The following is a 57671-nucleotide window of genomic DNA, read 5'->3' as shown; positions in this document are numbered from 1 at the left end:
TATCCGTAGTCATTTCAGTCGGTATAATTGCTGGTATTGCTATGATTTTACCTGTGACAATGCCGTTTCACTTAACTACTATTAACTATCTTTTAGTAATTAGTATTTTTATCATCGTCGCTATTATCGGTGCGGTATTATCATTCATTAAAGTTATTAAAGTTGATCCTATAGAAGCAATTGGAGGTGGAGAATAATGTCATTACAAGTTAACCATATTGTGAAAACATTTGGTAAGGGAGAGACTGAAACAAAGGTATTGAAAGATATTGATATCACGGTGGAACCAGGAGAGTTTATTATACTTTCAGGTGCCTCAGGTTCAGGAAAATCTACGCTTTTATCCATTCTAGGTGGTTTACTTTCTCAAACAAAAGGAGAGATTAATTACCAAGGAAAGCCATTATTTTCAAATACTCAACGTAATACTGAACGCCGTTTAACGGATATTGGATTTATATTCCAATCATCACATTTAGTCCCTTATTTATCAGTGTTGGACCAACTAACAATTGTAGGACGAGAAGCAGGAATGTCAAAAAAGGAAGCAAATCAACGTGCATCGAAGTTATTGAGTGACATTGGATTATCAGACAAATTAAATGCCTTTCCTCATATGTTATCGGGTGGACAAAAACAAAGAGTTGCAATTATGCGAGCATTGATGAATAATCCTAAACTGTTACTAGCAGATGAACCAACAGCTAGTTTAGATGCTAAACGAGCAATATCTGTTGTAAAAATGATTAAAAAGGAAATTATAAATAATGATATGTGTGGGATTATGGTCACACATGACCAACGATTATTTGAATATGCTGATAAAATGATTTATCTTGATGATGGTAAGATTGTAAAACATATAACATTATAGGATATTTATAAAAAAGTGTCTTATGTACGTCATAAAAGTAACGTATATAAGACACTTTTTATTTAATCCATAAAATGATGATACTTATCCAAAATGTGAGTGCAAAATATATTGTTAAAAGTAATCGATATTGATACATCACACCTAAAAAGTCTCTAATTAAAGCAATATGGAAGAAATGATAGGGCGTATGACTTCCAACACCATAAGTTGGAATATCTAAATTTTTTGCTAATTTGAGTGCCCGCAATATATGAAATTGACTTGTTACACATACTATCTTTGGCATATTAACGAAATAGTCATGAATAATGTCTTTAGAATATACAAAGTTTGTGTGTGTATTGGTAGATTGTTGTTCTAATAAAATATTGTCATTGGGTACACCCTGTTTAATCAAATATCGTTGCATTGCGATTGACTCTGGTATAGGTTCGTCTGGTCCTTGTCCACCTGATACTAGTAGTTTAGGTATATTTTCAGAATGATGATAAATTTCAAGTGCACGGTCCAATCGTTCTTTTAACATTGGTGTCACTTCTTCAGTAAATATACCTGCTCCTAATACAATAATTAAATCCACTGATTGATTGAAATGACGTGAACCAAATGTGGATGACCACGTGAGATAACAAAGAAATGCAAATAATGTTGTAAAACCGATCAAACTTAGCCATAATGCAATGCCATTAATAATAACTAAAGGTGACAGGCTAATATAGAAGCAAGCACTCATAAATAATATTAAACGCATGATGCTTAAACACATTTGCTTAATAAAATGACGACCACGCTGATTAAACAGAATAGCATGATGTTTTAATAAACAAAATGCTATTAAAATGAGCATAAGGATAATTAATTCATATGGAATGCTATACGTAATGAGATGAAATATTAAATTAAAGAAACCTAATATAATAGTAGAAATAAATCCAGTCACGCTTAATGTGATGTATTGGTTGATTAATAATGACAAGATTATCAAGATGATTAATAACGTTAAAATCAATGGAATCATGCGCACACCTCTATATTGTATGTACATATAAATGTAGTTGATAGTAAATAAATAAGCAACTCAAAAGATATTGTGATAAAACTGTTTTAAAGGTTTCATTTTATAATTTTTCTTGATATCATTTATAGGATGAAAAATAAATAATTTATATAAATCAACACAGTCTTGAGGAGATATATATGACTAGACAATTAGAAGATCATATCGCATTTTTAGAAATGTTTATTAATAATGTAAATACTTTAACGGCTAAATTGTTGAAAGATTTACAAAATGAATATGGCATTTCTGTCGAACAATCCAATGTACTAGCTATGCTTAATAATGAATCCATGACAATAAGTCAAATTACAGAAAAGCAAGGTGTTAATAAAGCGGCGGTGAGTAGAAGAATTAGTAAGTTATTAGATGCTGGATTAGTTGTTCTAGAAAAGCCTAATGCTAATATCGATCAAAGGCTTAAGTGTATAACTTTATCTAAAAAAGGAAAGTCATACATGGAGAAGCGTAAAACATTGATTAATGATATCGCAATGGATTTTACAAAAGATTTTTCTTCTGAAGATTTGGATCAAGTTAGACATGTCTTAGAAGTTATTAATTATAGAATGACAAATTACAGTTCTAAATTATCTTAAATATCATTAAATCTACACTATACATAATAGAAGTTTTAGGAATATAATTTGATAGTAGATTAGTCATAAGACTAAATATGTATGTTTTTGGAAATCATTTAGTTATATAATGAAATTATCTGTAATAATAGAATGTATATTGATTGAATTATTGAAATTAATAATAAATTAATCGTTTTTAACAATAGATATAAATCGTAGATGGAAATTATTTTAAACTGACGAGTGTTTGGAAATTGAGTAGAGGTGATAAGATGAAACAGTGCCCTCAGTGTGGTGCTTCTGTGGAGAAGGATGCACACACTTGTCAAAATTGTGGCCAGTCAATAAAAACAGAAACAAAGCATAAAAGTAAGCAAAATAATAGTGAACAGCATCAAAGCAACACAAATCAATCTTCAGATAAAACAACAAATATAAAGATTAGAAAGATTGTACCAGTTGCCATTATATTTTTTATTATCATCTTATTGGTCATTTTATTCTTCCTTTTAAGAAATTTTAATTCACCTAATGCTCAAACAAAAATATTAGTCAATGCGATAGACAATGACGATAATCAAAAAGTGGCTACATTACTCAGTACTAAAGATAATAAGGTAGATCCTGATGAAGCTTCTGCATATATTAAATATATTAAAAAAGAAGTAGGAATTAAAAACTTTATTAGAGATGTCAGAAATACAGTTGATAAATTAAATAAGAGTCATTCTAGCGTGGCATCTTATATTCAAACAAGAGATGGCCAAGATGTGTTACGCGTAAGTAAAAATGGTACACGATATCTTATATTTGATAATATGAGTTTTAATGCACCGACGAAACAACCGGTTGTCAAACCAAAAGTAGATACAAAATATGAATTTAAATCCGGTGGTAAACGTAAAAAAGTAATTGCAGAAGCGGATAAAACAACGCCATTAGGTCATTTTATTCCTGGTGATTATAGTATTGATGCTACTAAAGAAACTAAAAATGGTGTGTTTAGTGGGAAACTTGACTTTGATTTTAAAGCAACCAATAGTGAGACTGTCAATGTGACAGAAGATTTTGATGAAGCACATCTCAATATTAAATTAAAAGGTGCTTCTAAACTTACAGATAAATCGAAAAAAGTAATCATTAATGATCGTACGTTATCATATTCAAATTCTAAAGAATATGGTCCATATCCTAAGAATAAAGATATTACTGTCTCCGCTGAAGGTTCAGCTAAAGATAAAACTTTTGAATCAGAAACTAAGACGATCAAAGCTTCAAACCTCAAGGATAATACAACAATCACCTTAGACTTCGATAGTGATGAAATTGATAAATATGTGGCTAAAAAAGAAAAAGAAGAAAATAGTTTGAAAAATAAACTCACTCAATTTTTTAGCGGATACTCATTAGCATTAAATTCAGCAATGAATGAAAATAACTTTGATTTAATATCAAGTTACTTTAAGAAAAATTCATCATTATATGACACGATGAAACATCAATTAGAGAATAATCAATTAGTATCATTTCAAACATCTCAAGTCGTAAGTGCAAGTCAAAGTGGAGATAAAGTTAAAGCGACAATCCAACAAATAAATGAAAATGGGCAATTGATTAATAAAGACTACGAATTAGAAGAAACATCTAAAGGTAATGATTTTAATTTAATTAAAGCATCAAATGAATAATAGTAATGATGGACGTAGGACAAGTGATCTTATTATAGAAGCGGGCACTGTTCTGCGTCTGTTTTTTATAGGGATAAAAATCCAATTGCATAAAATAGAATGTATAGCGTAATATATTGATATATGTAAAAATAAAGCCATTTGCAAAAAAATATTAAGGTGGTTTCAAAAATGAATCAAAAAGTACAATCGAAAAAACAATCCCCTATATTTGTAATCATCTTAGGTGCACTAACAGCTATTGGTGCATTATCGATAGATATGTTTTTACCGGGATTACCAGAAATCAAAAATGACTTTCATACCACAACGTCTAATGCACAACTCACATTATCGTTATTTATGATTGGGTTAGCGTTAGGAAACTTATTTGCAGGTCCGATATCAGATGCTACCGGCAGAAAGAAACCGTTATGGATATCAATGTTCATTTATACGTTAGCAAGTTTAGGTATTGTTTTTGTCACGAATATCGAAATAATGATTGCATTACGCTTTATTCAAGGTGTAACAGGTGGGGCGGCTTCCGTCATTTCAAGAGCTATTACCAGTGATATGTATAAAGGCAAAGAGTTAACTAAATTTTTATCATTGCTCATGTTAGTAAATGGTGTTGCACCTGTTATCGCTCCGGCTATCGGTGGTGTTATCTTAAGCTTAGCCGTATGGAGAATGGTATTTATTATACTAACTGTCTTTGGCATACTCATGGTTATTGGTTCTCTAACCAAAGTGCCTGAGTCTTTACAGGACGATGAAAAAGATAGTGATGGTATTAAAGAAATGTTTAAAAACTTTAAACATTTATTAGAGACACCTAAGTTTGTGTTGCCTATGTTAATCCAAGGCTTTTCTTTTATTATGTTATTTACTTATATCTCAGCATCACCATTCATTATTCAAAAAATATATGGTATGTCAGCTCTACAATTTAGTATTATGTTTGCAGCAATTGGTATTACATTAATTATTTCAAGCCAATTAGTAGGTGTGCTTGTCGATCGAATAGAGAGACGACAACTGTTGAAAATTGTGACATATATTCAAGTGCTTGGCGTTGTGATAGTTGCTATTACACTACTAAATCATTTGAGTTTTTGGATATTAGTCATTGGTTTTATTATTTTAGTTGCACCGGTTACAGCCGTTGCAAGTTTAGGTTTTTCAATTGCTATGGATGAAAGTACAAGAGGGAGAGGTAGTGCTTCTAGTTTATTAGGATTGGTACAATTTCTATTAGGAGGACTTATGTCATCATTAGTTAATGTGATGGGTGAACATAATGTGATACCTTATGTGGTGATTATTAGTATGACAGCAGTGATTATGATTATTTTACAAACCATTTATACGAGACTACAACGTCGATCTTAAGAATGGGTTTGATTTATAAGATAAAAATAGCCAGAAAATGAGTTGCTTATGCTCATTTTCTGGCTTAATTTAATTATCTTTGTAATTTAATTGTATTTGCTAATAAGTTTTCAGCGATTACTTCTGGAGACTCTTTGCAACCATTGCGTAACCAATAAAATATGACACCAACCTGTCCACCAATTGAATAGGTGATGAACAATGATTTATTTTGAATTGAATTTGGATAATCTTCAATCACATTTTCATAAGCAACCTTTGTAGCATTAAAATATTCCATTGCTAATCCTTTATTAGGATATGTAATAAATATAGCTCGATAGAATGATTCTTTGCGCTTTATATACTTTGTAACAATTAAAAAGAATTTATATAACTTAGTTTTATCGACGCGTACACTTTCAAAATTATTATATAAAGTTTTGAGTAACTTTAAATATTTAGATAGATGATAATTTTGAATTTGTTCCAATAAATCATATTTATCTTTATAATTATCATAAAAAGTAGAGCGGTTAACGCCACTATAAGCACAAATCATTTTAATCGTAATTTCATCGAATGGATATTCATCTAATAAATTTATCATACTTTGAATAATTTTAAATTTAGCTCTTCGTTTCATAAGCAGTCACCTTAGTCATCAATCCGACACATTTTTTTAAAGTGTCGGTGTTTTTTTTATCTACATGTATCTATAATAGATAAAGTGAATTTTAAAAGCAAATAGGAGGATATATTCATGAAGAAAATGGTATTAATTAATATCATTACTATCATTGTGTTAATTGTTATCGGGGTAGTAGGATTCTACTTCTGGAACAATGCAACGAGCTATGTTAGTACTGATAATGCCAAAGTAGATGGCGATCAAATGAAAATAGCAAGTCCAGCTTCAGGTGAAATTAAATCACTTGACGTTAAGCAAGGTGAGAAACTTAAAAAAGGCGATAAAGTAGCTGAAGTAGCAGCTCAAGGCGAAGGTGGTCAATCTAAAGAGATGAGCATCAAAATGCCTAAAGACGGCACAATCGTTAAAACAGATGGTATGGAAGGTTCAATGGCTCAAGCTGGGAACCCAATCGCTTATGCGTACAATTTAGATGATTTATATATTACTGCTAACGTTGATGAAAAAGACGTTGCTGATATTGAAAAAGGTAATGACGTTGACGTTGATATCGACGGACAAAAAGCAACTGTAAGTGGTAAAGTCGATCAAATCGGTGATGCTACAGCAGCTAGCTTCTCATTAATGCCTTCATCTAATAGTGATGGTAACTACACTAAAGTATCACAAGTTGTACCAGTTAGAATTTCTCTAGATTCTGAACCATCTAAAAATGTTGTTCCAGGTATGAACGCTGAAGTCAAAATTCATAAAAATTAAGGGGGTCATTAAATGACAACGACCTTCATTATTGTTTATATTTTAATCGCGCTCATACTTCTTGGTTTGATTAATTTCTTCGTTTCTAAAGGTAAGAAAAAATCGAAAAACCAAAAAGTGGAACAACGCTCAACAAAAGGTTCTGAGAGTCAATCATATCAATCTAAATTTAAAGCAAGTGATTTAGAAAAATCTGAGTCACAAACATCATCTCCAAACGATTTTAGTTCTACTTCTAATCACATTGAAGATGATAAAAGAAAACATCATTTCGAATCTATGAATGAATCGGATGATTCAACAAAGAATGAACATGGGACGTTACGTCGTTCTGAAGACACTTCTCATAAATCAGATGAGGATAGCGGAGTTGACGAAGTTCATAAACCAATCAACCCTAACTCAGAAGAGGCTAGAGTTAATGAGAAGATTAAAAATCAACAATCTGATTTTATCTTCGGTAAAGGTATCACAAGAGGTAAGATTTTAGCGGCAATGTTATTTGGTATGTTTATCGCTATTTTAAACCAAACGTTATTAAATGTTGCCTTACCTAAAATTAATACTGAATTTAATATTTCTGCATCAACTGGTCAGTGGTTAATGACAGGATTTATGTTAGTTAACGGTATTTTAATACCAATAAGTGCCTTCCTATTTAATAAATATTCTTATAGAAAGTTATTTATAATAGGTTTAGTACTCTTTACAATCGGTTCATTAATCTGTGCGATTTCAATGAACTTCCCAGTGATGATGTCTGGACGTATTTTACAAGCTATCGGTGCTGGTATCTTAATGCCATTAGGTTCTAATGTTATTGTTACGATTTTCCCTCCAGAAAAACGTGGTGTAGCAATGGGAACAATGGGTATTGCTATGATTTTAGCACCAGCAATCGGACCAACATTATCTGGTTATATCGTTCAAAATTATGACTGGAATTTAATGTTCTATGGTATGTTCTTTATCGGACTTGTTGCAATTGCAGTTGGTTTCTTCTGGTTTAGACTTTATCAAAGAACAACGAATCCTAAAGCCGATGTACCTGGTATTATTTACAGTACAATTGGGTTCGGCGCATTATTATATGGTTTCTCTGAAGCCGGTAATAAAGGTTGGGGTTCAACTGAAATTGTTTCAATGTTTATCATTGGTATTATTTTCATTGCCTTATTCGTTATTAGAGAATTAAGAATGAAAGCACCAATGTTAAATTTAGAAGTTTTAAAATACCCAACATATACACTAACAACAGTGATTAACATGATTGTTATGATGAGTTTATATGGTGGTATGATTCTTTTACCAATCTATTTACAAAATCTACGTGGTTTCTCAGCGTTGGATTCAGGTCTATTAATGCTTCCGGGTGCATTAGTAATGGGTGCCTTAGGTCCTATTGCAGGTAAATTACTTGATACAATAGGTATTAAACCATTAGCTATATTTGGTATTGGTGTCATGACATATGCAACTTGGGAATTAACTAAGCTAAATATGGATACACCATACTTATCAATCATGGGTATTTATGTCTTACGTTCATTTGGTATGGCATTTATCATGATGCCTATCATGACTGCAGGTATGAACGCATTACCAGCGCGTTTAATTTCTCATGGTAACGCATTTGTGAATACGATGAGACAATTAGCAGGTTCAATTGGTACTGCCATTCTTGTTACTGTAATGACTACACAAACAACAAATCATGTTGCAGCATTTGGCGAAGAGTTGGATAAAACAAATCCAATGGTTCAAGACCATATGCGTGAATTAGCACAACAATTTGGTGGCGAACAAGGTGCCATGAAAGTGTTATTACAATATGTAAACAAATTAGCTTCTGTAGAAGGCATTAACGATGCATTTATCATTGCAACTATTATAAGTTTAGTAGCGCTTATTTTAAGTTTCTTCTTACAAAGTAAGAAAAAAGCAGATGTATCAGCAGCAAAATCAAGAGCAGAAGACTAAGACAAATTGAATGAGACATGACTTAATGAATAAAAGTAATAAATAGAAGATGATAAAAATTGTGTTGTGGGGGCATGATTTTTATGGGATCGGTATCGACTTCGATATCGATCCCATTTTTTAGTGGCCCTTACAAACGAAGTTTGTTAGGGCCACTTATGCCTTAGGAAAACTAAGGCGAACCGAAAAGGGAAACGAAGTTTGTTATAGTAAATTTTCAAACAACCTAAAAAAGGGCCAATGAGGTCATCCTATTATAGATGACTCCATTGGCTCTTTTTAATTATTTAATACGAATTCTTCGGTTTCTAAAGAATAGACTAATGATTAATAAACCAATACTACAAGCTAATAAAATTAATGCATTATGAATGGCATCAGCTTCAGTCACAACTTGATCCGGTGATACAGATAAATAGTATTGTTTGAATGAATCCGCTATTTTTTCAGCTAAAGTATGAATAATATAACTAAAATACATTGTAATGACTAACATAATAGCCAAGAATAACATGTTAATAACTTTTAAAGCACTTCGATTAAAGATAATCGTTAATATAGATATAATCATGCTAATGATACATAAAGCGAAAAAGGCATAAAACACTAGTAATAAGCGATCAATTGATTGTTGTAGTTGATCTATATTACCTAGATTGATATTAATATTACCAACTTGTGTTACAGTATCTTGGAAATTTTTAAGTTGGTGGAAATCGATAGTTTGTTTAGCAAATACAATATTAAAGATAGGTTGATTGTACATGCTATAACCTGTAATTGCAGTTAAAACTAGTACGATGATTTGAATGATCATACTAACCCAAGAACGTTTTTTCTTGCCATATTGCTTACCACGATGCATTTGTTCATTTTGAAATGCATCATCAAAGTTTTCTAATCTTCTTTGTTGATTAGTCATAACGTTGCCTCCTTGAAAATAGTCATATCTTTATTTATCATTTCCAGTCTTATTTTGTTATAATAATGAATAATCAAAGACAATAAAAATTAGACAATTTATAAAATGAAATTCATGACTAAATTAAAATATACTTTAAATTATATCCCTTTTTAAGTTACGAATGTAGGTTTTTAATCAAATTGTTTTTTAATTTTAAAAATTGCAAAGAGGTAGGTTTAGTTATTTATGAAGAATCGATTTATGAACCGAGTGGTAAACAAGTATATTCTACACAATCGTTCAATATTTTTCGACAATGATGAAGCAGTGGATAAGTTTTTTGAAAAAAGACAAGTTGAAAATGAGAAAAAACATAAGCAACCCTCTACATTAAATGTTAAAGCGAATTTAGATAAACTTATGTTAGGGGACATGCAAGTATTTAGATTTAACTTTAGACATGAGTCAAAAAGAAAAATATTGTATTTACATGGTGGCTATAATACATTACAACCCTCACCATTTCATTGGAGATTTATTGATAAATTAACACTTTCAACAATACATGAAGTTGTATTACCTATTTATCCTAAAGCGCCAGATTATCATATTGAAGATACGGAAAAAGCAGTAAGAGATGTATATCATCAACTTGTGGATGAAGTAGGAGCTGAACATATAATTGTGATGGGTGATGGATCTGGTGGTGCATTGGCATTGAATTTAGTTCAATCGCTCATTGAAAATAATGAACAAGTACCACGCCAATTATATTTAATCTCGCCATTATTAGATGCTACATTATCTAATAAAGACATCACAGATGAACTCTTAGGGAAAGATATCCTAATTAGTCGTTTCGGGGTCAATGAGATTATGAAACGTTGGGCAGACAATGTAACACTCACCGATAAACGTGTGTCTCCAATATATGGTCCTATAGAAGGCTTACCACCAGTTTATATGATCGGTGGAGGAAGAGAAATTATCAATCCAGATATGCATTTATTTAAAGAAAAATTAGAAATGATGGGACAAGAAATTACGTTCTATGAATATCCAAGAATGGTTCATGATTTTCCACTGTATCCAATACGAGAATCACATAAAGTGATTAAACAAATTACCAAAGCACTTAAAAATAATTAAAATGACAAAAACGATGAGCAACAAATGGCGTTGTTCATCGTTTTTGTTTATTCCATAATAGAATTGATATGTTTAATAATGAAATTTTGTCCTTTTGAAAAGTAAAGATCAGCTATAGTTTCTTCAAAGTGACTCGGAATATCAGTCAAATTACTAAATGAAAAGACTTTTTCAATATTGTCATTTCTTATACGACTAGCTAATTGATTATAGTGTTCAAGGAATTGTTCATCAACATCATATGTTTCAAGTAGTTGATTCATTTCATCTATGGCTTGCTTTTGTCCTTGTATATAACTCATGCGTGTCGCACGTTTGAATAACTTAGAAGCAGGACCATTGATAGTTAGCGCTTTTTGTTCATTTAAATCACTTAATCCTACTTTGACATCATCATATAAATCTAGTAATTCGTTTTGAATGGTATAGCGGATAGATTCACTCATAATTGATCCTCCTTATGAGGAATACCAATACGATGTCCTAATTGCTTAGGCCATTCGATTGTTTGTTGTTCTTGTTGAGCATAGCGCTCGATTTGTTGATAATAATCTTCAGGAAATGCAGCAGAGCGACGTTTATTTTGGTCGATTCCCATCATCATGACTTCATTGGTTGCAGCAATTTCACCATCTTGACGAACCATTCTTAAAAAGAAATGAACGCGTTTATAATCGTAATCATAAACATATAACTCAACATGATATTGTTCATTTAATGTTAGTTCTGATAAAAAACTTGTATGTTCTTCAATTGTGAATGTTGTGTATTCATATTGTGCACGTTCATCTAAAGAAAGACCGTGACTATAATTAAAATCATCAATGACATCACTAAAAATGATATTATAATATGCATCATGCATATGATTATTCTGATCGATAAAATCTTCTGTCACTGTTTTACTTACAGTAAATGTTTGAGACATGACTATTACTCCTTTATAGTTTGCTTAATACTTATTTTACTAAATTAAATTAAGACATACACGTAATTCAATTCATGATAAAATAAAAAAGAATTGCTTATCAGGGGGTAAAGAGATGACGATGACCATTCGATACCAAACCACTTCCCAACCATTAACAGAGGTGAGTCGCATAGAAGACGTTCCGAGTGAAGCGACCATTGTTTGGTATGACTTTGAAGATGCAACAGAGAAAGAAAATGAATTTTTAAGAAATCATTTTGACTTTAACTATTTAGAAATCGATGATGCGATTAATGGCATTCCTCGAGCGAAATATAAAGCTTATGATGACTATCAATATATTGTGTTTCACAGTATATTGACACATGATTATGCAGCTATTGCGTTAAATGTATTCTTGCAAGGTAATACATTGGTAACATATCATCATAAACGTTTTGAATCACTTAAAAAAGTAGTTCAAGATAATCAAAAACATCATGTTTCCGATTTGGACTGTGCGGATATAGTGATACATATATTAGACAGCATGGTAGATAAATATTTTAATTTTGTTTATGACATTGAAGATAAGGTATATACATTTGAGGACAGACATGTAGATGATCGCTATAGTAAAAGCGTGATGGATAATGTATTCCAACTACGTTCTGATCTAATTAAGATAAAGCGAGTATTATTTCCAATGCAAGAATTGGTTGATACCATTAAAAGTGAAGGTAAGTTAATTATCGATACAAAGCATTCTATGTACATACAACATATTGATGACCATTTAATTAAACAACGTAATGTGATTCGTACATCCCAAGAAATGACAAATGAAATACGTGAAAATTACGAATCCTATACTTCATTTAGAATGAATAATATTATGCAAATTTTAACATTAGTATCTGTAATATTTTCACCATTAACTTTTATTGCAGGTATCTACGGCATGAACTTTGCGTATATGCCAGAATTAAATTGGCATTATGGCTACTTTATTTGCCTATTTGTCATGCTAATCATCTCAATTATTTTAATTATCTTCTTCAAAAGAAAAAAATGGTTTTAAACCTTGTAATTATAAAATGAATCATTTGGAAAAGGCGGTATAGTAATGAGTGACTTTCAGAGAGAGCAAAGAAAAAATGAACATGTTGAAATAGCGATGGCGCAACATGATGCTACATTATCTGATTTTGATAAAGTGAGGTTTGTTCATCATTCGATTCCAAATATTGATGTGGATGATGTAGATTTAACGACAAAGACATCCGATTTTAATTTGAAATACCCAGTTTATATCAATGCCATGACTGGTGGTAGTGAATGGACAAAACAAATTAATGAAAAATTAGCGATTGTTGCACGTGAAACGGGTCTTGCAATGGCTGTGGGTTCCACACATGCTGCATTACGAAACCCTAAAATGGCAGAATCATTTACAATTGTTCGAGAAACGAATCCAGACGGTGTTATCTTTAGTAATGTAGGTGCTGACGTACCCGTAGATAAAGCAGTTAAAGCTGTTGAACTATTAGATGCACAGGCACTACAGATTCATGTTAATTCACCTCAAGAATTAGTTATGCCTGAAGGTAATCGAGAGTTTGCTAATTGGATGGAAAATATCGAAGCAATTGTTAATGCAGTAGATGTACCTGTGATTGTGAAAGAAGTAGGATTTGGTATGAGTAAAGAGACATTTAAATCACTACTTAATGTAGGCGTTACTTATGTCGATGTCAGCGGACGTGGTGGTACGAATTTCGTAGATATTGAAAATGAGAGACGTTCAAATAAAGATATGGACTATTTATCTAATTGGGGACAATCAACGGTTGAATCACTATTAGAAAGTTCTGATTTTCAAGATAAACTAAATGTCTTTGCAAGTGGAGGTTTACGTACCCCATTAGATGCTGTGAAATGTTTAGCACTAGGTGCGAAAGCAGTAGGTATGTCGCGTCCGTTCTTAAATCAAGTTGAGCAGGCCGGTATAACACAAACGATTGAATACGTTGAATCATTTTTAGATCATATGAAGAAAATAATGACAATGCTAGATGCTAAAGATATCAATGAATTAACCCATAAAGATATGATATTTAATACTGACTTGTTATCTTGGATTGAGCAACGTGGTTTAGATATCCAAAGAGGTTAACTGAATCAAATTAAATAAGCCCGTACGTAAGACATGAGCATGTATTACGTACGGGTATTTTATTATTGGAAAAATTGTATGAAGCCCATAACAATGATGACACCTATTAAGTCGATTAAGAAAGCACCGACAATAGGGACAACTAAATAGGCTTTTGGCGAATTGCCATATTTTTTAGTAATAACATCTAAATTCGCCATCGCATTAGGTGTAGCACCTAAACCATGACCTATAAATCCACCAACCATTACTGCCGCATCATAATCTTTTCCTAAACCTCTAAATAGAACGAAAATAGAGAACAAGATCATAAATACAACTTGTACAAGAACGATAATGATTAATGGTAAAGCTAATGAGTAAATTTCAGTTAGCTGAATACTCATTAAAGCTAATGATAGGAAGATACCTAACGAAATATCTCCGATTTGTTCGTTAATTTTTAGATCCACAATGTTGAAACCAGCAGCTTCAGAAATATTACGAACGAATACTGCGACGAACATTGAACCAACATACATCGGAATATTCACGTTTGTTAAATTAGTAAATGTATTACCAATATATGTACCGAGTGCCATACAGAAAACTAAGATTGTGAACTGTATAAAGAAAATTTGAGTAGGTTTATATTTTTCATGAAGTGATTGATTATATTCAACTTCACCATAATTTTTAAATGAATCGTCACTATGTTCAGGTTTTAGGTTATAACGTTTAATTAAGAACTTAACGACTGGTCCACCAATTAAACCACCAAATACTAAGCCTAATGTTGCAGCTGCAAGGGCGGCTGTGACAGCGGAATCAATCCCCATATCTTGAATGGTTTTACCATAAGCGGCAGCATTACCATGACCACCTTCCATTGACATTGACCCTGCAGTTAAACCTAGTAAAGGTTTAATATTTAATAACTTCGCTAATGAAATACCAATCACATTTTGACAGAATGCCATAATGCCACAGAACATAAAGTACAATAGCATGACCTTTCCGCCAACTTTAAATAGTTTAAGAGATGCACCGAGTCCGATCGTTGTGAAGAATGCCAACATAAAGAAATCTTGTATAAATGAGGCATCTAATTTAATTTTCACAATATTAAATGAATCTAAGACAGCTACTAAAATAGCAAAAATTAAACCACCAATTACTGGTGCTGGAATACAAATTCTTCTTAAAATCGAGACATGATTAATGATCGTTTGACCAATAAGATATAAAATACATGCTAAACACAGTGTGGTAATAGCATCTAATTCAATCATTTTAACTCCCCCTTAGAAGTTATCCCAAAACCTATGTTTATGTGCTATTCAATTAAAATATGTAAGCGTTATAAAAAGCCACAATATCCATTATACATATGTATGTACAATAAATCTAGTTTTGAAATTAATATCAATTATATTTATACCTATTAATCATTAATCTAAAATAGTTTTTATCTATATTAATTTAAAAATGTGAAAGAAGAGAATATAATGATTTGAAACTATCTATTATTTAGTACCTTGCAATGTACAGTAGTAAGTGCTATATTATAGATAATTACTACTGTGTAATGTTCAGTACTGATCATTACACTTTGGAGGTCTAGCTATGAACACACAGTTTAAAAAGGGTGCATTAGAACTGATAGTCTTACTTATTATCAAACGAGAAGATCAGTACGGTTATTCTTTAGTACAAAATATTTCTCGCTATATGACGATTGCAGAAGGTACTGTCTATCCTTTGTTACGAAGATTGGTAAAGAACGGAGAACTATCGACGTATTATCAACCATCAACCGAAGGACCAGCGAGAAAATATTATCGGCTTACTGATCAAGGGCAAGAAAGATTAGCATTATTGAAAGAAGAATGGCAAATGTTTTCAAATGCAGTTAATACCTTTGTAGAGGAGAGTGAACGCAATGAATAAAGAAACTTATCTAAAACAACTCATAAGTCATTTAAGACATATGGATAAAGATGAGGAAAAGGATATCTATAATGAATACGAAACACATTTTATAAGTGGTAAAAATGAAGGTAAATCAGAAGAAGAGATTTCCAAACATTTAGGAAACCCAAAGATGATTGCTAAAGAATTAAATGCTTCATTGGCTATTGATAAAGTTGATGAGAAAAAGAATGCAAAAAATATTTTGAGAGCTATTTTAGCGGTCATGGGTTTAGGATTACTTAATTTCTTTATTGTATTAGTACCGGCATTCTTTATATTTATGTTTTTGCTTACTTTAGTTGTATTTACAATCACACTCTTAAGTGCACCAGTATTTTTAATTATTAAATATATTACCGAAGGTGTAAATTCTATTATTTTATATGATGTTTATATGAGTGGTCTCATGTTTGGTGTTGGTTTAATGCTGTTAGCTATTAGCATTTTCTTATGTCATTGGATTCTTAAATTAACGATTATGTATTTAAAATGGAATATCTCAATTGTGAAAGGAAGTGTTCATTCATGAAAAAGCTAGTCTTAACGTTATTTATATTTGGACTAATTTTAAGTATTGGTTTTGGTATTGGCGTTTTTTCAGAATGGAAAACATTAGCTTCAAAGCAAGACAATGGCACTAAGTTAAATAAAGTTTATAAAGCACAAATTAATAGTATAGATCTAGATGTTGATAACAGTGATGTTGAAATTAAACGTGGTAGTACGTTCTCAATTAAAGAAAAAGGCAACTCAGATAAGAAAATAAATAGTGATGTAAAAAATGGTGAATGGCATATTAGTGATCAAGACCATCAATCAAATATTAATTTTAGAATTGGTTACATGACAAAGCACAAATTAGTAATCACAGTTCCAAAAGCGATTGATCAATTAACTGTAAAAAGTGACTCTGGTGATGTCACTATCGATAATATAATAAGTAAGAAATCAGATGTTACGGTAGATTCATCAGATATTTTCTTAAAAGATAGTAAACTAGGAAAACTAAAAGTAAACAATGATTCTGGAGATATATCAACAAGTCATATCGAATTCACCAACGGCAAAATAGAAAATGATTCAGGCGATATAGAATTGAGTAAGTGTGTTCCAGATCAACCCTTATATGTATCAAATGATAGTGGAGATATTACTTTGAATTATCAACATCATCCTAAAAACACAACATTTATTGCACATAATGATTCTGGAGATTCTAACATAGATAACAAAGAATTTAAGCGTCATCGAATTGGAAAAGGGGACAATAACGTCGAGTTGTTTAATGACTCTGGGGATATCAACGTTCAATAAAGACATATTTTAAGAGAGGTCAAGACAAAAAGCTCATTTTGGGACGCCGTTAATCGGTTTCCAAGAGCACAAAACTTTTTGTCTCAACCTCTCTATCGTTTTATTTCCAAGTATCGTCAGGATTTTGAAAATCTGATTTCTTCATACGAGAGACATAAGGGTTACCTTTAACTGTGTAACGAAGTGGTTTGTTAGTCCATTCTCCTTTATTCGGTATGCCTATACGTCCACTTTCAATAATTGATTTAGGGTATTTACGATGTTTAATATCGATGGAAAGTCGGCATTGATTTAAAGTAGCACCATCAATTGAACGTGGAATATTAAAGGCTTTTGTCCATTTTCCAGGGCCATTAGTCACTTCAAAGCCACTTTTGCCACGATTGATTTTCATAGCTTCAATACCATCTTCAGGTTCGATTGCGCGTATAAGCACACCTTCAGGAACGCCAACATCTCTTGTAACAAAGTTAATTAATAGATGCGTATGCATGACGTGTGCATAAATCGTACCACCAGTTTGATATAAAGAAGTTACTTTAGGCGTGCGCTTTCCACCATATCCGTGAGCAGCACGATCTTTAATACCTAGGTAAGCTTCTGTTTCCACAATATAGCCACTATATGTTTGGTGTTCATCTTGATAAATAACGCGAACGCCGAGTAATGCTTTAGCTGTGTCCGTTGTGCTACGTTGTTTAAAATCCATAAATTTGGCACCTCTATAAAAATATTTGTTATAAGAATTTATTCTAAAATTTCTTAAAATATTTTTTGATTTATATTTTTAAAAGTCTTGTTGTTTGATACAATGACAATAGAAACAATATTATTACTTAATTAATGTATCAGAGTTATTAAGAGTAATAAAATAAATTGAATTGATGATCTGAAGGGAGCCACTAATATGAGAGAAAAAGTTGGTTTTAAAGCATCATTTAAATTATTTTGGTCAAATTATTTTAATTTTAAAGGGAGATCTAGACGTAGCGAGTATTGGTTTATGCAATTATGGCATTTAATCTTTATGTGCCCTGCCATTATACTTATGATTATTGGTTACCCAAGTTTATTCTTAGGTGCATTTAATGAAAGTAGTGGCGCATTAGGTATTGGGATTATTTGTATATTTATAGGGACTATTTATATCCTTATTTATTCGTTGGCTACTATAATACCTAATTTGGTCATTTTAGCACGTCGATTCCATGATACTTCTCGTTCAATGTTGATTCCAATCATTGCGTTTGTCATTGGGGTATTATTGAATGTATTTAATATTGTTATTAACGCTAGTGGTCTAATAGATAATGTAGGCGTATTAATCACATATTATATTATCGCTTTAATCTGTCTAGTATTAGGTGTTTATAATATTGTGGTAAGTTGCTTAGATAGTAAAAATGAAGGCAACCAATATGGGCCAAGTCCTAAATATGAAGTGAATGAACCGGTTAACGAACCGAATTACAATCCAGTTGACAAAGCGAAGTTATATCGCAATACAACAAATGAAATTTAAACTTCAAAGGCTAGTGTCGATAATGACGCTAGCTTTTATTTTAAAGTAAGTGTCATATATATTTGACACTCGTGAAAATGACTGTCTATAATTAAAGTAATATTAACTGAAAGAAGTGATTGATTGCGTTGAATAGAGTGAAGCAATATCGAGCGCATCAAAAGATGTCTCAACAGGAGCTAGCTAGGCGCATTGGTGTATCAAGACAGACAATCAATATGATAGAAAATGATAAATATAATCCATCGCTTAAACTATGTATAAACATAGCTAAAGTATTATCCGTTACACTTAATGATTTATTTTGGGAAGGTGATTAATTATTTTTAACAAATTGGCATTTAAAGATGAATTGAAAAATGAGTTTATAAGTGCTTATTTAGCAAAAGTAAGTGTGATTATATGTATAGTGATATTTTTAATATGGTATTTTGAAATGGTTTTTGATATCAATCGAAGTTATCTATCGCCGTTTTTAATAGGTGGGTTACTGATCCTAATAGTGACCTTTTGTAGATTAGTCATGTATGAAGAGTTTGTAGGTACACCGATGATTTATGTTAATGATGAGAAAGAAAAACGATTTTTAAATCGTAGAACAAGAATGAAACATATCCTTTTTTTAATTTTAATTATGCTATATCTAACATGTGTTAATAATATAGTGGTACCGTTAATTACCAATAATGAAAAATTTAATGATTTGACTGTTGGTTGGTTTTTTATCATTCCAATTATAGTTATGATGTTCATGAACGATAAACGTATCAAAATATCTGACACACCCACTGTTCCAGCAATGGAGAAGATTAATACACAAGATCGTATGCTTAATATGATTCCAAATTATAATTTCAGTGATGAATATGAAAGAACTCGAATAATTAAGGCATATTCAAGTAACGCAATATGGCAATTAATCGCGTTATTGTTTGTAAGTGTCATTGATATCGTTGTTGAACATATCATGGGGAATGTGCCTATTTCGAGTTATATGGCAATCGCAGTAGTTGTCATTGCAGCACTATGTATCACTTATCAAATAAAAAAACTTAAATCATAAAAGAATAGCTATACTTGCGTTGAATCAATATGATCAACGACAAGTATAGCTATTTATATTTAATAACAATTATTCTGTTTCGTGGATATATGATAATTCTGGATGTTCACGACCTAATAAATCATGTAGTTTTTGATATTTATCAAATAATTTTTCATAATGTTTTACTTTTTCTGGATCTGGTTGTTTTTCATAATAAACAGGCTGTTTCATGTGTTGCACGGTTTCTCTTAATGTATCATATGCACCACCCACATTTGCGCCCAACATAGCAGCGCCTAATGCTGTTGCGTTTGAAGATTCTAAGACGACAACTTTTTTATTTAATACGTTAGCATAGATGTCGACGAGTAATTGACTTTTCTTAGGAATACCGCCAGAAGCATAAACAGTATGAACTGGAATATCATTATCTTCGAATTGTTTCATAATCATTTTAGTACCGAAAGCAGTAGATTCTAAGTAAGCACGATGAACCATTTCAAAAGGTGTTTGCAATGTTAAGCCAAAGACACTACCTGTTAAATGGCTATCACTTAAAATACTTCTATTACCATTGTGCCAGTCTAAGACAACTACGTGTTGGTCTTCAACAGGAATTTGTGATGCAAGTGTTTCTAAATATTCTAAGACGCTCTTATTTTGTTTGGCTGCTTCTTCAACGATATGTTGTGGAGCCATTCGTTCAGAGTAACTAAATAAATCACCTACAGCTGCTTGACCCGCTTCGTAAGCATATAACCCTGGAATAATAGCGTCTTTAACTGAACCTGTAATAGAAGGGATAGGTTCTTGTTTCGGGTCTAACATTAAGTGGCATGTGCTTGTTCCTATAACCGGTGTGAATTCACCTTTTTCAATTGCACCTGCACCTAAAACGCCAGAGTGGGCATCAATCATGTAAGGAGAGATCTGTACATTGGAAGATAGTCCCCATAAGTTTTGATAGTATTCTGATAATGAACCGGCGCTATCACCAATTTGAATGACAGGTGCTTCGCATTTATCTTTGACGATTTGTGGTAATTCTGGATCTACGGTTTCAAAGAAATCATAATTAAAGCCATTTACTTCATCATAGAATCCTTTGAATCCTATACCACAGTTAGAGCGGATATTTTGATTGACGAGTAAGCTTGTCATATAATCTCCAGCTTCCATTATATAATGGGCGCGTTCTAATAATTCGGGTGCTTTATGTTTTACTTCGAGGATTTTAGGAATCATCCACTCACTGTTTACACTATGGCCATAATAATCTAACCAATTTTGATTAGCTTTCTCATTGGCTTCAACCATTTGAGTTGCTTCGTCTTGAGCGCCATGATGTTTCCATAATTTAACATAGGCATGAGGATGATGAGATAGGTCTTCATTCATATGTAATGGTCTGAAATTCTCATCTAAAAAGACCACTGTACAACTAGTAAAGTCAACACCAATACCTACGACCTCATCCTTATTAATTTGGCTTTCTTCTAAAACGTGTTTAACACCATTTTCTAGTACGTGATGATAATCACCAGCATGTTGTAAGAAGTAATTATGGGGTAAAGTTTCTCCTCCTAATTCTTCAGCGATGGTACCATGTTGATAAGTCTCTTCATAACTTGAAACAATTTTTCCATCAGATGTATTTACCAAAATGACACGTCCTGATGCTGTGCCGTAATCGATACCAATACTATAACTCATTCTATATATCCCCTTTAAATTTGATGTCGTGTTTAATCATCTTTAAGAAGTTAACTTTAATTTAATCTTCTATGATAAAATTAATGATAGTGCTTACATAAATAATTGTAAAGTTTGACATATTGCAAAATCTAAATTCATTAATAGAACTAATAATGTTATATTAAATAATAATAAAAATATTATTTGGGGAGGTAAACATGTCATTACATATTGATCATGTGACGAAGAAATTCAATCAATTTACGGCAGTCAATGATATTTCTATCCATCTTGAAAAAGGGAAAATGCTTGGCTTTTTAGGACGTAATGGTGCAGGTAAGACAACCACCTTTAGGATGATATTAGGATTAAGCGAACCTACTGAAGGACACATTACATATGATGGTCATGCGATTGATCAGTCAATGTATAATCGAATTGGCTACTTACCAGAAGAACGTGGTTTACATCCTAAAATGACTGTGGAAGATGAACTGACTTATCTTGCAACACTTAAAGGGATGTCTAAATCAGATATTAAGAAAAATATTGATTATTGGCTCAAACGATTTGCTATAACAGAAAATCGTCATAAACGTATTGATGCCTTATCCAAAGGTAATCAACAAAAAATTCAATTATTAGCAAGTATGTTGCATCAACCAGAATTACTGATATTAGATGAACCTTTTAGTGGTTTAGACCCTGTTAATGTTGAATTACTCAAATCAGCTGTAAAAGATTTAAATGATCAAGGTTCAACAATTATTTATAGTTCTCATCGTATGGAACATGTTGAAGAGTTATGTGACGATGTATGTATCTTGAACCATGGTGAACTTGTGGTATCAGGTGACATACATGACGTGAAAGCCTCACATGGTTATAAGCAAGTTATCATTGAAACTGATAAATCAATGCCTGACATAGCAGATATTGAAGGTGTGATAGGTTTTGAAACAAATAAGCGTCATATCAAAGTGACGATACAAGATGAATCCGTTGCAGAAAAAATATATCATCATGTCATCTCGCATGGCTATGTACGTCGCTTCCAAGTACTAGAACCTTCCCTTAAAGACATCTTTATTGATAAGGTGGGTGATTTACATGAATAAATTTTGGGCTACATTCGGACTCACGTATAAAAGTAAAGTGAAATCTAAGTCTTTTATCATCTTCATGGCGATTGTCATTATTTTAATGATAGCATTATCCAATGCTGACAAAATCATGGATATGTTTAAAGGTGACGGTGATCAAATCGGTATCGTAACGAATAGTGAGCCAATATACAAAGCCATTAAACAACAAGGAAATGTGATTGATGAAGATGCTTCATTTAAAAAGGTAAGTAAACAAGAAGCGAAGAAACAAGTGAAAAATGAAAAGTTAAAAGAAGCCTATATCATTAAGGTGAAAGATAAACAACAGTTATCAGCAACGATCTTGAGTAAAGAAAGTGTCTCACAAGAAAAAGAGCAAAAAATAAATGGGGTACTGACATCGATTCAATCTAAACTAGTCGCATCGCAACTACATTTAAGTAACAATGATTTGAAAAAATTACAGTCCCAAAGTAAGGTTGACAGTCAAGTCCTCTCAGATAAGAAAGATCAGCAACTGGATGAAGGTCAAAAACTACTTAATTTAGTTCTAGTATATGCGATTCTAATGTTGATGTTCTTTATTGTTTTCAATTACGCAACACAAGTTGCAATGGAAATTGCCACAGAAAAAACATCAAGAGTCATTGAAATGATTATTACGAGTGTATCTCCAATCACTCATATTATGGCTAAGATTGCAGGGGTTATCGCTGTCGCTTTAACACAAATTGTAATGATTGTTGTAGTTGCTATCATTTGTATCTTTGCCTTTGATTTAAAACGAATGTTAAAAGACTTTCATGTATCCATGAGTCATATCACTTGGCAAGTTTTAATCGTAGGATTGTTATGTATGATTATCGGAATATTAACATACGTGTTGCTAGCGGCAATATTAGGTTCTTTAGCAACAAGAATTGAAGATATTAACCAAACATTAATGCCATTAACTTTATTTGCAATGATTGCTTTTTATATTGCGATATTCAGTATGTTTAAACCTGACATTTTATTAATAAAAATAACTAGCTTTATACCTTTTTTAGCACCTTTTGAATTGTTAGTACGTGCCCAATCGACTGAGTTACAAGTTTGGGAAATCATCGTTAGTATATTAATATCAGTTGTAGTGATGTTTATTTTATTATGGATCGCCGTTAAAACATATAAAGATTCTGTATTAACTTTTGAAAAAGGACTATTTAATACCATTAAAAAGGTAATGAAAAAATAATTAAAAAAGAGGAAGCGCGTTAAATTAAACTTGTAAGAGTTTACAAAACGTTCTTCCTCTTTAATTTGTATTTTACTATGGCATATTAGTAGAAAAAGTGTAACAATATGTATGTATTAGCAAGCCAATTAATATAATACAATAGAAGATAAATAGGCATCACAAGCGACATTTTTTTATTATTCAGTGACTCTTTACCCCGAGTTACTTATAACTAAGGTTTTAATGAAATGACAATCAGATTCATGTCTTGGATTTAAGAGGTAGATAATTCATATGAACTCATGTATGTTGTATAAAGTGAAGCTTCATAGATAATGAACAGAAAGGCGTAATGTTTGTGATGGTTTATTCTTTTTTTTATATTTATATTAGCGGGTTTATGTGAAATTGGAGGCGGCTATTTAATATGGTTATGGCTTCGGGAAGGCCAACCATCGTGGCTAGGTGTTATTGGTGGCGTGATACTCATCTTGTATGGTGTGATAGCAACACTACAAACATTTCCGACATTTGGAAGAGTATATGCTGCATACGGGGGCGTATTCATCGTTATGAGTTTAGTTTGGTCTATGCTTATTGATAAGAATATGCCAGATAAATACGATATACTGGGTGCATTCGTCTGTTTAATAGGCGTCTTAATTATGCTGTTACCACATAGGGCATAATAAACGTGTTTGAAAGGGAGAAGTATGTAATGAATGTTGAAATTGAGCATCAAAGATATGGTGTAGACTTAATTAAAATTGATAATGAAGAAACCAAAATTGTGTTTACAAATTATGGTGCGAGAATTGTGTCATGGAAATATCATGACAACAATATTGTATTAGGGAATGTTGTTGAAGCGGATGAATTTTATTTTGATAATCCATTTAGATTTGGGGCGACTGTTGGACGATATGGTGGTCGTATTTCAAATGCGACTTTTAATTTAGAAGGAGAAACATATCAATTAGAAGCTAATGATGGCCAACATCATATTCACGGTGGTAGTCACGGTTTAGATTCTAAATTATTTGACTATGAAGTTGTAGACGATTTAGGACATGTCAAAATCATTTTCAAAACAACGATAAAAGAAGCAGATGATCATTATCCAGGGGATATGGAAATTAAAGTCACTCATACATATGATGCGAATCATTGTTGGACAATTCAATATGAAGCTATATCAACGAAAACTACTTTGTTTAACCCTATGAACCACGTTTATTTTAATCTTAATAGAGATAATAACGTTATTGATAATCATCGAGTGTCTAGCTCTAAATTGAATATGTATCCATTAAATGAGGATCATATGATTAGTTCAGACAACACGTTAGATATACAACAGATATTTAATAAGGACGCCATATATTTTAAAGACATATTTGAAAGTAGTCATGAGCCGATATCACAACAAGTGTCTCAATTTAATGGTTTAGATCATCCGTTCAAAGTAGGGGAACAACAATTATCAATAGATAATGATGAGTTTCAATTAGATGTTAAAACGGATATGCCTTACGTCATATTATATACATTTAATCAACCGAAAAACTGGAAAAGTGATGCAAATATTTATAAAGCACATTCGGGTTTGACAATCGAGGCACAGTATTTGCCAAATGATATTAACTTATATGGTGATCAAGCTTCATCAATATTAAAAGCGAATGAAATGTTTTATTCACAAACGAGCTATCAAATTCATGAGAAATAAGTTAAAGAGTAGAATAAACATCGTTTTTTACGATGTAATTGTTCTACTCTTTTTATTGTTTTATTTTTTGTTTATTTTGTTGCACGTTGATACATTTTTTCAAGTTTCTCATATCTTTTAGACGATAAATATGGATTTTTCAATGCTGATGCGATTCTGTCTGCATTTTTTCTGTCATTATAATAAATGTCGTTTAATGTTTGGACGGATAGTTGTGTATCTAATTCGGCTTCCTTTATTAATTCTAAGTGATGATGTTGACTGACATATCCTTCTTTAATGACACGACAATAAAAGCCCGTTTTTCCTGATTGAGACATACGTTTAACCAAGTCAGAAAGCCCGTACTTTGCTTGGATTTTCCAGCAGGGTTCTATAATTTCAGAAACTTCGATAATTGCATCGCCTAATTGATATTGGTTACCGAAATAAACGACATTTTCATCTAAATCTTCAATTGTCAAATTCTCACCGAACATGGCGTACTCTGGCATATCAAGTAAATCACCACGATACATGTCATAGTTCTTTTTACTAAAACAGCATACGGCTTTATCTGGACCACCATGATCTTTATAAGCTTGTTCATCATCAACAAATCCTAATTTTGAAAGCCACATTTGATCTTTAAAAGGTTGTTTATTGATTGCTGATTGCATAGGTTTGGCATCTTTGTATTGAAGTGATTCTATTTTTCCTGTCGAAATGGCGTACACTGGTATCATCATGGTCCCCCCTAAATTATTGTTTGAAGTGTATTTTACTATAGAATTTCATTTTTATGAAAGATTTTAAAATATATTAAAAATTAAACGTTGATTATGGTATGTTAAATTGAAAAAGTCATGTAAAATAAGAAATGTAAACGATTTAGAAAAGGGGCTCATGACGTGATGAATGATGTAAAACAACTCAAAATGATGACGCTAGATGATGTTTTAAGTCAAATCGAGGATGGTATGACGCTCGGTATTGGCACAGGAAGTACAATTGAATTATTAGTGCCTAAAATCGCTCAACTTATTGATGAAAAACATTATAATATTATCGGAGTATGTACTTCTAATAAGACGGCGTTTTTAGCTAAAGAATTAAATATTAATATTGTTGATGTTAACGATATTGATAAAATCGATTTAGCTATTGATGGTGCTGACGAAGTAGATCCTCAGCTTAACCTTATTAAAGGTGGCGGTGGAGCGCTATTTAGAGAAAAAGTAATCGATGAAATGGCAGACCGCTTTGTGGTTATTGCTGATGAAAACAAAGTTGTTAACTACCTAGGTGAAACATTTAAATTACCGGTTGAAGTAGATAAATTTAATTGGTATCAAGTTGCTAAGAAAATAGAAACAATTGACGGCGTGACAACAGAACGTCGTGTTACGGATGATGTCCCATTTACGACTGATAATGGTAATTATATTTTAGATTGTGCATTACCAAAAGGTATTGATCCTTATGAAATGCATGAATTTTTAATTCACATCACAGGTGTTTTAGAAACAGGTTATTTCCTTGATGTGGCTGACCAAGCAATTATCGGCACACAACAAGGTGTTAAAAAGATGAATCGACAAGTATAATATCTAGTAAAATTAACTCTTACTCAATAACAAAAGCGTCTATGGCCGTTCATGAGAACGACTATAGACGCTTATTTTAATATGATTCAACTTTTATTGTGGATTGTTGAATAAATCGACTAAACTTTGAGGACTATTTGCACCTAGACAAATATCTAATAATTCATGAGATTCTTTAGCTTCTTCCTCACTTCTAGGGAACATTTTTTCTTCGTATAAAGCAATAGCTTTATCAATATCATTTGGATGTTCAGCGATTAATTCCGCTAATTCCGCACCGTCTAACATTGCTAAATTAGCACCTTCACCAGATGGTGCCATTAAATGTGCAGCATCACCAATTAATGTGATACCTGATTGACGTTTCCAACGATGTGTATCAGGTAGAGCATTAATTTTACGAGGTGTAATAGAACTATCCGCTTGAGTAATTAAAGCAGTGACTTCTGGTGACCAACCTTTAAATTCTGCAGCTATAGTATTAGTTGCTTCTTGGCCATTTGAAAAATCAATGCTATCTATCCATTCGCTATCACAATTCATTTGAATATACGTGTGTAAAATATCGCCTGCTTCTCTATGAGCAACTATACCTTTATTTGGTGATAGAGCATACATTGCACCTTTGCCTACTTTGTTAGCTGTTTTAGGATATTGACGATCAACATCATATAAATAGGTTTCAATAAAGGTATAACCAGAATAATGTGGTTTAATATCAGTTAATATATTGCGTACTTTAGACCAAGCACCATCTGCACCAATAAGTTGAGCAGTTGTTACAGATGTGTTATCTCTAAATACAACTTTATATTGTTTTTTATCCAATTTTTCTACGTGGTCTACTTTTTTATTCCATTCAATCATGTCTTCTGGTAATGAGTCGATTAAAATATTTCTTAAATCACCACGTAAAACTTCTGGTCGGCTATTGGATTCGTCGTCAGGTAAATCTAATAGTAATTCACCATTTTGATTTACAATACGTGTTGCGTCAGCGCCTTTTTGAATAATAGAACGGAATTCATCCATTAAGTTTGCCTTTTCCAGTGCAACTTGACCATTATATTCATGTATATCTAACTGTCCACCTTGTGTACGTGCGTCACGTGATGCATCAGATTCATACACTTTAGCAGGTATTCCATTCACATATAGTACACGTGCTAATGTTAAACCACCGATGCCACCACCAATTATTGTAATAGGGTTATTATTTTCTTCTATATTCATCAAACCACTCCTTAAAGAATGAGGAAATATATTATAGTATCCTAACATTCCTAATAAATATAATTTTGCCTGACTAAATTTACCCATTTAGGTTCGACATTTAAACGTTAAAAAACCCGTCCACTCATTAATATGAATGTGACGGGCTTGATTAATTAATATTTGTTGTTAGGGCTATGTTCTTCAGTTTGTTTGATTTCATCTTGTAAATCAGAAACAACGGATGAACGACGATCTTGTTTATATGATGTATGTTCTTTTAAATGTTCAGTTGACTCAGAGCCATGACCATGATCTTGAACGTCATGCTTATTGTCTTGATGTTGAGCATCTAATGTATCTTTATGACGATCATAGTTATCTGAAATTCTACTATTATCATGCTTAGTTTCAGTATAATCATTGTCATTATCATCGCTAACATGATCTAAATAATTATTAGGTTCTACTTCATCTAAACTTTGATTCGTCTTTTTATAAAAGATAGCACGAATGATTAAGCTTAAAATGATATAAATTAAACCAACAGCAGTCGTAGCTAAGGCGATGACTTTCATAGAGAATAAATCGCCAATTTCTTCACTAAACAAGAATACTAAACCAAATGACATTGCTGCGTGGAAAAGTGTAGCAATATAAATGGTACGACCATTAGTAGCTCTAATTAACTCACCTACAATCATTGAGAAAGCAAATGTATATAAGAAATGATAGCCTGCGAACTCAAGACCGTATGTTGTATTAGCATTAAAGATAGAATAAATGATACCTACAACAATACTCGCAAATAATGTGTTCATCTTTGTTTCAACGATATGTTGCAAATATGAACGGAAACCAAATTCTACTACAAACGCCATAATTAAATGACCGATTAAAATTGCGAATATTGACACAGATAAATCAGATGCTTGTAGTAGGATGAAACTATCTGCGAATGTATTGAAGCAGAACATACCGATAATGAAAATAAATAAAGGTATGATTAATGCGAGTAATAAACGCTCAATAACTTTGAGACTAAAAGTGAATTTTAAACTCGCCATTTGTTCTTTTTTATGTTTAAAGACAAATAGACATATGATAGCTGCAATAAATGGAGAAAGGTCTGTAATGTCGAATACAAAACGTTTCACGCCTATTGCTGCTTGGAAATCTCTAAGTATTACGAATAAGGCCATTGTCACGACAAAAAACACAAATATTGTCATTGCCCATTGAAACCCAGAAATTCGATTGTTTTTCATTTTATGTAACCTCCATTACGGAAACAAGCAATTATTATTTTATTTACAATTATACATCTTAAAAGATGATAGATAAATTGTCTATTTTAATTATCATCAAAATGTAATAGTAATGAATTATAAACGTAATTAAATTTAGGTTAAACGGGAATATAAGAACAACATTGAATTAAGTGTGAGCCAAAGTTATACTTTAATTATAAGGATAAAGCAAAGAAATCAAGGGGGAAGAACAATGTATCAACTAGCTGAACCAAGCTTATGGACTGGAAGATTAGATAGTGAAACAGATGCCAAACAATTTAGACATTTTCAAACTATCCAATTTAATGACTTAAGACAAGTAGAATTAGCATCTAAACAAAAAGGTGTTGGTATCTTAGGTTATGCGATTGATAAAGGTGTCGAACTAAATAAAGGGCGTGTAGGTGCAAAAGAGGGGCCTAATGCGATTAAAAAAGCGTTCGCTGGCTTACCAGATTTGAATCAATGTGAACAAATCGTTGATTATGGAAATGTCGAGCATGATCATGACGCACTAATTGATACTCAAAAGGAATTTGCAGAATTAGCAGCTAAGTCTATTCATAATCATAAGCAAACATTCTTATTAGGTGGTGGGCATGATATCGCCTATGCACAATATTTAGCGACTAGACAAGTGTATCCTAATGAGTTAATTGGGGTTATTAATATTGATGCCCACTTTGATACACGTGATGAAGGTGAATCCACTTCAGGTACGAGTTTTAGACAAATACTAGAACAAGATGACAATGCAGATTACATGGTATTAGGTATTTCTCAAGGTGGTAACACACAAGGTTTATTCGACTATGCTAAAGAAAAAGGCGTATCATTTGTTTATGCTGATGAATTATTACATCAAGTATCACCACCGATTAAAGATATGATTGAACGTTTTATTCACGATCATGATGTAATCATGTTTACGATTTGTATGGATGTTGTAGATAGTGCCTTTGCTCCAGGTGTCAGTGCTCCAGCAGTCTTAGGCATCTATCCACATACAGTGTTTGAATTAGCAAAACGCATTGTCCCAAGTGAAAAGGTTAAATCAGTAAGTATCGCTGAAATGAACCCTAAATACGATCAAGACAATCGTACAGCGAAACTGATTGCGAATTTAGTGCATCACTTCTTATTATAAATTCCAATAATCAATACATTGTTCAATAAGAGAAAGTACTTGTTCAGAGTGCTTTCTCTTTTTTAAATAATTAATATAAATTTTGCGTCCTAAATTAGGGCGTATTTTAATGTAGTCTAAATTCCGTGTATTAAATGATTGGTAATAAAATCGAGGAATAACCGCATAACCAATACCTAAATGTACTAAATTAGTAGCGGATTCAAAACGATCAGATTCCATAATGATATTAGGGTGGATACCTACTCTATTAAAATAATCATCTAAGTGTTTACGAACTTGAGAATTTTTATTCGGCAAAATTAAAGGTAAGTCATCCAATTGAATCGTTTTTTGCTTTGGAAATGCATCTTTAGGTGTTAATAATATATAAGATTCTTTATATAATGCGATCGATGTAATATCTTGATGGCGTATTTCTTCGTTTGTTAAGGCAAAATGAACATTAAAGTTGGTAAGTTGCTCAATGGATTGATGTTGATCATGCACTTCATAAATTCGGTATTGCTGATTAGGGTAATGCTTATGATGTGCACGGATGACATTGGCCATCCATTGACTCGTGGATTCTAAAATGCCCATTTTAATACGGGGTTCCGAAGACACATTTAAATCATACATTTTTTCAACTGTTGAACGATAGGATTCTACTAGATCTTCAGCATATTTATAAAACTGAATCCCTTTTTCAGTGATTTTAATATCTTTGGTAGTACGCATAAATAAGTCGTATCCTAAATCAGCTTCCATTTTTTTAATAGCTGCAGTTAAGGAAGGTTGACTAATATGTAAAAAATTAGCGGCTTTCGTAAAACTATTGTATTTTACAACGGCTAAAAAATATTCTAATTGAATGATTTTCATAGGTCATCTCCTATATATCATAGTTTTTATCTATAAATAATTAGTTTATTTATATTTGTTATCTATATCTTAGCATAATATAATATGGTTGTAACAACCTGATTAATAGTGATTGTTATCTTTTGAATAGTACGAATATTTAGAAGATAATGATTAAAGAGAAACTTAATATATTTTGGATTTTGATATTATTTCGGATGGGAGAGATAGTAATGAGAGAAATTCATGCAAAAAAAGGGTTAGATATCGAATGTAAAGGTTGGGAACAAGAAGCAGTACTACGAATGCTATATAATAACTTAGATCCAGAAGTAGCGGAACACCCAGAAGAACTTGTGGTATATGGTGGTATTGGTAAAGCTGCTCGTAATTGGAAAGCCTTTGAAGCAATTGAAAATACATTAAGAGATTTAGAAGCAGATGAAACAATGCTTGTACAATCTGGTAAACCAGTGGCAGTATTTAAAACACATGAAGAAGCGCCACGAGTATTAATTTCCAATTCAGTTTTAGTGCCTGAATGGGCGAACTGGGATCATTTTAATGAATTAGATAAAAAAGGCTTAATGATGTATGGTCAAATGACAGCAGGTAGTTGGATTTATATTGGTTCACAAGGTATCGTTCAAGGTACTTATGAAACATTTGCTGAACTTGGTAATCAAGAATATCAAAGTGATTTAACAGGTACAGTAACACTTACTGCTGGATTAGGTGGTATGGGTGGTGCACAACCACTTGCTGTGACTATGAATAATGGTGTAGCTATTTGTGTAGATGTCGACGAAAGTCGTGTTGATAAACGTGTCGAAACAAAATACTGCGATATCAAGACTAACGATTTAGATGAAGCATTAAAATTAGCTGAAGACGCTAGACAAAAAGGGGAAGCTTTATCTATAGGATTAGTAGGTAATGCAGTAGACATTCACAAAGCTATTTTAGACAAAGGATTTAAAATTGATATTATTACTGACCAAACGAGTGCACATGACCCATTAAATGGTTATGTACCACAAGGATATTCAGTTGAAGAAGCTAAAAAGCTACGTAAAGAAGATCCAAAAAAATACGTAGAATTATCTCAAGCTTCAATGGCTAAACATGTTGAGTTAATGCTTGAATTCCAAAAACAAGGTGCCGTTGCATTTGACTATGGTAACAATATCCGTCAAGTTGCATATAATAACGGAGTAAAAAATGCATTTGATTTCCCAGGATTTGTGCCTGCATATATTAGACCATTATTCTGTGAAGGTAAAGGACCATTCCGCTTTGCAGCATTAAGTGGTGATCCAAAAGATATTGAACGTGCAGATGAAGAAATGAGAAAATTATTCCCGGATAATGAAAAATTAATTCGTTGGTTAGATCTAGCAGAAGAGAAAATTTCTTATCAAGGTTTACCTTCAAGAATTGCATGGTTAGGCTATGAAGAACGTGCCAAAATGGGACTAGCACTTAATAAATTAGTGCGTGATGGTGAAATTTCTGCACCAATTGTTATCGGACGAGATCATTTAGATTCTGGTTCAGTAGCAAGTCCAAACCGTGAAACAGAAGGTATGCGAGATGGAAGTGATGCAGTAGGTGACTGGGCTGTACTTAATGCATTAATTAATACTGCAGCAGGCGGTTCTTGGATTTCATTCCACCATGGCGGTGGCGTAGGTATGGGTTATTCATTACATGCTGGTATGGTTGTTGTAGCAGATGGCTCAGAACGTGCAGATCGTCGATTAGGACGTGTATTAACTACAGATCCGGGTATGGGAGTAGTAAGACATGTTGATGCCGGTTATGACATCGCCATTCAAACGGCTAAAGATAAAGGCATCAAAATTCCAATGATTGATGAAGCAGGTGATAAATAATGAACGATTTAATTATTCAAAACATTAAAGAGCTTATTTTACCAAAATCAACTGATCGTCCTTTAAAAGGTGCGGAACTTGATCAATTAGATGTGATTGAAAATGGTACGGTAGTTGTGAACGACGGTAAAATTGTATATTCAGGACCACATACTGATAAATATGATGCTGAACAAGTGATTGATGCTACAGGTAAAGTAGTGTCACCATCATTGATTGATGCACACACGCACTTAGTTTTCGGTGGCTCAAGAGAACATGAAATGTCATTAAAACGACAAGGTAAATCTTATTTAGAGATATTAGAATCTGGTGGCGGTATTTTATCAACAGTTAAAGCCACACGTGACATTAGTGAAGAAGATTTATTTAAAAAAGCTGAACACGATTTACTAACAATGATTCAACATGGTGTTTTAGGCGTTGAAAGTAAAAGTGGTTATGGTTTAGATAAAGAAAATGAACTTAAACAATTAAGAGTGTCTAATCGTTTAGCAGAGAAATACGGTTTAGATATGAGACATACATTCTTAGGACCACATGCGGTTCCTGAAGAAGCAGAGTCTAATGAAGCGTTCTTAAATGAGATGATTGAGCTTTTACCAGAAGTAAAAGAATATGCAGACTTTGCAGATATCTTCTGTGAAACGGGTGTATTCTCAGTTGAAGAATCTAAACATTATATGCAAAAAGCGAAAGAGGCAGGATTTAAAGTTAAAATTCATGCTGATGAAATTGATCCACTTGGTGGTCTAGAGTTAGCTATTGACGAAAATGCAATTTCTGCTGATCACCTTGTTGCTTCAAGTGCAGAAGGTAAAGCAAAATTAAAAAATAGTGACACAGTAGCCGTATTATTACCAGCTACGACATTCTATCTAGATAAAAATGATTATGCAGATGCGAGAGGTATGCTAGATAATGATGGTGCTATCGCTATTGCAACAGACTATAACCCTGGTAGCAGTGTTACTAATAACTTACAATTAGCTATGGCCATTGCCGCATTGAAATTAAAATTATCACCAAATGAAGTTTGGAATGCGGTAACAGTTAATGCAGCAAAAGCTATTGATTTAGACGCAGGTACAATTAATGAAGGCGACAAAGCTAATATCGTTATTTGGAATGCGCCAAACCATGAATATATTCCTTATCACTTTGGTATCAACCATGCTCAAAAAGTGATTAAAGATGGTAGAGTAATTGTAGATAATGAATTTTCATTAGATTAAGACAAAGTGTTCATTGAAATGACCGTGCCGACATTGTCGGTACGGTTTTTTGTTTATAGTAAAAGGATCAGTGTATTTTTAGAAAAGTTTGACAATTATGTTACTATATATAGAAAAATAGTTTTTAGGTTGAAAGGGATGGAGATAACAATGACTGATTATACAGACTATGTGAATTGGCGACGAACATTTCACCAATTCCCTGAAATATCAGAGAAAGAATATGAAACTACACAACGACTTAAACGTATTTTAGAAGCACATGAGATAAAAATTTTAGATTTACCTTTAGATACAGGATTAGTTGCAGAAATAGGACAAGGGGACCAAATGATTGCGATTAGAACTGATATAGATGCGCTACCTATCAATGAGCAAGTCGAACATGAATTTACGTCAACCAATCAAGGTGTCATGCATGCATGTGGTCATGATATTCATATGGCAAGTATATTAGGCGTTGCAACACAATTGAAAGCCCAAGAGAATGAACTAAATGGTCGAGTGAGAATCATTTTCCAAGCGGCAGAAGAGCTAGGTCATGGAGCTAAAAAAGTAGTAGCTACAGGTGTATTAGACGGTGTAAAAGCAGTTTTAGGTTTCCATAATTATCCAACGATGGACATTGGTGACTTTGCAATTAAAAAAGGTCCTATTACATCTGCAGTAGACCGTTTCGAATTTGATATTAAAGGAAAAGGCGCGCATGCTGCTAAACCAGAACAAGGTAATGACCCAACGGTGGCTTTAGGTCAACTGATTAATAGTTTACAAACGATTGTTAGTAGAAATTTATCTGCATTTGATAATGCCGTTGTTACAATTGGTGAAATTTCATGTGGAAATACATGGAATGTCATTGCGGATCAAGCCTATGTACAAGGTACTGTCCGTTCATTTAAACCTGAGCATAGAGCGTATATCGAACAACGAATGAATGAAATTGCTGATGGTTTAGCACAAACATTTAATTTACAAGTTGATTGCCGATATACACGACTTCCTGGAACAGTGATTAATGATGATGAATTAACTGATATAGCGATAGAAGTAGCAGAAGATGTTGGTTATCATGTATCAATTATGGATTTACCATTAACAATTGGTGAAGACTTTTCTGGTTATACAGAAACGTATCCCGGCGTATTTGCATTCATAGGATCTAATAGTGAGTATGATCTACATCATCCTTTATTTGATCCTGATGAACGTATTTTAGAAAAAGTGCCGACATATTTTGTGACACTCACTAAACGTCTTCTGAATCAATAGTCTCCATAAATTGTATAAAGATAGTATGATTAACATCTGGATAACCTTGGGTATATGAGAACATATACAAATTGAGGAGATGAATTTGAAATGTCAGCACAAGATCCTAGAAATAAATTCAAATCAACAGACTATGAACAACAAGAGCAGCCACTTCCAGGCTTGCAAAGCCAATTAAAACCTGAACCAGATTGCGGTGAGACATCATACGTCGGACACGGTCGATTAAAAGGATATAAAATGTTAGTCACTGGTGGCGATTCTGCCATTGGACGCGCAGCAGCTATTGCTTATGCTAAAGAAGGCGCAGATGTTGCTATTAATTATCTTCCAAGTGAAGACAAAGACGCACAAGAAGTTAAACAAGTGATTGAAGAAGCGGGACAAAAAGCAGTGTTACTGCCTGGTGATATACGTGATGAACAATTTAACTATGACATGGTCGAAGAAGCACATCAACAACTTGGTGGGCTGGATAATGTGACATTAGTAGCTGGACATCAACAATACCATGACGATATACAAGGGTTTGATACACAATCATTTAAAGAGACATTTGAAACCAATGTATATCCTATATTTTGGACAGTACAAAAAGCGTTAGAATATTTACAACCAGGTGCATCAATTACAACAACATCATCTGTTCAAGGATATAATCCAAGTCCTATTTTACATGATTATGCCGCTTCGAAAGCTGCAATTATCTCATTAACAAAAAGTTTATCAGAAGAACTTGGCGCAAAAGGTATTCGTGTCAATTGTGTAGCCCCAGGACCATTTTGGTCACCATTACAAATTACTGGTGGACAACCACAACGAAATATTCCTGAATTTGGTAAGGAAACACCACTTGGCCGTGCAGGACAACCTGTTGAATTATCAGGAACATATGTCCTATTAGCATCTGAAGAATCAAGTTATACAACTGGACAAGTCTTCGGTGTGACAGGCGGTATTCAAATTAACTAATGAATATAAGTTGGTCGATAAAGTGTTAATACTTTATCGACTATTTTTTTGTGACAAATTATATGATAACTATATCCAATTTTATTATGAATTTGGAATAAAAATATGTTTAATGTAAAATAAAAATATAAAATTATTAACCTTTTTGAAGAATGAAATTTAATTAAAAAATACCCTATATATTTAAGGGATTGGCATTTTATACGAGGACATGCAAATTAAATCTTATATCTAAAGGAGGTTATGACATGGTGAAAGATAGGTTTATAAGGGTTGCTCCGTTCATAATAGGTATAATCGCTATAGTTATATTTTCGTTATTTACTAAAAATCAATGGTTTTTAATCATTTTAATACTTTTATTTGCTTTAACCAATGCATTAAAAAATCTGTATTTTGTTAATAAAAATATTAAAAATAATATCATATGGATTAATCAAACAATCGACCGGTTATTAGGTATTATTGCGGGGTGTTTGTATTTAGGTTATGCCGGAATAGTGCTAATATCACAATCCCATGTATGGATTGGTTTCTTAATCCTAATGGTAACTATGGCGTTTGTTTTTTATATAGAAACTAAATTACAAATTGATGATGATACACAAAGGAAAAATCATCGAGATTATAAAGTGATCTCTCAACAACGTGAACGACAATTTAAAATACTGATGATTAGTATGACGATCATTTCTATTATTTTAATGATTGTATCACTTTATTTAAAATGGTGGATCGTCTTTGGTATAGCTATTGCAATGTTATTCGTAGTTGCTGTTGCATTAATTATTTATGAAAAATATTTTACGACGAAGTTATAATTTATGATTGACGTCATAGGAATTATCTTGTAACGTAAACGTTAAATATGAATCACTTATCAAGAGAAGTGGAGGGACTGGCCCTATGAAGCTTCGGCAACATTGAATCATGTGCCAATTCCAGTAACCTGTCTAGGTTTGAAGATAAGGGGATAATCGTTGTAGATGGACCTCTTTTCTTTATCATAAGGAAAAGAGGTATTTTTTGTAAGGAAGTAGGTCTAATGATGAAAGAAACTAAAAAGGGTAATGCTTGGGCGTTATTTCCGTTATTATTATTTATGTTGTTATTTTTAGGTGTAGGTATCATCTCGGGTGATTTCACGACGATGCCGTTAAATGTTGCGATAACGATTACAGTAATCGTTGCTTTGTTGATGAATCGCAAAGAAAAATTTGCCACTAAAGTTGAAGTGTTTACTAAAGGTGCAGGTCATTCAAATATTATTTTAATGATGCTTATCTTTATTTTAGCAGGCGCATTTTCTACGACTACAGAGAAAATGGGTGGCGTGACTTCTACTGTAAATTTGGGATTGTCTCTCATCCCTGAAAATTTAATTATAGTAGGTTTATTTATCATTTGTATGTTTGTTTCTATTTCAATGGGAACATCAGTAGGCACAGTAGCAGCTATTGCACCAGTAGGATTTGGCTTTGCGCAAGCAACAGATGTCTCTGCAGCATTATCTATGGCTACAGTAGTTGGTGGCGCTATGTTTGGAGATAATCTTTCTATGATTTCTGATACTACGATAGCGGCTGTACGTACACAACATACGAAGATGAAAGATAAATTTAAAGTAAACTTTAGAATTGTTTTACCAGGTGCGATATTAACTATAGTTGTACTATTTTTCCTAACAAATGGTATTTCCATGGATCATTCTAAAAGTTATGATTTCCAATTAGTTAAAGTCATTCCATATCTATTGGTGTTGATTCTAGCGCTAGTTGGTGTCAATGTGATTATCGTTCTTATTGGTGGAACAGTTTTATCTGGAATCATTGGTCTTATTGATGGCTCATTTGGTTGGAAAGGATTACTAAGTGCTGTATCTAAAGGGATTATAGGTATGGAAGATATTGCGATGATTGCCCTATTAATTGGTGGTTTAGTAGGACTTATTCAACATAATGGCGGTATAGATTGGTTGTTAAATGTAGTTAGAGGGCGCGTGAAATCTAAACGTGGGGCTGAAATAGGTATTGCCAGTTTAGTTAGTGTAGCAGATATTGCAACAGCTAATAATACTATTTCAATCATTATGTCAGGACCATTAGCTAAAAATATAGCAGATGAATATGATGTTGATCCACGTAAATCAGCTAGTATTTTAGATATATTTGGTGGATGTTTCCAAGGCTTATTACCATATAGTCCTCAAGTTATTTCAGCTGCAGGAGTGGCTGGTATCTCACCATTCTTACTTGTACCTTATAGTATTTATCCAATCATGCTTGGAGTATGTGGGCTGATTGCTATTTTAATTGGGTATCCGAAATTAAAAAATAAAGCATAAATATGATTAAAAACTGAGACTTTTTAGTCTCGGTTTTTTAGTTGATAAATAGAATTATAAATATTGAAAATGTTTTAAGTCAGCGTTTTAATGGTAAACTAGACTAAATGTGTAGAAGCGCAATCTTTTTTAATGTATAAATGTTTGGAAGTTTGAACAAATACGTTAAAATAGTATTAAGAGTGAAAGTAGGTGACTGAAAGTGGCAAAGTATAATGTGGAAAATGAATATGTAGAAATTGATATTGAACGTTTATTAAAATATTCACCAGAAACAATTTATGAAGCTTGGACGAAAGAAGATATTCTTAAACAATGGTTTATGACGTCGAAACGTACGAATAAATCATTTGAAGCAGATGTCCAAGAAGGTGGTAAGTATCGTATCGTTGATAGTAGAAATGGCAAACAAAATATTATCGAAGGTACATACGAAGAATTAGTCATGGATGAATTTATTAAAATGACAATAGGTATGCCAGGCTTAAGTAACGATGAGGATATTATAGAAGTAGAATTCTTTGAACGTGAATCAGGTGGCACACAAATGTTCTTCTATTATCAATCATATATGGAACGCGAAAGAAGATTAACCAACCTTGAATACAAACAGAAAAAGAAAGAATATCATGATTCCACTGCACATGGATTTGAACTTATGTTTGATAAAATGAATGCAGTGTTAGAAGAAATTGAAGAACAAAAAAATAACTAATTCGTTTTAAACATAAGTTATATAAGCCAGTAAATGAACTTAAGAAAGCTCATTTACTGGCTTTTTATCTTTATAGGCTAATGCATCAATTGAGGTCGCCTTTCTCTTTGCGTTCATTATATTTTCTGAGCAGCGTTTCAAAGAAAATATGATAACTAATGAAACTTGAATAGTCAGTGCCATCATTTAAATAAAATGTATTACTAGATACATAAACATTATAATTTGCTTGTTGGGCTAACGAATTATCTTTCATCGTTGTGACAGAGATAAAATATTTTTGTCTCAATTGTAATAACTGAGTCACTTCTTTTAATTGATATGTTTCTCCAGATAGTGAAATGATAAAGAAAAGGTCTTGCGATACTGTTTTGTTTAAGACCATTTTTAATTCGTGGACATCATAAAGAATAATGATGTTTTTATGCATTGTTAATAATATTCTTTGTGCTTCTTCAGCCACATTGATTTGAGCTCGACCTGTTCCATATAAATATATCGTTCCAGCATCATTCATTTTATTAGTTAATAGTTCATAATCTATACGATCTAAATAATTAAATGTATTTTCAATTTCTTGTCTAAATGATTCGATAGAGTCAGAAGGCAATTGATTTTTCTTTTCACTTTCAAATTTTAAAAATGATTTGAAGTCACTATAACCATCAAATCCTAATTTTCGTGTAAAGCGATGTATAGTGGCATTTGATGCATGTGTATGTTGCGCCAAGTCTTGAATTTTCAAATTTTTACATAAATCAACATGGGTATTAACGAAATTTGCAATTTGTAAATCATTGTCATTGAGTTGATTAAAGTTCGCGTTCACACGTTCATCTAGAAACATGACGACACCTCATTTGTTAGTGTTGAAAAAATTTTCATCATAAGAAAACATAATCTGATTATACAAAATACTTTCAAAATGCGTCAATGACGTTGTAGTGATGTAAGCGTTTACTATATATTAGAAACAAGATAAGACATTGAAAGGAATGGTTTAATACTCATTTTCAATGTGAAATAGAACGAAATTGGGATGTGGAGGTAATTATAATGAATGCAATCAAACGTTTTGGTAGTGCAATGATTGTACCTGTCTTGATGTTTGCTTTCTTTGGGATTGTACTTGGGTTTGCAACATTATTTAAAAACCCAACAATTATGGGAGGTTTAGCAGACCAACATACATTTTGGTTTAAATTTTGGTCAGTAATAGAGTCAGGTGGTTGGGTCATATTCAACCATATGGAAATTGTATTTGTAGTAGGTTTACCATTATCTTTGGCTAAAAAAGCACCTGGACATGCTGCACTAGCTGCATTAATGGGCTATTTGATGTTTAATACATTTATTAATGCGATATTAACGCAATGGCCACATACATTTGGTGCCAATTTAGAAAAAGGCGTTGAAAATGTTACTGGTCTTAAAGCAATTGCCGGGATAGAAACATTAGATACTAATATTTTAGGCGGTATTATTATCTCAGGTATTATTACATGGATTCATAATCGTTATTATAGTAAACGTCTTCCAGAAATGTTAGGCGTATTCCAAGGATTAACATTTGTAGTGACGATTTCATTCTTTGTTATGTTACCTGTTGCAGCAATTACATGTGTCGTATGGCCTACAGTTCAACATGGTATAGCGTCAGTACAACACTTTATTATCGGATCAGGATATGTAGGCGTGTGGTTATATCATTTCTTAGAAAGAGTGTTGATCCCAACAGGTTTACATCACTTCATTTATGCACCGATTGAAGTTGGTCCAGTCGTTGTCAATCATGGTCTCAAAGCGGAATGGTTGCAACATTTAAACCAATTTGCAGAAAGTAGTAAACCGTTAAAAGAACAATTCCCATACGGCTTTATGTTACAAGGTAACGGAAAAGTATTCGGCTGTTTAGGTATTGCATTAGCTATGTATTCAACAACACCAAAAGAGAATCGTAAAAAAGTGGCTGCATTGTTAATACCAGCAACACTTACAGCGGTTGTTGCGGGTATTACTGAACCATTAGAATTTACATTCTTATTTATTGCACCATATTTATTCGTATTACATGCTTTACTGGCAGCTACAATGGATACAATTATGTATGGATTTGGATTAGTAGGTAACATGGGCGGTGGTGTTTTAGACTTCTTAGCTACAAACTGGATACCACTTGGCAAAGAACATTGGATGACATATGTGATTCAAGTGGTTATTGGTTTAATATTTGTAGGTATTTACTATGTATTATTTAGATTTTTAATATTGAAATTTGATATTCCACTACCAGGTCGTCGTAAAAATGAAGAAGAAGTTAAATTATTCTCTAAACAAGATTACAAAGAGAAAAAAGGCGAAGGCAAGACGGCGCAACCTCAGTCAACCGGAAATGAATATGATGATAAGGCAGCTTATTATTTAGAAGGACTTGGCGGTAAAGAAAATATTAAAGATGTTACTAATTGTACAACTCGATTAAGATTAACAGTTAATGATGAAAATAAAGTAGAAGACAGTAGTTATTTTACACATAATCAAATGGCACATGGCCTAGTTAAAAGTGGCAAAAGTGTACAAGTCGTTGTAGGTATGTCTGTACCACAAGTGAGAGAATCATTTGAACACTTAGTTTACGATAATGATGAAAAATAATTAAAACAAGGGATTCCGAAACAATATCGTTTCGGAATCCCTTTTATAATTAGTGTTTAAATAGTTGAATTATGAAATTCTTGCTTTATTTATCATTTTAGATTTATATCCTGCTGAAAGAATATCTATGTTACGTGTTGCTATAGTATGTAGTAATTTAGAAAAAATATCAGGAGGACAAATGATACTTGCACAATTTTTATTTAATGTATAGCTAATATTATAGTGATTCATATACATATTCATAATATCAATCACTTTGTCTTTGATAAATGCGTCTTGTAAGCCATCGATAGATAATTCAAATCGTTTAGCAGATTGGTATAAACGTTCTGAATCAAGTAATTCGTCTAGTTGCTTTGGTGATAAAATTTGGTAAATGGTAAAGTTATGGAAACTTAAAAAGCTAATAAAGTAAGGTAGTTGTTGTTTAGGTAAGCTGACTTCTAAAGCGTACATACCTTGTTGTTTAAAGATTTGGTATTGAAATGATTCACAAAACTTAAGTTGTTTACAAAGCTTTGTTAAAGATTTGCGTGATGATCGCGATTTTAAATCTGCGATATTGATGATATAGGTTTCAAATTTGTCTATCAACATGTTATGCCTCCCAATTGCTAACATTCGTACGTGGCTCAAATAATATATAGTTATGTAGGATATTTGTTTTTTTATTTCGTTAAATTGATTGTACCACGCTTCTTTTTGATATTCACTAGGACTTTTGAATGAAGGTTAATAAGAATATGGATATAAAGCTAGCGAAATCAAGTGTACCATGGTGTTTAGCATTTTATTAAAATCTCGTTACAAAGACTTTATACACCTTAAAATATCGAAAAATTCTGAAAATAATATTGTTCATAATTATGAGTTGTGATAATATTTGTCATTATTAACGATTAAGGATGTGTTTATATGTTGAATCGTATGAGTCAATTTGCCACTAAGACATTTATATTTTGGATGTTAGTGGCAGCTATAATTGGTTTTGTGTTTCCATCACATATGGCTATATTAGGAGGATTTGTCCCTTACTTATTAGGTATTGTCATGCTAGGAATGGGGATGACGATTGATCCAAAAGATTTCAAGATTGTATTACAATCACCTAAACCCGTTATTATTGGGGTGATTTTGCAATTTACGATTATGCCAACATTAGCCTTTCTGATTGCCAAAGGTTTTCATTTACCACCAGAAATTGCGATTGGTGTCATTCTAGTAGGGTGCTGTCCGGGTGGAACATCTAGTAATGTCATGAGTTACTTAGCTAAAGCGAATGTGGCGTTATCTGTTGCAATCACAAGTGTTTCAACTCTGATTGCACCTTTTGTCACACCAGCACTGATTTATCTTTTTGCGCATGAATGGTTAAATGTATCATTCACAAGTATGTTGTGGTCTGTTGTTCAAGTGGTACTGATTCCAATAATCATTGGATTTGTTTTCCAAAAGGTAGCGCGCCAATTTGCTCATAAAGCAGCGACGGCATTACCGCTTGTATCTGTTATTGCGATTTCACTTATATTGGCAGCTGTAGTTGCAGGTAGTAAAGCACAAATTTTAAAAACAGGATTACTTATTTTTGTCGTCGTAATATTACACAACGTATTAGGATATACAATTGGTTATCTATTAGCTAAAGTGTTTAAAATGGATTATCCAGATAAAAAGGCAGTTGCTATTGAAGTGGGTATGCAAAATTCTGGTTTAGCAGTTTCACTGGCTACTGTTCATTTCAGTCCTTTAGCTGCAGTACCGGGGGCAGTGTTCAGCTTAGTACACAATATTTCAGGTCCTATTCTTGCTAAATACTGGTCTTCTAAAAGTAAACGTCTCTGATGCACTTTTAAGGGAAATGGAAAGTCTGATTATGTTAAAATATGAATCAATGAACATATTTAACTTAAGAGAGACAAAGGAGCACATATATTATGTACAGAGCAGTTGTATTTGATTTTGATGGTACGATTATCGATACAGAAAAACATCTTTTCGATGTCATCAATAAACATTTAGTAAAACACAACGAAGCCCCTATATCGTTAGCTTTTTATCGTAGATCGATAGGTGGTGCAGCAACTGAGCTTCATCAGTATTTAGAATCATTACTTGGTTCAGAGAAGAAAGCAGCAATATATAAAGAACATAATGATACAAGTAGCCAACTTCCGATCGTTGAAACGATTGGAAATTTAATGGCATATTTAAAACAACGTCACATTCCAATGGCTATTGCAACAAGTAGTCATAGAGAAGATATACTTCCTACCTTCCATAAATTAGGTTTAGACGAATATATTGATGTCATTGTAGGCAGAGAAGATGTTTCGAATGTCAAACCTGATCCTGAACCTTATTTAACAGCGGTGCAACAGTTGAATTATAATCCAACCCATTGTTTAGCAATAGAAGATTCAGTTAATGGTGCAACTGCTGCCAATTTAGCTGGCTTGGATGTTATCGTCAACACGAATGTCATGACAGAAGAACAAGATTTTACTTCAGTAAACTATATTGCCAAAGATATTGATTTTGATGACATTGTGCAACGCTTTTTTGAAGTGAAATAGGAGGTATGGCATGTTTTACACGATACTATTTTTTATAGCTGGTCCACTTATTATTGGTATAGGTAATTTAATCTTAGGACCCATATTTAATAAACGTGTTCCATTTCATGTGCATGTAAGATCATTTGTAGTGGGGACAGTGATTTATTTGATTTTAGCTACAATTGGATATTTCCTATTATTACAAGGTAAACTATAAAAATGCCCGTTTCAGATTGAGATCATTAACTCAATCTGAAACGGGTTTCTTCATATATGAAATAAATTATTACATGATTTTTAATAATAATGTAACTAAAATTAACACGATTAAAATCGCATCGATACCGACCATTATGGCAAAACGTGTTGTCTTTTGACCTTGTGATTTTGCTAATTTCATGGCTTTATAATTCGGTATAAAACTGATAATTAATAGTATTAAAATGATGACGCCAATCAAAACTGACATTAACGTTGACCTCCATTTCGTTTTTCAATATATTCCCAAATAAAACCAGCAATGATACCAATAACAATACCTATTAAAACACCTAATTGAATCTGTGATATCAATGCACCAATAATTAAACCAATGATGATTGCTATAGGCAATGTAGTACCAAATTTCATTTTTCTCTCTGGAGAATCTAAAACTGTAAAAGCAACTACATAAATGATAAAGAATGCAACTGCAGCTAATACAGATTTACCAATGAGTGGTAGTAAATTTGGGTTTTTAACTGAAAAATAATTGAGTAAGAAAAAGATAATTAAAAAGATAGCTGAAATTTTTAGTGCTTTTTTAATTAATGTTTGACTCATAACGATCTCCTTAATGATGATATGAAAAGTATATCATAAACCATAATTGAACAAACGTTAAAGAATCTTGAGAACATAAATGAGTTAGAGATTAAATAAAACTATATTAGAAAACAAAAACAGTGACCATTACGATTATTTCGAAGTTAAAAAACATGAATCATTTTCTTTTTTTTAAATATTTTTTAAGGCAGTTGTTTATTGCAAATGTAGTAAAATTGCGGTTTTGCAAAAGACTGCCATGCCAGTTTTGTAAGCGATTTCAATAAATTGTTAAAATATTGTTTCAATTTCGTCATTTTATAGTATAATTGCGTAAATAAGATTATTATTATTTTATCTTAGTAAAAAGAGGTGGGTTATTGTTATGGAGAATAATGAATTAAAAAGGGGATTGAGTGCACGTCAAATGCAAATGATCGCACTTGGCGGTACGATTGGTGTAGGTTTGTTTATGGGAGCAACAAGCACCATTAAATGGACTGGGCCATCTGTAATATTTGCATATTTAATTGCGGGTATATTTTTATTTTTAATTATGCGAGCAATGGGAGAAATGATATATATTAATCCGACAACGGGTTCATTCGCTACATTTGCAAGTGATTACATACATCCAGCAGCAGGTTATATGACCGCTTGGAGTAATATATTCCAATGGGTTGTTGTTGGTATGAGTGAAGTAATAGCAGTAGGAGAATATATGAATTATTGGTTCCCGAACTTACCAGCTTGGATACCGGGAATTATAGCAGTTCTTTTATTAACAGCAGCTAACTTAGTGTCAGTTAAAGCGTTCGGTGAATTTGAATTCTGGTTTGCGTTGATTAAAGTTGTAACAATTATTTTAATGATTATTGCAGGATTTGGATTAATTTTATTTGGAATTGGAAATGGCGGACATCCAGTTGGTATTTCTAATTTATGGTCACACGGTGGATTTATGCCAAATGGTATTGTTGGATTCTTCTTTGCATTATCTATTGTCATTGGTTCATATCAAGGGGTAGAATTAATTGGTATTTCAGCAGGAGAAACAAAGGATCCACAAAAAAATATTGTCAAAGCAGTTAATGGTGTCATTTGGCGTATATTAATTTTCTATCTTGGTGCTATCTTCGTTATCGTTTCAGTTTATCCTTGGGATGAATTAGGAAACATCGGTAGCCCATTTGTAGCAACATTTGCTAAAGTAGGTATTACATTTGCAGCAGGATTAATTAACTTTGTTGTATTAACAGCAGCAATGTCTGGTTGTAACTCAGGTATCTTCAGTGCGAGCCGTATGATTTATACATTAGCACGTAAAGGTCAATTACCTAAGATATTCACTAAAGTAATGAAAAATGGTGTGCCATTATATACAGTATTAGCGATTTCTACAGGTATTTTAATTGGAGCATTATTAAATGTGATATTACCAACTTTCATTAAAGGTGCTGATAGCATTTTCGTATATGTTTACAGTGCATCTATTTTACCTGGTATGATTCCTTGGTTTATGATTTTATTTAGCCATATTCGCTTTAGAAAATTACATCCAGAAGAAACGAAAAACCATCCATTCAAAATGCCTGGTGGTATGGTAGCAAGTTACTTAACAATTGCATTTTTAGTTATTGTTTTAATTGGAATGTTATTTAATAAAGAAACAGTGGTTTCAGTAGTGATTGGTATTATTTTCTTAGCTATCGTTACTATTTATTACTTCATTAGATATAATAAAGCTGAACAACAGGCAAGAAAAAATAATACATTAAAATAGTTTGATTTTAAAGAGGTTGAGACATAAAGTTTTTGTGCTTTGGGGAACCGATTAACGGGGTCCTTAAAGTAGGATTTTCTGTAGGAAATCCTAAACGCTTTTGTCCTAACCTCTTTTTTCTTTCGAACTATAGAATTGAAAAAGATACAGTCTAGACACTCATTAATGTCTAAACTGTATCTTTTTTAATGTTTGAAATCAATATTGGAAAGATGTTTTCTATAATTATCTAATGCCATTTTTGATTGTGTAATGAAGTCTAACGATGATTGATAATTAAGAGCTATATAACGATAATATAGGATATCGATCGTAAACATTTGTGCAAATAATGATGTAGTCGCACCCATTCGCATTTCATTTTCATCTGATTGTCCATAATCTAGTACTATATCTGACATCTGAGAAATAATATTTTTTGAAGAACTTGTAATTGTAATAATTGGAATATGATAATCTACTACAACTTTAGCAATGGCTTGCATTTCACTTTGCATACCATTATTAGTAATAAAAACAACACAATCTCGACTATCACAGGATGCTAACATAGTAGTGAAAATATGTGTCTCTTGTACAAGTTGTACATTCATTCCAATACGAGATAGCTTTTGATATAAATCAGTTGCAACGACAAATGAAGCGCCATAACCATATATGAAAATGCGATTCGATTGTTTAAATTGATCACAAATACGATCAATTGTTTTATCGTCTAGTGTTTCATTTGCATTATTCAAAGCACCTTTAGCACGAGAATGCATCTTCTTTTTTAATGATGCTGTACTTTCATTGTCAACTAATTCCACATTGTAGACCGTGGTCTCTTTTGGTAAATATTTAGATAAACCAATTTTTAATTCGTGAAAACCACCTTCAGTGACTTTTTTGCTAAATCTAATAATAGAAGATGGACTTGTATCAAGTTCTTGTGCTAGATCTTGAGAATTCATTTGCACAACATGGTGCGGTGCATTCAAAATATAATTTGCTATTTTTTTCTCATTTTTTGTTAAATAGGGATACTGGTTATCTATTTCATATAAAATGTTTGTCATTTTAATCACCCAGTTTATTAGAGTTTCTCATTTCTTTAGTCGTTCCAAATAAATAAGTCATGATAAATCCACCGATATATGCTGACAGCAATCCAGCAATATAACCTAAATACATATTATCTGATATCAGTGGCAATAGTGATAAGCCACTAGGTCCTACAGCTTTAGCTCCAATATGACCAATACCGCCAATGACGGCACCTCCAATACCTCCACCTATACAAGCAGTGAAGAATGGTCTTCCAAGCGGCAAGGTTACACCGTAAATCAGTGGTTCCCCGATACCTAAGAATCCAACAGGTAAGGCACCTTTTAATGTGTTTCTTAGTGGTTGATTGTGTCGGCATCTAACCCATAATGCTAATGCAGCACCAACTTGACCTGCACCCGCCATTGCAGCAATAGGTAGTAGATAAGTTGCACCAGTACTGTTTATCAATTCAATATGAATTGGCGTAAAAATATGGTGAAGTCCTAACATTACTAGTGGAAGGAAAAATGCACCGATGATAAATCCGCTAAAGACACCACCAACGTCTATTACCCAATTAACGACGTGAACTAAACCATCTGATACAAACCCAGCCATTGGCATGATGATAAAAATAGTTAATAATCCTACTCCGAGTAGGGATAATGTTGGTGTGACGATAATATCTATAGCATTTGGAGTTACTTTATGTAGTCTTTTCTCAATAATGCTCAGTATCCAAACAGCGAATATAACACCTATAATTCCACCTTGACCAGCAACAAGTGGTTCACCAGTGAAAATATTTTTAATCGGATTTTCATCAGTCAGACCAGTTAGTAGTGTTGTGCCACCAATGACACCACCTAAACCAGGAGTTGCGCCAAATACTTTAGCACTATTGATACCAGTGAAAATGGCTAGATATGCTAACATTCCGTCTTTAATCACATTTAATACGGTTACGAGTTGTTTCATAAAATCCCCAGAAATCATATGAGCAGTAAGCATATTATTGAGCACAGCTGCAATACCACCGATTAAACCTGCACCGATAAAAGCGGGGATTAAAGGAATAAAGATATTTGAAATTGATTTCAAGAAACGTTGCCATTTACTATGTTTTCTTGATTTTTGGTAGTGCTTTTTATTTTCTTTTGCAAGTTCTTTAGCTTGAGATTGATAACTTTGATTGTCCGAATAGGAGATATCTTCACCTAACGGTACATGGCTATAATCTGCCATATGTCCTGCCACTTTCTCTACTACACCGGGACCCACAATGATTTGAAGTGTTTCATCTTCAACGATGCCTATGACACCTTCTATTTGATGTAATTCATCATAATTAACTATATCTGGATTCTTAATGGATAACCGCACTCTAGTCATACAATGCATGATACGCTGTATATTACGCATTCCACCTACCGCATTGATGATTTCTTGTGCGAGTCTGTCTTCTTTACTCATAGAATTAGCCCCCTTAACCTTTGATGGCTTGCTTAATCACACCATTATGTTGTAATAATTTGTTTTGTGCATCATCTTTAGTTGTGTCACATAAATACATCACAACAGCAGTTTTAATGTTTTGATCGGCTTTTTCATAGAGTAACTTAGCTTCTTCGTCATTTAAATCACATATATCTTTAATAATTCGAATAGAACGTTGAATTAATTTTTGATTTGTTGGTTTTAAATCTACCATCAAGTTATCGTAAACTTTCCCTACACCAATCATCGTCATGGTAGATATCATATTGAGAATGAGTTTTTGGGCTGTACCTGATTTTAAGCGAGTTGAACCGGTTAATACTTCTGGTCCGACAGGTACTTCCAACACATATTGTGTTAACTTACTCATCTCACTGTTTGTGTTGCAAGAAAGAGATACGCTTACGGCGCCAACCTCGTTTGCATAGGCTAAAGCGGCTTTAACGTAAGGTGTACGTCCACTAGCAGAAATACCAATCACTATGTCATCTTTTGATAGTTGAATTGCCTTTAAATCAGCTTTCCCTTGTTCTTCATTATCCTCCGCACCTTCAACAGCTTCTGTCATAGCCTTACTTCCACCGGCAATAATACCTATGACTTCATCGGGTGAAGTATTAAATGTAGGTACGCATTCTGCTGCATCTAAAACACCTAATCGACCACTTGTGCCTGCACCAATGTATATCAATCGACCATGTTTCTTGAATTTAGATATCGCTTCTTTGATGACTTTTGTTAATTCAGGAATGATCGGTTCTATAGCTTTGGGAACGAATTGATCTTCGTCATTCATCGTTTGAAGTGCTTCTTGAATTGACATTTCATCTAAATGCATAGTCTCTGTATTACGTGATTCAGTCGTTAAATGATTCAATTGTCATTGCTCCTTTAAACATTTAAATTCAAAAGTATCACCTGGCGCTATCAAATGGATAAATGGTTGATCCTGTTTATAAATTCGTGCAATACGATTGATATTTGGATGTCCTTGAAGTGGTGATTTAATTACTTGTAGTTCACCTTCATATCGACCATTCAGATGATTATCGATAGTAATATCTCCGGGTAATCTTTGGTCGATACCAACGGCTTCAATAGTTTGATTAATTAAGTGTCTAGATTCATAAGAACGTATGATATGTTCGGGCGAATCGATTCTTGAATGATGCTTAGTAAATAGTATATTTGACAGGTCATCATTGATATTTTCAGTGACATTAACACGCAGTTCAAAGTGTCGTTGGACACACATTTGATAGAGTTGACGCGCTAAATTTAAATCAAACCTAGTATCTCCAATAATAATATTTGAGATACCAACACGTTCTAATTCATGAACCGCGAAACAAGGATGCTGATTACGATGTACCTCGATAGTTGGTAAACCTTTAAAAATGGGTCCTCTTAATTCAGTTCCTGGAATGAAGGCATATATATCTGCCATTGAATCAAAAGAATGTATGAGTGCATTTTGTTGTTCGACAAATGTCGCACTTAATCCAGTATCCGGCCTTGGATAATAATTATGACAGTATACTAGTGATTGAATATTTGAATGACGATATAGCGTAGATAATTCACTTTGAGTTATCGTACTTGCGTTAATGCAACATCGATAACCGTGTTGCTGTATATCATGAATAAGATTGATATTAAGGTCGTGATCGATTCTGATAACAAAATCCCCATGAGCGTATTGATCTAATAAACTGTAAAAGTGGTGATTAAGTAAAGAAGGATTCACATCAATAATAAAGGTGATTGAATATTGAGATAATATCTGACACAATTCCCCAAAATGTATCAGTGTAAGTTGATCATCCTCTTCGGGTATTTGTAGAGAAGTAAAAATAGTATCGTATCCCTGAGATACCATTGATTGAATATAAGATTGATTTAATTTACTTCCTAACGAGACCGAGAAACCGAGCATGATCATCCTCCTCATTTATAAGCTTAATCATATCCGATTATAACGCTAATATTAGTCATTTACAATTTACATTTTAGATTTAGGTTTGTTTTTTACAAAAATATTAATAAATAAAATAAATAGTACTTTTGGAGAATAAAATACGAAAAATATAATGAGGGAAATAAGTAGAATTAAAAAGTGTGATCTTTAAATTGAATAAGTGTACGGTAAATCATATTTTGGTATTCGATAATATGATGAAAAATATCACCATAATTAATAGTATGAAGCGGGTATTCGACGAGGTAAGCAATTAAATTTTGATAATGAGTGAAATGACTTAAAGAAGTACAGTTGCGGTTTGTTGAATTTGTCTTAATCCAATTACTTTCTTTAATGATGAATGTATTAAATTCATTTAATGATGGTTCAAATTTGCTATAATGTGATACTAAGTAATATTTTAGCATTTCAGTATGTGTGATAAGTTGTGTTAATTTTAATTCAATATGGTTTAATGTTTCTTGAGAATTCATAAAGCCTCCTTAGTAGTTAAATGTAAAAAGAAAGGAAATATAGATATGAAACTTTCGAACAAAGGGTACCGTTTTAAAGATATTGCTTGGAGAGATTTATTTTTAATACCAATTATCTTTATAACAATGATGATATTTTCAAGGATAGGTGTAAATATATTAAATACGCATTATATACATATAGATCGATTAATGGGTGAGATGGTTGCTACCGTTGCACAAACCATGAGTTATGTTATTGCCATTTTATGTTTTTACCTTATGCATATCAGTTCCTTTTCAGAACGCTTGAAGAATGGGATTAATTATATAAAAAAGCATTGGAAATTTTTAATTGTGATGTTCATTATCTCAATTTGTGCGTCAAAAGCCTATGAATGGATGATGGAATTATTACCGCAATCATGGCAATTTAATGAAACACAGAATGAATTAGCATTAAATCAATTATTTAAGACCCCTCTATTTTTACCAATCACTTTTATATTGATAGTGATTGTTGGGCCTATCGTTGAAGAGATTGTATTCAGACATATCATTATAGGTGAATTAGGAAAAAAATTTAATTTTATTTTTATGGGGATTATCTCCGCTGTAACATTTTCACTAATTCATGTAAGTGATGCTAAATCACCATTAGAATTTGGTGCATACTTTATACTCGCAGTTATTTTAGTATTCGTATATTTAAAGTCAAACAGAAATTTAGCGTCTTCTATTACGATTCATATGCTCAATAATCTATTATCATTTATAATCACGATATATACAATTTCTATGTAATATACAATAAACCCAACTGATTACACGTGTAAATCAGTTGGGTTTAAAAATTGTTGATAATTATCAATCGTAATATCATGCGTTTTAATTGTTTTTTCAAATGAGTAGGAGATATCTTGTATATCTTTAATAGGGAGTTCTCGTGTAGAACCTAGTCCAATTTCAAATACCACAGCATGCCACTGACCATCTTTACATAATAGACCAATAAAGATAACGTTCTCCGCAATAGTTTGATTGTCTTCATAAAAATCTACAAGCATGACATTTCGTTCAGTACAGTAAATTAAAATATCGGAAAAGATATTTGGAAGTGTTATCTGTGCGGTATCTTCGAATTTTATATAGTAATCCATTTTTTTTAATAATTTTCGTACACGCGTTTGAGGTAAAGTTAAACATTGTTTAAGTATATCTTGAATTTCTTTAGTATAGGGTAGCGTAGAATAAGATTGACTTTCATTTAAGGTAAGAAATAGCGCAGACAATTGACTATCAGTCAAAGTAAGTGCAATTTTGGCTTGTGCATCTTGAATTTTGTAACCACCCTGGCTACCATGAGAAGCATGAATTTGAACACCTTGATTTTCTAAATCATCAATATCTCTCAGAATGGTACGTTTTGATACATTAAAACGTTTGGCTAATTCAGAAGCAGTTATTTTATTACTTTGTTGTATTTCTGTTATTAAGCGATTTTGTCGTTCTAACTTATTCAATGAAAGTCACCTCCAAATTAACATTACATATTACAATAATTATATCATATAAGCGACAATGATGACATTTATAGCGCATTTTTGGATTAAAAAGTGAAAAAATGGTCTAAAAAAATTTTGGAAAACGCTTACAAAAGAAAACGCTTTATGTTAATATATTATTTGTAACAGGGGGAGCGATTAACAAAGGGGTAGAGCTATATAACAGATAGCTGGTAATCGTTCGAGTTACACTAAAACATCTTCAATATTTATTACTTACTTTCCTTTCTATTTGTCGGCTAGCATAAGACTAGCCGATTTTTTTATGTAAAAAGATGCAAATGGACACTGGCATGTTACTATAGCTATTAACACATTTAATTTAATTAATTATGATAAAATCATTAATATTTTTAGATATATAGGAAGGTGTTATTAATGCATAACATTGATTTGCACAAGATAGATGAAATGATAACAAAATGGTTGAAAAACGTAGACCAAATCATCCCAAATTTAATCGCGGAAATGGAAACAGATACAAAGTTAAATCGCTTTGACTTAGTGACAAATGTGGATAAACAAATTCAAAACGAATTTCAAGTATTCCTACAAACACAACTTGAAGGTCATCGGTTATTTGCAGAAGAAAAAAATAATGATGAGATAGATCCTAGACAAGGACATGTTTGGATTATGGATCCTATAGATGGTACGTCTAATTTGGTGAAACAACAGGAAGATTATTGTATTATTTTAGGTTATTTTGTAGATGGCGAACCTAAGCTTTCATATATATATGATTACCCACATCAACATTTATATAAGGCTATTGAAAATGAAGGCGCATTTGATAATGCGCAAGTGATGAAACAACCACCTAATATGGATATAGAAGAAGCCATATTATCGTTCAATACACAAGTCATGAATGATGAAACGATTCATCAATTATATGATGCGTCTTTTAGTCATAGAATTATTGGTTCTTGTGGCTTAGATTCAATTAGGGTGATTAAAGGTCAATTTGGTGCACATATCAATACTAATCCTAAACCTTGGGATATTGCCGCACAATTTTTATTTGCGAAAGAACTTGGGCTGAAAATGACAGCGTTAAATGGTGGACCTATAGATTTATCAACAGCTGCGCCATTTATTATTAGTAATGAAGGATGTTACTCCGCAGTACTTGAAATTTTAAATAGTGATATGGGTTATGAAAGATAAGATAATGTTCGATATTAAAATCATTATTCCATATTCCATTAGGATTAATATTTTTACAATAAATTTCGCATAATAAGACTTTAGAAGTATAGTAAAAATATTTTTCTATTATATAATAATAAAGGTATATAGCATGTAAAGTAATTATGGAAAAGGAATGATGGGTGTGCGCAGAACAGAAAAAAATAGAATGAGTCTACCAGCTAAAATTTTAGTTTGGTTTGTTGGCATATTATTTATATTAGCGCTATTAGCAATGATATATGTCATTGCCAAGATATTTATTACTGGAGATAAAATACATAATCCTTTAAATAGAGATTATTCACATTTAAGAAACGGCAAAGTTAATTTGAAAAATGGTGATCCATTCACGATAGCATTATTTGGTGTAGATTCGGATGCTGAACGTAAAGCGCAAGGTGGCGGATCTCGTAGTGATACGATTATGATTCTATCTATTAATCCAAAAGAGAAGAAAACAGAGATTGTAAGTGTACCTAGAGATACTCAAGCTAAAATGGTTGGTAAAGGTACAACAGAAAAAATAGCACATGCTTATGCGTATGGTGGTCCTAATATGGCTGTCAATTCATTAGAAAAATTAATGAATGTTCCCATTGATCATTACGCAACGATCGATATGGATGGATTACATGACATGATAGATACTATGGGTGGAATTGATGTTGTAAGTAACGATACCTTTACAACAAACGGAATACATTTTGAAAAAGGTAAGAAAACGCATGTTAATGGTGAAGAGGCGATGAGCTTTATTAGAAGTCGTAAAGAAGAAGGTGCTGGTGGAGATTTCGGCCGTCAAGAACGCCAACAACTCATTCTAGAAGCTATGGCTAATAAAATGACTAGTGCGTCATCGATTACACATTTTGCACCGTTAATGAATGAAATACAAAAGAATGTTAAAACAGATCTGTCATTAGGAGAACTCAATACAATTAGAAGTAAATATAAAGATGCTAATGATACAGTGAGTAGACATCAATTAGATGGTCAAGGCGGCATACAAGATGACGGATTATATTACTTTGTACCTAGCGATAGCTCACTTCAAGAGAACACGAATTTACTTAAAGACAATTTGAATTTATAACGATATCATAATAAATAATAACCAGTTTAAATTAAGGGCAATAGCGATAGTTTAAAATCGTCGCTATTGTCTTTTTTTAATTCGATTATTTGTATTGGTTTAAATACTCACATTAAACAATCAATTAAATTTTAAAAATACTTAACATTGCATGGTTAAAGTTATACAATTAAACTGATTCTATCTATACATATATGTGTGGGGCATTTTAAATAGATGGAAGTTAGACATTATAACGTTAGCATATACGGAACTATATATAATGGGGTGAAAATATGAAAGAACATTTAATCGTCACTCTAGATGGTACAGATTATTTGGTTGAACCAGGTACCAACTTACTTGAATTTATACGTTCGAGAGATACGTTCGTACCAGCCATTTGTTATAACGAGTCAATGGGGCCTATTCAAACTTGTGATACCTGTACTGTAGAAATTGACGGCAAAATAGAAAGAGCTTGTGGCACAACTATTGATAGACCAATGACAGTCAATACAACTACGGATCATGTACAAGCATCTCAAAAAGAAGCATTAGATCGTATTTTAGAAAAACATATGTTGTATTGTACAGTGTGTGATTATAACAATGGAGACTGTGAAATTCATAATACGATGGACGAGTGGGGGCTTCAACATCAAACTTATGAATATAAAGAAAAGCCATATGAAAAAGATTATGGTCCATTCTACCGCTATGATCCGAACCAATGTATTTTGTGCGGACGTTGTGTAGAGGCATGCCAAGATATTGAAGTAAATGAAACAATCAGTATTGATTGGGATCGTGAACATCCTAGAGTTATTTGGGATAATGATGTACCTATTAATGAATCTTCATGTGTATCATGCGGCCAATGTGCAACAGTTTGTCCA

At 32.5% G+C, this 57671-nt stretch carries 60 protein-coding genes and 1 riboswitch (2 of these 61 cut by a window edge); of the genes, 38 read left to right on the top strand and 22 right to left on the bottom strand.

Translation table 11 applies throughout. From position 1 onward, the window contains the following. Both ACZ267_RS00970 and ACZ267_RS00965 read left to right on the top strand, forming a co-directional pair. Nucleotides 1-197, top strand: the 3' portion of a protein-coding gene (locus ACZ267_RS00970) for an ABC transporter permease (protein ID WP_047211003.1). Its footprint begins 862 nt before the window's first position; only the last 197 of its 1059 coding nucleotides appear in the window; its start codon lies off the left edge, out of view; it ends in the stop codon at nt 195-197. Continuing rightward, entirely contained in the window at nt 197-874 is a 678-nt protein-coding gene (locus tag ACZ267_RS00965) for an ABC transporter ATP-binding protein (RefSeq protein ID WP_047211002.1), read from the top strand. The genes ACZ267_RS00970 and ACZ267_RS00965 overlap by 1 nt, the downstream gene beginning before the upstream one ends. Before the next feature lie 58 nt (nt 875-932). Here the strand turns inward: ACZ267_RS00965 and ACZ267_RS00960 are convergent, their stop codons facing one another. Further along, complete coding sequence (locus ACZ267_RS00960; RefSeq protein ID WP_047211001.1) at nt 933-1895, bottom strand: YdcF family protein; 963 nt, start codon at nt 1893-1895, stop codon at nt 933-935. A 179-nt stretch (nt 1896-2074) separates the two neighbouring features. Here ACZ267_RS00960 and ACZ267_RS00955 point away from each other — a divergent pair, with 179 nt between their 5' ends. From ACZ267_RS00955 to ACZ267_RS00945, 3 genes are all read left to right on the top strand, one after another. Then, nucleotides 2075-2533 (top strand): MarR family winged helix-turn-helix transcriptional regulator, encoded by a 459-nt coding sequence (locus tag ACZ267_RS00955; protein ID WP_047211000.1) that lies wholly within the window; start codon nt 2075-2077, stop codon nt 2531-2533. A 254-nt stretch (nt 2534-2787) separates the two neighbouring features. After that, nucleotides 2788-4203, top strand: a complete 1416-nt coding sequence (locus ACZ267_RS00950) for a zinc ribbon domain-containing protein (RefSeq protein ID WP_047210999.1) — start codon at nt 2788-2790, stop codon at nt 4201-4203. Nucleotides 4204-4374: 171 nt separating this feature from the next. Further along, the gene (locus ACZ267_RS00945) at nt 4375-5577 is read left to right on the top strand and encodes a multidrug effflux MFS transporter (protein ID WP_047210997.1); all 1203 of its coding nucleotides are present in this window, start codon (nt 4375-4377) and stop codon (nt 5575-5577) included. Nucleotides 5578-5650: 73 nt separating this feature from the next. Here the strand turns inward: ACZ267_RS00945 and ACZ267_RS00940 are convergent, their stop codons facing one another. After that, on the bottom strand, nt 5651-6202 hold the full coding sequence (locus ACZ267_RS00940; protein ID WP_049416493.1) for a TetR/AcrR family transcriptional regulator: 552 nt from the start codon (nt 6200-6202) through the stop codon (nt 5651-5653). Nucleotides 6203-6319: 117 nt separating this feature from the next. On the opposite strand from ACZ267_RS00940, the gene ACZ267_RS00935 reads away from it, so the two are divergent. Together ACZ267_RS00935 and ACZ267_RS00930 are read left to right on the top strand one after the other, a co-directional pair. Then, nucleotides 6320-6967, top strand: a complete 648-nt coding sequence (locus tag ACZ267_RS00935) for an HlyD family secretion protein (protein WP_002466299.1) — start codon at nt 6320-6322, stop codon at nt 6965-6967. A 12-nt stretch (nt 6968-6979) separates the two neighbouring features. Continuing rightward, nucleotides 6980-8947 (top strand): DHA2 family efflux MFS transporter permease subunit, encoded by a 1968-nt coding sequence (locus tag ACZ267_RS00930; protein ID WP_047210994.1) that lies wholly within the window; start codon nt 6980-6982, stop codon nt 8945-8947. 283 nt (nt 8948-9230) lie between these two features. Here ACZ267_RS00930 and ACZ267_RS00925 read toward each other — a convergent pair whose 3' ends face one another. Then, nucleotides 9231-9869, bottom strand: coding sequence for a hypothetical protein (locus tag ACZ267_RS00925; protein ID WP_047210993.1), 639 nt, complete (start codon nt 9867-9869; stop codon nt 9231-9233). Nucleotides 9870-10097: 228 nt separating this feature from the next. Here ACZ267_RS00925 and ACZ267_RS00920 point away from each other — a divergent pair, with 228 nt between their 5' ends. Beyond that, complete coding sequence (locus ACZ267_RS00920) at nt 10098-11000, top strand: alpha/beta hydrolase fold domain-containing protein (RefSeq protein WP_058710153.1); 903 nt, start codon at nt 10098-10100, stop codon at nt 10998-11000. A gap of 47 nt (nt 11001-11047) precedes the next feature. Here ACZ267_RS00920 and ACZ267_RS00915 read toward each other — a convergent pair whose 3' ends face one another. Continuing rightward, the gene (locus tag ACZ267_RS00915) at nt 11048-11446 is read right to left on the bottom strand and encodes a hypothetical protein (protein WP_047210989.1); all 399 of its coding nucleotides are present in this window, start codon (nt 11444-11446) and stop codon (nt 11048-11050) included. Then, nucleotides 11443-11928, bottom strand: coding sequence for a thioesterase family protein (locus ACZ267_RS00910; protein ID WP_047210988.1), 486 nt, complete (start codon nt 11926-11928; stop codon nt 11443-11445). Before ACZ267_RS00910 ends, ACZ267_RS00915 begins: the two co-directional genes overlap by 4 nt. Before the next feature lie 115 nt (nt 11929-12043). Between ACZ267_RS00910 and corA the strand changes: the two genes are divergently transcribed. Further along, nucleotides 12044-12991, top strand: coding sequence for a magnesium/cobalt transporter CorA (corA, locus tag ACZ267_RS00905; RefSeq protein ID WP_047210986.1), 948 nt, complete (start codon nt 12044-12046; stop codon nt 12989-12991). Nucleotides 12992-13036: 45 nt separating this feature from the next. Beyond that, nucleotides 13037-14086, top strand: coding sequence for a type 2 isopentenyl-diphosphate Delta-isomerase (fni, locus tag ACZ267_RS00900; protein ID WP_047210985.1), 1050 nt, complete (start codon nt 13037-13039; stop codon nt 14084-14086). A 62-nt stretch (nt 14087-14148) separates the two neighbouring features. Here fni and gltS read toward each other — a convergent pair whose 3' ends face one another. Beyond that, complete coding sequence (gene gltS / locus ACZ267_RS00895; RefSeq protein WP_002466302.1) at nt 14149-15357, bottom strand: sodium/glutamate symporter; 1209 nt, start codon at nt 15355-15357, stop codon at nt 14149-14151. Nucleotides 15358-15691: 334 nt separating this feature from the next. Here gltS and ACZ267_RS00890 point away from each other — a divergent pair, with 334 nt between their 5' ends. The 3 genes from ACZ267_RS00890 to ACZ267_RS00880 are packed head-to-tail and all read left to right on the top strand — an operon-like array spanning nt 15692 to nt 17353. Then, nucleotides 15692-16015 (top strand): PadR family transcriptional regulator, encoded by a 324-nt coding sequence (locus ACZ267_RS00890; protein WP_002466286.1) that lies wholly within the window; start codon nt 15692-15694, stop codon nt 16013-16015. After that, on the top strand, nt 16008-16568 hold the full coding sequence (locus ACZ267_RS00885) for an HAAS signaling domain-containing protein (RefSeq protein WP_047210984.1): 561 nt from the start codon (nt 16008-16010) through the stop codon (nt 16566-16568). Before ACZ267_RS00890 ends, ACZ267_RS00885 begins: the two co-directional genes overlap by 8 nt. Then, nucleotides 16565-17353, top strand: coding sequence for a DUF4097 family beta strand repeat-containing protein (locus tag ACZ267_RS00880; RefSeq protein WP_047210982.1), 789 nt, complete (start codon nt 16565-16567; stop codon nt 17351-17353). The genes ACZ267_RS00885 and ACZ267_RS00880 overlap by 4 nt, the downstream gene beginning before the upstream one ends. Nucleotides 17354-17453: 100 nt before the next feature. Here the strand turns inward: ACZ267_RS00880 and ACZ267_RS00875 are convergent, their stop codons facing one another. After that, the gene (locus ACZ267_RS00875) at nt 17454-18062 is read right to left on the bottom strand and encodes a DNA-3-methyladenine glycosylase (protein WP_047210980.1); all 609 of its coding nucleotides are present in this window, start codon (nt 18060-18062) and stop codon (nt 17454-17456) included. Nucleotides 18063-18260: 198 nt separating this feature from the next. Here ACZ267_RS00875 and ACZ267_RS00870 point away from each other — a divergent pair, with 198 nt between their 5' ends. The 3 genes from ACZ267_RS00870 to ACZ267_RS00860 all read left to right on the top strand — a co-directional run bounded on the left by ACZ267_RS00870 (nt 18261) and on the right by ACZ267_RS00860 (nt 19938). After that, complete coding sequence (locus ACZ267_RS00870; protein WP_047210978.1) at nt 18261-18875, top strand: DUF805 domain-containing protein; 615 nt, start codon at nt 18261-18263, stop codon at nt 18873-18875. Between the two features lie 128 nt (nt 18876-19003). Beyond that, nucleotides 19004-19195 carry a helix-turn-helix transcriptional regulator gene (locus ACZ267_RS00865; protein WP_037552506.1) on the top strand — a complete coding sequence of 64 codons (192 nt, stop codon included), beginning with the start codon at nt 19004-19006 and terminating at the stop codon, nt 19193-19195. A gap of 203 nt (nt 19196-19398) precedes the next feature. Then, on the top strand, nt 19399-19938 hold the full coding sequence (locus ACZ267_RS00860; protein WP_227706005.1) for a hypothetical protein: 540 nt from the start codon (nt 19399-19401) through the stop codon (nt 19936-19938). 69 nt (nt 19939-20007) lie between these two features. On the opposite strand, the gene ACZ267_RS00855 is transcribed toward ACZ267_RS00860, so the two are convergent. Then, nucleotides 20008-21633: a ribulokinase gene (locus ACZ267_RS00855; RefSeq protein WP_047210974.1), complete on the bottom strand. Its 1626-nt coding sequence runs from the start codon at nt 21631-21633 to the stop codon at nt 20008-20010. Nucleotides 21634-21833: 200 nt separating this feature from the next. On the opposite strand from ACZ267_RS00855, the gene ACZ267_RS00850 reads away from it, so the two are divergent. The 4 genes from ACZ267_RS00850 to ACZ267_RS00835 all read left to right on the top strand — a co-directional run bounded on the left by ACZ267_RS00850 (nt 21834) and on the right by ACZ267_RS00835 (nt 25669). Next, nucleotides 21834-22733, top strand: a complete 900-nt coding sequence (locus ACZ267_RS00850; protein WP_015364756.1) for an ABC transporter ATP-binding protein — start codon at nt 21834-21836, stop codon at nt 22731-22733. Further along, on the top strand, nt 22726-23958 hold the full coding sequence (locus ACZ267_RS00845; RefSeq protein WP_047210972.1) for an ABC transporter permease: 1233 nt from the start codon (nt 22726-22728) through the stop codon (nt 23956-23958). Before ACZ267_RS00850 ends, ACZ267_RS00845 begins: the two co-directional genes overlap by 8 nt. A gap of 350 nt (nt 23959-24308) precedes the next feature. After that, the gene (locus ACZ267_RS00840) at nt 24309-24629 is read left to right on the top strand and encodes a YnfA family protein (protein WP_047210970.1); all 321 of its coding nucleotides are present in this window, start codon (nt 24309-24311) and stop codon (nt 24627-24629) included. Between the two features lie 29 nt (nt 24630-24658). Further along, nucleotides 24659-25669, top strand: a complete 1011-nt coding sequence (locus ACZ267_RS00835) for an aldose epimerase family protein (RefSeq protein WP_047210968.1) — start codon at nt 24659-24661, stop codon at nt 25667-25669. Nucleotides 25670-25740: 71 nt separating this feature from the next. On the opposite strand, the gene ACZ267_RS00830 is transcribed toward ACZ267_RS00835, so the two are convergent. Next, nucleotides 25741-26394: an MOSC domain-containing protein gene (locus ACZ267_RS00830; protein ID WP_047210966.1), complete on the bottom strand. Its 654-nt coding sequence runs from the start codon at nt 26392-26394 to the stop codon at nt 25741-25743. Nucleotides 26395-26562: 168 nt separating this feature from the next. Between ACZ267_RS00830 and ACZ267_RS00825 the strand changes: the two genes are divergently transcribed. Beyond that, on the top strand, nt 26563-27255 hold the full coding sequence (locus tag ACZ267_RS00825; RefSeq protein WP_015364758.1) for a ribose 5-phosphate isomerase A: 693 nt from the start codon (nt 26563-26565) through the stop codon (nt 27253-27255). Between the two features lie 93 nt (nt 27256-27348). Here ACZ267_RS00825 and ACZ267_RS00820 read toward each other — a convergent pair whose 3' ends face one another. Together ACZ267_RS00820 and sdpC are read right to left on the bottom strand one after the other, a co-directional pair. Next, nucleotides 27349-28488, bottom strand: coding sequence for an FAD-dependent oxidoreductase (locus ACZ267_RS00820; RefSeq protein WP_079448966.1), 1140 nt, complete (start codon nt 28486-28488; stop codon nt 27349-27351). 155 nt (nt 28489-28643) lie between these two features. Further along, nucleotides 28644-29735, bottom strand: coding sequence for a peptidoglycan release complex CPBP-like subunit SdpC (sdpC, locus tag ACZ267_RS00815; RefSeq protein WP_079448965.1), 1092 nt, complete (start codon nt 29733-29735; stop codon nt 28644-28646). A gap of 235 nt (nt 29736-29970) precedes the next feature. Here sdpC and hutG point away from each other — a divergent pair, with 235 nt between their 5' ends. Beyond that, nucleotides 29971-30906 carry a formimidoylglutamase gene (gene hutG / locus ACZ267_RS00810; protein ID WP_047210961.1) on the top strand — a complete coding sequence of 312 codons (936 nt, stop codon included), beginning with the start codon at nt 29971-29973 and terminating at the stop codon, nt 30904-30906. Here the strand turns inward: hutG and ACZ267_RS00805 are convergent. Continuing rightward, complete coding sequence (locus ACZ267_RS00805) at nt 30901-31770, bottom strand: LysR family transcriptional regulator (protein WP_047210959.1); 870 nt, start codon at nt 31768-31770, stop codon at nt 30901-30903. The genes hutG and ACZ267_RS00805 overlap by 6 nt on opposite strands. Before the next feature lie 212 nt (nt 31771-31982). Here ACZ267_RS00805 and hutU point away from each other — a divergent pair, with 212 nt between their 5' ends. The 7 genes from hutU (at nt 31983) to ACZ267_RS00770 (ending at nt 40182) form a co-directional block, all read left to right on the top strand. Beyond that, nucleotides 31983-33644: a urocanate hydratase gene (hutU, locus tag ACZ267_RS00800; RefSeq protein WP_015364762.1), complete on the top strand. Its 1662-nt coding sequence runs from the start codon at nt 31983-31985 to the stop codon at nt 33642-33644. After that, the gene (hutI, locus tag ACZ267_RS00795; protein ID WP_047210957.1) at nt 33644-34879 is read left to right on the top strand and encodes an imidazolonepropionase; all 1236 of its coding nucleotides are present in this window, start codon (nt 33644-33646) and stop codon (nt 34877-34879) included. Before hutU ends, hutI begins: the two co-directional genes overlap by 1 nt. Before the next feature lie 150 nt (nt 34880-35029). Next, nucleotides 35030-36151 (top strand): amidohydrolase, encoded by a 1122-nt coding sequence (locus ACZ267_RS00790; protein WP_015364763.1) that lies wholly within the window; start codon nt 35030-35032, stop codon nt 36149-36151. Nucleotides 36152-36241: 90 nt separating this feature from the next. Further along, nucleotides 36242-37123 carry an SDR family oxidoreductase gene (locus tag ACZ267_RS00785; protein ID WP_002467034.1) on the top strand — a complete coding sequence of 294 codons (882 nt, stop codon included), beginning with the start codon at nt 36242-36244 and terminating at the stop codon, nt 37121-37123. Nucleotides 37124-37371: 248 nt separating this feature from the next. Beyond that, the gene (locus ACZ267_RS00780) at nt 37372-37944 is read left to right on the top strand and encodes a hypothetical protein (RefSeq protein ID WP_015364764.1); all 573 of its coding nucleotides are present in this window, start codon (nt 37372-37374) and stop codon (nt 37942-37944) included. 53 nt (nt 37945-37997) lie between these two features. Beyond that, nucleotides 37998-38095: riboswitch (SAM riboswitch) on the top strand. A gap of 76 nt (nt 38096-38171) precedes the next feature. Next, nucleotides 38172-39467 carry a Na+/H+ antiporter NhaC family protein gene (locus ACZ267_RS00775; protein WP_463680286.1) on the top strand — a complete coding sequence of 432 codons (1296 nt, stop codon included), beginning with the start codon at nt 38172-38174 and terminating at the stop codon, nt 39465-39467. A gap of 202 nt (nt 39468-39669) precedes the next feature. Next, nucleotides 39670-40182, top strand: coding sequence for an SRPBCC family protein (locus ACZ267_RS00770; RefSeq protein ID WP_002465540.1), 513 nt, complete (start codon nt 39670-39672; stop codon nt 40180-40182). An 85-nt stretch (nt 40183-40267) separates the two neighbouring features. Here ACZ267_RS00770 and ACZ267_RS00765 read toward each other — a convergent pair whose 3' ends face one another. Continuing rightward, a complete protein-coding gene (locus ACZ267_RS00765) occupies nt 40268-41029 on the bottom strand; it encodes a MurR/RpiR family transcriptional regulator (protein ID WP_002465544.1) in 762 nt (253 codons plus the stop codon). 209 nt (nt 41030-41238) lie between these two features. Between ACZ267_RS00765 and ACZ267_RS00760 the strand changes: the two genes are divergently transcribed. Next, nucleotides 41239-42837 carry an alpha-glucoside-specific PTS transporter subunit IIBC gene (locus tag ACZ267_RS00760; RefSeq protein ID WP_019236046.1) on the top strand — a complete coding sequence of 533 codons (1599 nt, stop codon included), beginning with the start codon at nt 41239-41241 and terminating at the stop codon, nt 42835-42837. Nucleotides 42838-42906: 69 nt separating this feature from the next. On the opposite strand, the gene ACZ267_RS00755 is transcribed toward ACZ267_RS00760, so the two are convergent. Then, on the bottom strand, nt 42907-43437 hold the full coding sequence (locus ACZ267_RS00755; RefSeq protein ID WP_002465536.1) for a hypothetical protein: 531 nt from the start codon (nt 43435-43437) through the stop codon (nt 42907-42909). A 318-nt stretch (nt 43438-43755) separates the two neighbouring features. Here ACZ267_RS00755 and ACZ267_RS00750 point away from each other — a divergent pair, with 318 nt between their 5' ends. The 3 genes from ACZ267_RS00750 to ACZ267_RS00740 all read left to right on the top strand — a co-directional run bounded on the left by ACZ267_RS00750 (nt 43756) and on the right by ACZ267_RS00740 (nt 45612). Then, nucleotides 43756-44682 carry a bile acid:sodium symporter family protein gene (locus ACZ267_RS00750; protein ID WP_002465539.1) on the top strand — a complete coding sequence of 309 codons (927 nt, stop codon included), beginning with the start codon at nt 43756-43758 and terminating at the stop codon, nt 44680-44682. Between the two features lie 92 nt (nt 44683-44774). After that, nucleotides 44775-45413, top strand: coding sequence for an HAD family hydrolase (locus ACZ267_RS00745; protein ID WP_002465543.1), 639 nt, complete (start codon nt 44775-44777; stop codon nt 45411-45413). A 10-nt stretch (nt 45414-45423) separates the two neighbouring features. Then, complete coding sequence (locus tag ACZ267_RS00740) at nt 45424-45612, top strand: hypothetical protein (protein WP_002465537.1); 189 nt, start codon at nt 45424-45426, stop codon at nt 45610-45612. A gap of 69 nt (nt 45613-45681) precedes the next feature. Here the strand turns inward: ACZ267_RS00740 and ACZ267_RS00735 are convergent, their stop codons facing one another. Together ACZ267_RS00735 and ACZ267_RS00730 are read right to left on the bottom strand one after the other, a co-directional pair. Beyond that, a complete protein-coding gene (locus ACZ267_RS00735; protein WP_002465541.1) occupies nt 45682-45864 on the bottom strand; it encodes a hypothetical protein in 183 nt (60 codons plus the stop codon). Further along, nucleotides 45864-46217 (bottom strand): hypothetical protein, encoded by a 354-nt coding sequence (locus ACZ267_RS00730; RefSeq protein ID WP_015364769.1) that lies wholly within the window; start codon nt 46215-46217, stop codon nt 45864-45866. The genes ACZ267_RS00735 and ACZ267_RS00730 overlap by 1 nt, the downstream gene beginning before the upstream one ends. Before the next feature lie 367 nt (nt 46218-46584). Here ACZ267_RS00730 and ACZ267_RS00725 point away from each other — a divergent pair, with 367 nt between their 5' ends. Continuing rightward, nucleotides 46585-47982: an amino acid permease gene (locus tag ACZ267_RS00725; protein WP_015364770.1), complete on the top strand. Its 1398-nt coding sequence runs from the start codon at nt 46585-46587 to the stop codon at nt 47980-47982. Nucleotides 47983-48167: 185 nt separating this feature from the next. On the opposite strand, the gene ACZ267_RS00720 is transcribed toward ACZ267_RS00725, so the two are convergent. From ACZ267_RS00720 to ACZ267_RS00700, 5 genes are all read right to left on the bottom strand, one after another. Further along, on the bottom strand, nt 48168-49040 hold the full coding sequence (locus tag ACZ267_RS00720; RefSeq protein WP_002467023.1) for a MurR/RpiR family transcriptional regulator: 873 nt from the start codon (nt 49038-49040) through the stop codon (nt 48168-48170). A 1-nt stretch (nt 49041) separates the two neighbouring features. Then, on the bottom strand, nt 49042-50484 hold the full coding sequence (locus ACZ267_RS00715; protein WP_002467022.1) for a PTS transporter subunit EIIC: 1443 nt from the start codon (nt 50482-50484) through the stop codon (nt 49042-49044). 13 nt (nt 50485-50497) lie between these two features. Beyond that, nucleotides 50498-51385, bottom strand: a complete 888-nt coding sequence (gene murQ, locus ACZ267_RS00710) for an N-acetylmuramic acid 6-phosphate etherase (RefSeq protein ID WP_019236043.1) — start codon at nt 51383-51385, stop codon at nt 50498-50500. A gap of 3 nt (nt 51386-51388) precedes the next feature. Next, complete coding sequence (locus ACZ267_RS00705; protein WP_002467028.1) at nt 51389-52444, bottom strand: MupG family TIM beta-alpha barrel fold protein; 1056 nt, start codon at nt 52442-52444, stop codon at nt 51389-51391. 173 nt (nt 52445-52617) lie between these two features. Next, entirely contained in the window at nt 52618-52962 is a 345-nt protein-coding gene (locus ACZ267_RS00700; protein ID WP_002467029.1) for a hypothetical protein, read from the bottom strand. A gap of 45 nt (nt 52963-53007) precedes the next feature. On the opposite strand from ACZ267_RS00700, the gene ACZ267_RS00695 reads away from it, so the two are divergent. Next, nucleotides 53008-53745 carry a CPBP family intramembrane glutamic endopeptidase gene (locus tag ACZ267_RS00695; protein WP_002467021.1) on the top strand — a complete coding sequence of 246 codons (738 nt, stop codon included), beginning with the start codon at nt 53008-53010 and terminating at the stop codon, nt 53743-53745. Nucleotides 53746-53765: 20 nt separating this feature from the next. Here ACZ267_RS00695 and ACZ267_RS00690 read toward each other — a convergent pair whose 3' ends face one another. Next, complete coding sequence (locus tag ACZ267_RS00690) at nt 53766-54464, bottom strand: helix-turn-helix transcriptional regulator (protein ID WP_002467024.1); 699 nt, start codon at nt 54462-54464, stop codon at nt 53766-53768. Between the two features lie 420 nt (nt 54465-54884). Here ACZ267_RS00690 and ACZ267_RS00685 point away from each other — a divergent pair, with 420 nt between their 5' ends. The 3 genes from ACZ267_RS00685 to fdhF form a co-directional block, all read left to right on the top strand. After that, nucleotides 54885-55676, top strand: a complete 792-nt coding sequence (locus ACZ267_RS00685; protein ID WP_002467031.1) for an inositol monophosphatase family protein — start codon at nt 54885-54887, stop codon at nt 55674-55676. Nucleotides 55677-55833: 157 nt separating this feature from the next. After that, nucleotides 55834-56793, top strand: a complete 960-nt coding sequence (locus ACZ267_RS00680) for an LCP family glycopolymer transferase (RefSeq protein ID WP_002467026.1) — start codon at nt 55834-55836, stop codon at nt 56791-56793. 275 nt (nt 56794-57068) lie between these two features. Then, nucleotides 57069-57671: the 5' portion of a formate dehydrogenase subunit alpha gene (fdhF, locus tag ACZ267_RS00675; RefSeq protein WP_015364774.1), read on the top strand. It continues 2352 nt past the right edge of the window; the window shows 603 of its 2955 coding nt (coding positions 1-603); its start codon is at nt 57069-57071; its stop codon lies beyond the right edge, outside the window.

It is taken from the genome of Staphylococcus sp. AC872 (assembly GCF_979255425.1).
The sequence above is the reverse complement of the archived record's forward strand: the minus strand, read 5'-3'. Positions and strand labels throughout refer to the sequence as shown.

Excerpts from the sequence above, each read along its gene's own strand:
- ACZ267_RS00965 (WP_047211002.1), top strand. The coding sequence starts at position 197 with ATGTCATTACAAGTTAACCATATTGTGAAAACATTTGGTAAGGGAGAG.
- ACZ267_RS00960 (WP_047211001.1), bottom strand. The coding sequence starts at position 1,895 with ATGATTCCATTGATTTTAACGTTATTAATCATCTTGATAATCTTGTCA.
- ACZ267_RS00955 (WP_047211000.1), top strand. The coding sequence starts at position 2,075 with ATGACTAGACAATTAGAAGATCATATCGCATTTTTAGAAATGTTTATT.
- ACZ267_RS00950 (WP_047210999.1), top strand. The coding sequence starts at position 2,788 with ATGAAACAGTGCCCTCAGTGTGGTGCTTCTGTGGAGAAGGATGCACAC.
- ACZ267_RS00945 (WP_047210997.1), top strand. The coding sequence starts at position 4,375 with ATGAATCAAAAAGTACAATCGAAAAAACAATCCCCTATATTTGTAATC.
- ACZ267_RS00940 (WP_049416493.1), bottom strand. The coding sequence starts at position 6,202 with ATGAAACGAAGAGCTAAATTTAAAATTATTCAAAGTATGATAAATTTA.
- ACZ267_RS00935 (WP_002466299.1), top strand. The coding sequence starts at position 6,320 with ATGAAGAAAATGGTATTAATTAATATCATTACTATCATTGTGTTAATT.
- ACZ267_RS00930 (WP_047210994.1), top strand. The coding sequence starts at position 6,980 with ATGACAACGACCTTCATTATTGTTTATATTTTAATCGCGCTCATACTT.
- ACZ267_RS00925 (WP_047210993.1), bottom strand. The coding sequence starts at position 9,869 with ATGACTAATCAACAAAGAAGATTAGAAAACTTTGATGATGCATTTCAA.
- ACZ267_RS00920 (WP_058710153.1), top strand. The coding sequence starts at position 10,098 with ATGAAGAATCGATTTATGAACCGAGTGGTAAACAAGTATATTCTACAC.
- ACZ267_RS00915 (WP_047210989.1), bottom strand. The coding sequence starts at position 11,446 with ATGAGTGAATCTATCCGCTATACCATTCAAAACGAATTACTAGATTTA.
- ACZ267_RS00910 (WP_047210988.1), bottom strand. The coding sequence starts at position 11,928 with ATGTCTCAAACATTTACTGTAAGTAAAACAGTGACAGAAGATTTTATC.
- corA (WP_047210986.1), top strand. The coding sequence starts at position 12,044 with ATGACGATGACCATTCGATACCAAACCACTTCCCAACCATTAACAGAG.
- fni (WP_047210985.1), top strand. The coding sequence starts at position 13,037 with ATGAGTGACTTTCAGAGAGAGCAAAGAAAAAATGAACATGTTGAAATA.
- gltS (WP_002466302.1), bottom strand. The coding sequence starts at position 15,357 with ATGATTGAATTAGATGCTATTACCACACTGTGTTTAGCATGTATTTTA.
- ACZ267_RS00890 (WP_002466286.1), top strand. The coding sequence starts at position 15,692 with ATGAACACACAGTTTAAAAAGGGTGCATTAGAACTGATAGTCTTACTT.
- ACZ267_RS00885 (WP_047210984.1), top strand. The coding sequence starts at position 16,008 with ATGAATAAAGAAACTTATCTAAAACAACTCATAAGTCATTTAAGACAT.
- ACZ267_RS00880 (WP_047210982.1), top strand. The coding sequence starts at position 16,565 with ATGAAAAAGCTAGTCTTAACGTTATTTATATTTGGACTAATTTTAAGT.
- ACZ267_RS00875 (WP_047210980.1), bottom strand. The coding sequence starts at position 18,062 with ATGGATTTTAAACAACGTAGCACAACGGACACAGCTAAAGCATTACTC.
- ACZ267_RS00870 (WP_047210978.1), top strand. The coding sequence starts at position 18,261 with ATGAGAGAAAAAGTTGGTTTTAAAGCATCATTTAAATTATTTTGGTCA.
- ACZ267_RS00860 (WP_227706005.1), top strand. The coding sequence starts at position 19,399 with ATGTATGAAGAGTTTGTAGGTACACCGATGATTTATGTTAATGATGAG.
- ACZ267_RS00855 (WP_047210974.1), bottom strand. The coding sequence starts at position 21,633 with ATGAGTTATAGTATTGGTATCGATTACGGCACAGCATCAGGACGTGTC.
- ACZ267_RS00850 (WP_015364756.1), top strand. The coding sequence starts at position 21,834 with ATGTCATTACATATTGATCATGTGACGAAGAAATTCAATCAATTTACG.
- ACZ267_RS00845 (WP_047210972.1), top strand. The coding sequence starts at position 22,726 with ATGAATAAATTTTGGGCTACATTCGGACTCACGTATAAAAGTAAAGTG.
- ACZ267_RS00835 (WP_047210968.1), top strand. The coding sequence starts at position 24,659 with ATGAATGTTGAAATTGAGCATCAAAGATATGGTGTAGACTTAATTAAA.
- ACZ267_RS00830 (WP_047210966.1), bottom strand. The coding sequence starts at position 26,394 with ATGATACCAGTGTACGCCATTTCGACAGGAAAAATAGAATCACTTCAA.
- ACZ267_RS00825 (WP_015364758.1), top strand. The coding sequence starts at position 26,563 with ATGAATGATGTAAAACAACTCAAAATGATGACGCTAGATGATGTTTTA.
- ACZ267_RS00820 (WP_079448966.1), bottom strand. The coding sequence starts at position 28,488 with ATGAATATAGAAGAAAATAATAACCCTATTACAATAATTGGTGGTGGC.
- sdpC (WP_079448965.1), bottom strand. The coding sequence starts at position 29,735 with ATGAAAAACAATCGAATTTCTGGGTTTCAATGGGCAATGACAATATTT.
- hutG (WP_047210961.1), top strand. The coding sequence starts at position 29,971 with ATGTATCAACTAGCTGAACCAAGCTTATGGACTGGAAGATTAGATAGT.
- ACZ267_RS00805 (WP_047210959.1), bottom strand. The coding sequence starts at position 31,770 with ATGAAAATCATTCAATTAGAATATTTTTTAGCCGTTGTAAAATACAAT.
- hutU (WP_015364762.1), top strand. The coding sequence starts at position 31,983 with ATGAGAGAAATTCATGCAAAAAAAGGGTTAGATATCGAATGTAAAGGT.
- hutI (WP_047210957.1), top strand. The coding sequence starts at position 33,644 with ATGAACGATTTAATTATTCAAAACATTAAAGAGCTTATTTTACCAAAA.
- ACZ267_RS00790 (WP_015364763.1), top strand. The coding sequence starts at position 35,030 with ATGACTGATTATACAGACTATGTGAATTGGCGACGAACATTTCACCAA.
- ACZ267_RS00785 (WP_002467034.1), top strand. The coding sequence starts at position 36,242 with ATGTCAGCACAAGATCCTAGAAATAAATTCAAATCAACAGACTATGAA.
- ACZ267_RS00780 (WP_015364764.1), top strand. The coding sequence starts at position 37,372 with ATGGTGAAAGATAGGTTTATAAGGGTTGCTCCGTTCATAATAGGTATA.
- ACZ267_RS00775 (WP_463680286.1), top strand. The coding sequence starts at position 38,172 with ATGAAAGAAACTAAAAAGGGTAATGCTTGGGCGTTATTTCCGTTATTA.
- ACZ267_RS00765 (WP_002465544.1), bottom strand. The coding sequence starts at position 41,029 with ATGTTTCTAGATGAACGTGTGAACGCGAACTTTAATCAACTCAATGAC.
- ACZ267_RS00760 (WP_019236046.1), top strand. The coding sequence starts at position 41,239 with ATGAATGCAATCAAACGTTTTGGTAGTGCAATGATTGTACCTGTCTTG.
- ACZ267_RS00755 (WP_002465536.1), bottom strand. The coding sequence starts at position 43,437 with ATGTTGATAGACAAATTTGAAACCTATATCATCAATATCGCAGATTTA.
- ACZ267_RS00750 (WP_002465539.1), top strand. The coding sequence starts at position 43,756 with ATGTTGAATCGTATGAGTCAATTTGCCACTAAGACATTTATATTTTGG.
- ACZ267_RS00745 (WP_002465543.1), top strand. The coding sequence starts at position 44,775 with ATGTACAGAGCAGTTGTATTTGATTTTGATGGTACGATTATCGATACA.
- ACZ267_RS00740 (WP_002465537.1), top strand. The coding sequence starts at position 45,424 with ATGTTTTACACGATACTATTTTTTATAGCTGGTCCACTTATTATTGGT.
- ACZ267_RS00735 (WP_002465541.1), bottom strand. The coding sequence starts at position 45,864 with ATGTCAGTTTTGATTGGCGTCATCATTTTAATACTATTAATTATCAGT.
- ACZ267_RS00730 (WP_015364769.1), bottom strand. The coding sequence starts at position 46,217 with ATGAGTCAAACATTAATTAAAAAAGCACTAAAAATTTCAGCTATCTTT.
- ACZ267_RS00725 (WP_015364770.1), top strand. The coding sequence starts at position 46,585 with ATGGAGAATAATGAATTAAAAAGGGGATTGAGTGCACGTCAAATGCAA.
- ACZ267_RS00720 (WP_002467023.1), bottom strand. The coding sequence starts at position 49,040 with ATGACAAACATTTTATATGAAATAGATAACCAGTATCCCTATTTAACA.
- ACZ267_RS00715 (WP_002467022.1), bottom strand. The coding sequence starts at position 50,484 with ATGAGTAAAGAAGACAGACTCGCACAAGAAATCATCAATGCGGTAGGT.
- ACZ267_RS00705 (WP_002467028.1), bottom strand. The coding sequence starts at position 52,444 with ATGCTCGGTTTCTCGGTCTCGTTAGGAAGTAAATTAAATCAATCTTAT.
- ACZ267_RS00700 (WP_002467029.1), bottom strand. The coding sequence starts at position 52,962 with ATGAATTCTCAAGAAACATTAAACCATATTGAATTAAAATTAACACAA.
- ACZ267_RS00695 (WP_002467021.1), top strand. The coding sequence starts at position 53,008 with ATGAAACTTTCGAACAAAGGGTACCGTTTTAAAGATATTGCTTGGAGA.
- ACZ267_RS00685 (WP_002467031.1), top strand. The coding sequence starts at position 54,885 with ATGCATAACATTGATTTGCACAAGATAGATGAAATGATAACAAAATGG.
- ACZ267_RS00680 (WP_002467026.1), top strand. The coding sequence starts at position 55,834 with ATGATGGGTGTGCGCAGAACAGAAAAAAATAGAATGAGTCTACCAGCT.